Raw genomic sequence first — 57,671 nt, forward strand, 5'->3', positions numbered from 1 at the left:
TATTGTTTATTTCATCTTTAACCAGTTTTGGCCAAAACAACACCAGACCTACTATTAAGATAATTGATGCGGCCACCCCCATCAAACGGTATTTCCAACGAGCTTTCAGCTTCGTACCCAAGCGTAAATCATCAATTCCTTGTTTAATCCGGATCCCCATTAGCTTCCGTTCTTCGTCGCTATTCCATTCCCAATCGCCCACCATGGGCTTACGCAATATCATATCTTCTAGCTTCTTTCGTTCTGCGCGCGACGCCGTACCTTCCGAGTACTTTCGTAATAAATCCCTAAATGCGGCTTTATCCATTTGGAAATTAATTTATAATCGGTGTTAATATAAGTAAGAGCGTATCTAGGTACTTATGGTGGTACAGGTGAATAAAAAAAAGGCAAATAAAAATTTATCACACTGATAATCAGCTGAAAAAAATTTAGGAAGGGGATAGTTTAACAGGATTGATAGGCGTTATCCAAGCACATCGATGATCATTAAGATCGTTAGATAGGGTATATAGGATTTGTCCATACGGACACGTAGATATTTCAAAGCTCTACTGATTTGTTTCTTTACCGTTTCGTCAGATATTTCTAAACGTTCGGCAATTTCCTGATAAGACAGGTGTTCTTTTCGACTAAGAACAAACACTTCTCTCATTTTTTCAGGTAATCTTCCAATTTCTGCATCAATAAGATCTGCTAAATCCTTCAATTCAATCGTCAACTCCATACTTACCTCGGTATTAGCATAAAATTCAACCAGGTGTTCTCCGGCTGTTTCCTGTCTCAAGTTTTCCCGGAAGCGTCTAAAAGCTAAGTTGCGCGCCATGATAAAGAGATAGGCTTTGATAGATCTCACCTTAGCCAAGCGGTTACGCAGCTCCCAAAAAGTCACGAAAGTTTCCTGCACAACGTCCGCAACTTCATCTTCTTCTGGTAAAATACGGATAACATATTTAAATAAAGAGGCCCAATACTGCTCATAGATAGCTGTAAACGCTGACTCATTACCTTCCTGTAATTGACGGATGCATTCACTATCTTGGATCTTGCCCATGGTGACAGCTTATAATGGTTAATTGGTTCCCCTGCAAGTATACAAATTTTTGATATGAATCAAAAAATTAGTACTCTGAATGATTAATTCACTTATTCAAGCTAAGTGTTTCTTGTTCAAATTGTTCAGTTTATCTATTTCAAGCGCTCGGTTTTAGAAATTTACATATATTTAACCTATTAAAAGATTTGTTCTTTCTTAGTTCAATTTTTAAATCTTGTTGGAGTTTCCAATCACACTTTTTCAGACTGGGCCAGAAAATATCAAATTGATTAACATATTTTAATTTATGATTTTATGAACGCGCTCGTTATTATCGATATACAATATGATTTTTTACCTGGTGGCGCATTAGCGGTCAATCACGGTGATGAAATCGTCCCTACAATTAATGAACTGCAAGCAACGTATGATTTAGTCGTAGCCACGCAAGATTGGCACCCAAAAGGTCATAAAAGCTTCTATACTTCACATCCAAATAAAAAAGCATTTGAGGTGATCTCCCTAAATGGATTAGACCAGGTATTATGGCCAGAACATTGCATTCAAGGAACGAAAGGAGCTGAATTAGTTCCGGAATTGCTAACAAATTCAATAGAGGCCATCTTTAGAAAAGGAATGGATAAAGAGATTGATAGTTATAGCGGATTTTTCGATAATGGCAGAAAAAAATCCACTGGAATGGCCGATTATCTCAAAGGAAGAGGAGTTACTGAAGTTGCCGTTTGTGGTGTGGCCGCCGATTATTGTGTGTATTACACAGCAAATGATGCCTTAGATCTAGGGTTTAAAGCCAGCATTATAGAAAAGGCCTCCAAGCCGATCGACCTGGAAAGATATGAACGAATTAAATTGGACTTTCAGTTAAAGGGCGGTATCATTATTTAATGGCAAATCGTTAATTTAATATATAAATTTTCAATTTGTCCTTCCGGGATAAGCGTCCAAGCCTTTCTCAATACAGCACAGAGCTTCTTTTAAGTCGGCTTGGCTAAGTACGTAGGCCAGCGGGACCTCATTATCACCCTTTCCCGGTGTGCTATAAAATCCGGCAGCCGGGGTCATCATGACCGTTTTACGATCGTAAGAAAACTTTCTAACATAAGAGTAATGAAAAATCGCTAACCCTTTAACATAATTTCAAACATGTTTAATCAATGAGCATTATAGGTTACACCCTTGTTATAGCTGGCATTATCTTTTGTTGGCTAATATCTATTCTTTTATGGCGGTTTAGTTATAAAGAAGGAATACAACAAAAATTACTTTCGCTGATTTTTCTAATTATTGGTTGGTATGCTTTTACCTATTTGTTGGTGGCAAAAGGTTGGTTTATTTATTGTCCTTTTGTCTTTAGATTGGGCATGCCATTTTATTACTTAGTTCCGCCATTTGCCTTGTTTTATACTCAATTATTATTAAAAGAACGAAATACCATTTCCTCAAAAATAAATTTCGTTCATTGCCTCCCTTTCCTAGTATCACTTGTAGACTTAGCAGTCTACTATAGTAAAAATTATGGGAACCTACGTTATATTACTGAGCAGGTGTTGCTTGATCCTGTCAACTCATATATTCTTGGAAGTGGTTTTATTCCTGCCTGGAGGCATTATTTCTTTAGACCTGTACATGGATGCTTTTATGTAATTTTAATTGCTGTCACTTTCTATAAGGCTTTAAAATCAAAACGAATACAAAACATAGACAAACGATCACGAAGGTGGCTTTTTACGCTAGACGGCTTTTTGACACTTAATTATACCTCCATTTTCTATACGTCTTTTATAAAACCAACAAACAGCTATCCCGTGCTTGAGACCAGTATCATTTTTGCATTTACGCTAGTTGTCTGTTTTTTCCTTATGTCGATCAAGCCTTTCTTCTCTCCTTTTTTAATTTACCAAAGTAAAGATAAGAACAATAATAAGTCGGTAGCACCTATTTACGAACAAGCCAACAACGAAGCCCCTGACATAGTGAATGTAGTGCTCTCGGAACCAAAAAAAAAACTGCTTTCTCATGAGCGGGCTATGGAGATTGCTTCTGTCATGGACAAGGCCATGAGCGAACAACAATTATTTAAGAAGGTTAGTAAAATTGGAAATTTGGCTGATTATTTAAATCTCTCTCCTCGGTATTTATCGTATGTATTAAATAAACATTATGAACTCAATTTCAACGATTATCTTAATTCTTTTCGTATAAACTATGTGATCCAGTTAATAGAAAATGAGCAGCATAAACAGTTTACTTTTGAAGCCCTGGCAAGAGAAGCCGGCTTTTCTTCCCGCACAACTTTTTTCACCGCATTTAAAAAACAAATGGGTGTAAATCCTACGCAATATTTAAACGAAAAATAGGTAAGTGTTATAATTTAGACAAGAATTTCGGTAATTATAAAGCGAAGCAAAAAGAGCTTTGCTTCGCTTTTTTATCCTTTCACTGCAAAAAACAGGATCTAAGATGATGTTTTATTGGATTAAAAAGGCCACCCAGGCGATTTTTTCTACATTATGTTCCCCTCCTGATAATGGTTTGGCATACGCAACCAGCTCGTTCATCCTGATTTTAAAGCCGGTATTGGTTACCTGAGAAATACGGAGACCCGGCGTATCCGGTCCGTTAAAAGTTTGCACTTCAGGAACCACAACCACTTGCGATCCAACTGGATACGGTTTAGGGAACGTAACCGTTATAAATGTACTGTCGTCCCCTACTTTTGTTGCAGACGGTTTATCACTAACTAGGTCTATTACTCCTACTTGAATTTGAAATTTTCCGCAATCATGTGTTGAATTATTTCCTGACATATCTGTTGTTTGATTATTATTTGTTCCCACTTTAAGTTTAATATCGAATCCGCCTTCGTTGTTTTCATGACCGATGTCACCATATAAGAAAACAATCTCGCCATCGCTGGGAGCAATCCAGTCGAAAACACCTGTTCCGATAGGCGTTTGCGTATCGCCTATTTGAACAAACAGCCGACCAACTTGGGAATTTTCCTTGTGACCTTGAGGACCATGCCATGGATAATCAGCTCCATATTTAGCAAATCCGGAAGCAAGAATATCAATTTTGTCACCTTTTTTAACCTGAATGCCGGTTCTGACTCCTTCAGCCTGCACAGCAGGAAGATAACCTTCCCAGCGTTGAGAAACGCAGGGATCTTTATCCTTACAACCGCAAGGATTTTCTTTCTCCTCAATACTTTCCTCTTGGGGCACTTTACTAGCGCAGATGGTCTTCTTGAGCACATCTTTAAAATTGGCCATTCCGGAAGTATGAATAAAATGCTCACCGCCCGTTTTTGAAGCCAGGCGTGTAAACTCTTCGATCATGTCCTCCTCATCCTTTTTGGTAGGATAAGGTGTATGTGGAGCGCCCAAATATGTATTTACTTTAACATTATGTTTAAGTGCCGTGGCGATAGCATTGTCATTTGCCTTAACAGCTGCAGGCGTAACCACCATCTCACCGGCGTCAAGCGATTCATCCTGTAATAGGAATATAGCGCGTTCAGCCCCCTCGCGCCAGTCATAATGTTCACTCACATCTTCTACTGCGCGGGCGCCATCTTCGTTAGCACCGGCGCCGGGTAATGATTTCCTTACTCTGCTTTTTAACGATGCCGCATTAACACCTTTTTTGGTTAGGTAATTTCTAATGGTCTCGTCAAATTTGGTATTTTCAAATGTTCCTTCGATTCCAAGGTAATCCACCCTTAAATCAGACGGACAGGAACTTTTAGCTTCATCAACAGCACTAGCGATTGCCTTGCTGATTGCTTCTGCTGTACTTTTCATTGATCCGCTCGTATCAATTACGATGACAAGATCTACCTTTTTTGTATTTTCGCTCATTTTAATTTTCCTCGGTTGTTATAGTTATTTGTCTATAGAGTCGGCTACCATGTTAATTCTTAAGCACCGACATAAGCAGCATCTATTGGGCGATATCTGTAAAAACCTCTCCAATAGATTTATACCGCAATTTAAGTGATATGACTAAGCGATTTTTGGATATGCCCGAGAGGAAAGATTTCCATAAGAAGCACTTCCCCAACCACCATCGTATATTTTTTCTACCTTCTCTGGTGATGAAAAATTTGACTTCGCAATGAACCGCTTTGCGCCGCCACTTCCCTTTATGCCTCCTGCCAGATAAACACCGCCGTGGCTATCGAAGGCGAGGCCAAAGTACGAACACTTTTCGCCTGCTTCACCCGCACTAGCAAATTGACAAAGGTACTTGGCTTCCCAGTCGGTGCCCTGCGTATTATCCACCCGCCATGCACGCCCGCTAGAATCCAATAGGTAGGCGCGATCATCGCCATCGAAGGCTATATCAATGATACCTGTTCCGTTACCGAAAGGTTGATGTGGATTGCCCGCCGCACCTTTTACCTGTACAGTACTATAGTTGGTTTGCGGGTGCTTAAAGGTATAGATTTTTCCACCCTCAATAGCTGAGAAGAAAAAACCTGTATCATCTTTCCTAAAAGCAAAAGCATCTTTCCCTTTTCCTCCAGATAAACCTCTCAAGTATTCAAAGTTTTGCCCTTCCTTTCGCCGATAAATCTGGTTAGCTTGCCAGCCAAAATAATGGGTACCATCAGAAGTAGTAGCATTACTCCAGCCCGCTCCGTGTTGATTATCGATTGCTTTCCGAATCCGTTCTCCATTGCCACCGTTATGGACATAAATATCCCCATTATCTGCTTGGTTCCCTGGAAAGGCCCCGTCGTAATAAGTAATGGCGTAGATTTGATCGATTTCGCTGTAGGTCGGTGTGGCCGGAGGAGCAGGTTTTTCTCCTACTGGTTTCTCGGCTACCGGTTTTTCTGGAGTAGGCTTATTTTCAACAGGCTTGTCTGGAGCAGGCTTATTCTCCGTAGGTTTTTCAGTTGGTTTTGGATCTACAGGTTTAGGTGTTGCCGGTGTTGTTGTCTCGTTAGCAGGTTTTTTGTCCTTACACTTGCAATCCTCGTCATGCTCTTTTGCGTTCTTACATACCTCCTCAAAGTTTTTAAGAAAAGTTGTTAGTGTATTGATAGCTTTCGCGATTTCCGGTAACTGGTCGCAGAGATCAGTACAAGTTAATTTCCCTCCCGTTGGCTTATCTGTAGATGTCTCTTCCTTAGGTTTATCCGTCGGCTTGTCTTCCAAATCATCCGCTTCATCTTTTTTATCATCGATACTCACCTCCTGTGGGATTTTGCTGGCACAGATGGTATCTTTTAATACCTTTTTAAAATCCGGTAGTCCGTTAATATATATATTGTGGTCACCCCCCGTCCGCAATGCAAGACGCTTAAACTCCTTGATCATATTCTCCTCATCTTGCTTCGTGGGGTATTTCAGGCTTGCGTCCGGCGTTCCCAGATAAGTATGTACCTTCACCTCATTTTTAATAGCGGTAGCGATAGCATTATTATTTGCCTTAATACCCGCAGGCGTAACCACCATATCACCGGCATCAAGTGATTCATCCTGCAATAAAAATATCGAACGTTCAGCGCCTTCCCTCCAATCGTAATGTTCACTCACATCTTCCACTGCACGGGCACCATCTTCATTGGCACCGGCATTCGCTAACGATTTCCTTACTCTACTTTTTAACGATGCAGCATCAACACCTACTTTTTGAGTTAAGTAACTTCTAACGGTTTCGTCAAATTTGGTATTCTCAAAGGTTCCTTCAATTCCTAGGTAATCCACACGCAGATCAGACGGACAGTCACTTTTGGCTTGTTCCACTGCAGCACTGATGGCTGCACTTAAGGCCTGTGCTTCATCTTTCATAGATCCACTTGTATCTATCACGATGACAAGGTCTACTTTTTTCGTGTTGTCGCTCATTTTTTTGTTCTTTTTACGTTAAAAATTATTGATTGTTTTATTATTAGATGATCATTCCCCTCTATAAGTCTCCTAGGCAAGCGTTCATTTACCAAAATAAAGATGGGAATTCATAATATTAAGAACTTTGGATTCAGATTCCGCCAGCCAGGTAGTATTAACTTGACTAGCGGAATCATCTCCTTATTTAACTTACAGCGCAAATTTTGGATAAGCGCGGGAAGCCAGGTTACCATAAGAAGCGCTACCCCAAGGTCCCTGATAAATCCGTTCTAATTTATCCGGCGAAGCAAAACTTGATTTTACGATAAAACGCATTGCCCAACCATTGTGCAGATTCCCACCCGAAAGATACACGCCGCCATGACTGTCAAAAGCCAAGCCGTAGTAATCACATCTTTCACCTGCCTGGCCGGAAAATGAAGGTGAAAATTTACAGAGATGCTTAGCTACAAGGTCCGTGCCTTTCGTATTATCCACACGCCAGATATGTCCAGATACTGACATTAAATAGAGACGATCATCTCCATCAAAGTTGATATCAGAGATCATGTTCTCAAATTGGGTAGTAAAAGGCTGCAGAGGGTCGCCTGCCGTACCCCTCACCTGTACGGTATTATAAGTGGTTTGAGGATGTTGAAAGGTATAGATTTTTCCCCCTTCATATGCACTATAGAAAAAGCCTACATCATCTTTCCTAAAAGCAAAGCCATCTTTTCCTCTTCCTCCTGATAAGCCTCTTAGGTATTCAAGACGTTGGCCCTCCTTACCTCTATAAATCTGATTTGGGTTCCAGGCTAAGTAGTGGGTTTGATCCGAAGTAAGCCCATTACTTTGACCACTTCCAACAGAACTTTCGATCGCTTTTCTTAGAAGTTCTCCAGATCCACCACGGTGCGCATAAATATCACCATTGTCATTAGGTTGATTATTTATCTTCATTACACCGTTATCCAAAACAATTGCGAAAATCTCATCAACTTCTGTGTAAACCGGAGCTGTCGGTGTCGCGGGTTTTTCTGGTGTTACCGCCGGCTTTTCTGCCACAGGCTTTTGTGGTGTAGTTTCCGTCGTTGCTGGCTTCTCTGCGACCGGTTTCTCCTCCACGGGTTTTTCTACTGGTTTCGAATCTTCAGGTTTAGGCGTTACGGGTGTTGTCGTCTCGTTAGCCGGTTTTTTATCCTTACACTTGCAATCTTCATCATGCTCTTTTGCGTTCTTACATACCTCTTCAAAGTTTTTAAGAAAGGTTGTTAGTGTATCGACAGCCTTTGCAATTTCCGGTAACTGATCACAGAGATCCGTGCAGGTTAATTTTCCTACTGTTGGCTTATCTGTGGGCGTCTCTTCCTTAGGCTTATCCGTTGGTTTTTCTTCTGTTGGTTTATCAGTCGGTTTGTCTGCCGGCACCTCTTTGTCCAAGTTATCGGCTTCATCCTTTTTATCTTCGATACTTTCTTCCTGTGGAATTTTACTGGCGCATATGGTATCTTTTAGCACCTTCTTAAAATCTGGCAATCCGTTAACGTATATATTATGGTCACCCCCAGTCCGCAATGCGAGGCGCTTAAATTCCTTGATCATATCCTCCTCAGCTTCCTTTGAAGGATATTGCAAACTTGCATCCGGAGTGCCTAGATACGTATGTACCTTCACTTCATTTTTTAAAGCAGCTTCAATCGCCTTATCATTCGCTTCGATAGCTGACGGTGTCACGATCATGTCGCCCCCATCGAGCGACTCGTCCTGAAGCAAAAAAATGGCTCGTTCAGCACCTTCCCGCCATTTATTATGTTCACTGAGATCTTCCACCACGCGTGCACCATCCTCTTGAGCACCAGAACCTGGCAACGATTTTCTTAACCGACTTTTAAAGGCCTTCGGATCAGCTCCTGCTTTCGTTAAATGGCCTCTCACCGTTTCAACGAATTTGGTACCCGGGAAAGTACCTTCAATCCCTAGGTAAGTCACCCGTAAATCAGATGGGCAAGCTTTTTTAGCTTCACTTACGGCAGCCTCAATAGCAGCACTGATTGCCTGCGCTTCATCCTTCATGGAATTGCTCGTATCTATTGCGATGACGAGATCTACTTTTTTTGTTTCGCTCATTTTTTTGTTCCTCCGATGTTATAAGTCATGAATTGTTGTTATGATATATTAATTGAATTACATTCATATTCTTAGAAGCAGCTGTTAATAGAGGCAAGTTTATCCGCCCCCATCATGGGGCAACCTTTCTCAATCTGTTTCAAAATCGCCTTATTGGATTTATTTCAAGAAAACCTACACTTTTCTATGTACGAATTAAAAATTTCACATTATACATATGAAATTAACATTAAATTAACTTTGGTGTTTTTTTATTGGTAATGCAAACGTAGGCAATTTCTTAAAAAGCAAAAACATATTTACACATACACTTCTCACATTTACACATAATTACACACTCATTACACAAAACAGAAGTTGGAGCTAAAAAGGCTAGAAAACGTAGATTTTTGTATTTTCTTTCAGCTGATCTCTTGTCGTAATTTGCCATTAATTAGGATTGAATAGCTTTCAGAACATAAAAAAGATCGAAAATCAATGATTAGAGATATTCGGTTTTCAGAAAACCGAACATCATATAGTGGGGAACTATCTTGTTCAGGTTCGGGGATTTTCTATTATCAATCGGTTGGTCTTCTTCTGCTATAGTCGATATGGCTTGAAGCAACAATGCCTGCCATTGCTAGATAAACGGCTGTTGTAAACAACATCAACAAGATAAAGAACAGATAGTTAATAAGAAAGCTTTTCACCTTGCCAACCAGTAGTCTGTAGAAACTGTTCCCAAGTAAGGCTATTAGGATTTATTTGGCGGCTCCACTCCAGATCGCGATCTTTCCTAAAATAGCCATATTCAGCAGCGTACTCCGCCATTCCCAAAATTTCACGAACCAACATCTCATTTGAATGAAATTCCGGAAAATGATGAAGCAAATTCTCTTGCGTAAATGCCGAACTGTATACAGCCTTCTTCCCCGTAACTCGGATGAACGTATCGACCATCTCCTGAGGTGATATCATATCGCCGATTACAGGCAAGGATCTCCCAGCATATTTACCTGGATTCGAAAAAATCTCCAAAACAGCCGGGCCTGTGGCAGTAAGTGGGTCAACAAAAGGAGCGCGAAAGTCTTTAGGCAAATAAATCGGAAATACAAGTGTATCGCCATTCATGGCAGGTGGATAAAATTCCATCAGATTAGTATAAAAGAAAGCCATGTAGATAAACGAACTGGTGACTGGTAGTGTACGGATATGGTGTTCAATTTTGGCCTTGTCTGTAAAATGTGGAGCAAACTTTTTCCCTTTCGTAATTTTATCTACATTTTCCAAGCTACTGAAGACAATATGCCCTACCCCCGCTTCCACCGCAGCGTCCGCCAACTCTTTACCCAAGGCCACCTCATGCATTTCTGGTGGAACAATGCTTGGCGTCATCAGGAAAACACCTTCTGCCCCACGAAATGCTTCCACAAAGTCTTTTTTATGTCCCAAATCAAGTGCTAATCTTACAAGTTCAACCCCTTGTTCTGCCAAATCAAGTGCCTCAGGGGAGTCAACGCGACGGGTGATGCCGCGTACGCGATAACGTCCGCTACGTAATAATGTGTGAGCAGCACTGCGGCCTTGCTTACCCAAAATGCCGACGATCGTAATGAGTGGTTTATCTTTTTGTATCATTGCTTTTAAAATAATTTATAACTATAATAATTATAGTTGCAAAACTAATTTTAGTACTATACATTTGCAATAACTATCAAAAAGGATAGGTTAAAAGAATCAGGATGAAAACAGAATGTATTGGCGATTTTGTAAAACTGGGAGATAAGACCTACCCCTGTACAGTAAGCCTTACGATGGATTTAGTGGGTGGAAAATGGAAAGCTGTCATTCTTTACCATTTACAGGATGAGGCAAAAAGATACAACGAACTTCGTAAAGAAATGCCTTCTGTTACGGAAATGACCTTGAGCCTGCAATTGAAACAATTAGAAAAAGACGGTCTGGTATCAAGAAAAGTCCATGGCAAAAAACCACCTGTCAAAGTCGTTTATAGCTTAACTGATTTTGGCAAAACGTTCATCCCTGTATTGAAAGCCATTACAGCATGGGGCAATCAGGTTGTCAGTGAAAAAGGGGAGTTTGTAAAAAGCAACCTTCCCGTACCCAGTTATCCTGCTACATAGGGAGGTGATACTTACATTTATGCCAATACTCCGGGGGACTTTCCCGAATAACCTGCAAAGATGGCTTCATACAGACAAGCATTTAAAAATTAATATCTTCTTTGCTTAAAAGTATCAATCCTCTTTTTAAGTTCCTGAAATGCCTCCTCCATCTTTTCTTTTCCAATTCCTGCTTCAATAAGTTCATCCAAGTTTTTATTACGTCCTTTCGAAAGGATCTGACCATGTTTGATCTCTGTAGCACTTAATAAATTTATAATCAATTGCTTTTCCACTGTTGGTATTTCATAAAAAAGGAGAAAAGTTGGCTTATAAAGTAATTCATATAACTGAAGTAATAACTTTTCGCCATCTGCCGTCAGCTTTAGCAATTTCGCTCTTTTGTCAGTAGGATCTTCGCGTTCCGAAATATAACCTGCTTTTTTTATCCGGTTTAAGATGTCCACTCCGGTAGAGTGCTCCATCAAATGAAAACTAATAATATCGGTTTTATTGGCTTCCTGTAGATGATAAATAGCGTTAAGGAAATAGAACCACTCCAACTCGATCCCATCCGTTTCTTTCAGCGCCATCCTGGAATAAATAATCTGCATCACACTGATCCTTCCTATCAGCTTTGCAAGAGTGGTATCTAAATCTGGGGGTGCCATTCCTTTGAATACCACCTGCTTCTCTTCTTTTTTCTTTTTTGCTAAATAATACGTACAGAAGTCTTCCACATTCGCATCTTCGCGTCTGCTTGAAAAAATATCCCATTCCGTAATCAACTCTATGATCGGCTTCATCTAATTCCATTTAAATACAAAAAACATACAACGAATTCGTTTTAAATTGTAACGAATTCGACTTATATGCATCCTATAAATATCGAAATCATTTTTATTATGAAAAAATATATGTCAACAAAAGTTCTACTACTGATCGTGCTCTTCATTAACGCACTCGTAATTATTTCAAATTTCATCTACGTAACACCATCCATCGTATTGAAAAGCGAGCCTTTTTCAAAAGAAAGAACGGATGATGTAGAAGAGATTAAAGCATTGGAAGCCATTGTTGCAAAAGGTTGGGCTACTGGTGATGCCCGTATGATGGCATCTGCTTATACCGACGATGCAGACTACGTCACCTTCAACGGTGAGTGGCTAAAAGGGAAACAAGCAATTATTGACACCCATCAATCTCTATTTGATGGTGTATTAAAAGGCTCTTCCCTTGCAGACAGAGAGATAAAAGCCATCCGCTTCCTGACAGAAAATGTCGCGCTTGTTCACGTAACAGGTTCGGTAAAACAAAAATGGCGTGAAAAACCCGCCAAAAGCAGAAAATCAATCCAGACTCTGGTGGCCATAAAAAAAGACGGTATATGGAAGTTTGCAACATTTCACAATACGCGGGTTAGCAGAATTTCTTTATGGGATGCAATCATCATGTCATTTAAATAGTCATTCCCTTAAAAACCGCGACCCACATACTAACACTATATATTTACAGTTAATTTTCGAAGATTTAGAATCGGTGAGAACCTTCAACGGTCGGCTCCCACCGCCTACAACTTCAACACTATGGTTCTTCCTTTATTGTATCACCTTTTGCGGTTGTTGCTATCGCTTCCTCATATTATTTCTCCTTCCCACTCAAAACTTTTTTACGCTCACCTTATGAGGCCGGCCCTGCAAGCTCACTCTCACAACTCGTAACGGGCAACTCACAATTTATTAAACGAGGCCGGTCCTGTAAGCAAGTAAACGGACGCCAACAGTTCTTGCTACCCGCGGAGGTCTATTCAAAGAAAAAGTTCGACATGTACCGTTGTGCCCTGATTTTCTGCTGAATCTATTTTTATATTACCGTTCATATACTCTACCCGGTTACGTATATTGCTTAGGCCAATTCCCTCGCCATCGGTATTGTAAGGATCAAATCCTTTCCCATTATCTTCTACCGTGATAAGGAAAAGATTACCGTTCTGTAAACATTGTACAATGATATGAGATGCCATGCCATGACGGATCGCATTGTTAAGCAGTTCCTGGACAATGCGATAAATGTTGACCTGTACCATTTCGTCCATATTCCGCTGAATACCATCTACCTCTAACACAACATAGGTCATTTTCGTGGTAAGCGCGTTACAAAGATCTGCAAGAGCGGTTTTCAATCCAGATCGAAGCAGGCTTTCCGGCATCATATTTCTCGCAATTCGTCTCAATTCACCGATAGAGGCATCAAGTTGCACAATAGTCTCCTCCATAACGGGAAAGCCATCTTCCATTAGCTGACCAGAAAGCTTAAATCGGATTCCCGCAAGCGCCCCACCAAGCCCATCATGTAGATCCCGGGCAATACGTTTCCGTTCACGTTCTTCTCCCTCCAGCATTGCCTTGCTTAATTGTAATTGCTGCTGCTGTTCCATCTCACGGAGCTGTTGGCGATGGTTGATTTCCTTTTGTTCGGAAAGCTTCTTATTATGACGCAGGTAATAAAATAAAAACCCAACAAGCAGTAACAGGAAAAGACAAGCAGCGCTCCATAGAAGACTATGGAGTTTTGCTGTATGCACACTAAAATCGCTTTCGCGCTTTTTAGCAGTAAGCGTCATGATTTCTTTTTCTTTCTCGGCTGTTTGATATTTTTTCTCCAACTCGTGTATATCTGTTTTGTACTTCGCCTCATTCAAGGTATCTGCCAAGTCGATATATTTTTGCGACCATTCGTACGCTTCTCTTGGCTTTCCCGCTCCGGCGTAAGTCATGGCAAGCTGCCGATAATAAAGTTGCCTGTCTAGCGGCATTAGAATTTTGCTCTCCAAGAGATGCTGCATTACATTAATTGCGGCATGATAATCTTGTTTTTTACGTAGACTTTCAAACTTGAAAAATTTCAGGCGATTAACAAAGTAATTCTCCGTGTTATCCGAAGCAAAAGCCACCCCTTTATCAAAGCTGGCCACGGCTTCTCCGTATTTTTTCAGGTAATCATAGTAAAGGCCCTCACAGTAGTAATATTGTATATGCGCGTTAGACTGCGGGTAATTTTTTAAAATATCCCTCACTTTTTTTAGCTGTAGGGTAACTACGGCTGGTTTATTAAGATAAATATTGTTTTCAGCAACAACCAGCGCCACTTCAATAATGGATTCCGGTTTTCGGTAAAGGCCCTCCGGTTCTGACTTCTCAAAAAGCTGCAGCGCTTCATGAAGATATTTATCAGCTTTTTCGCGTTGCTTTGCGTTTAATAAACTGATGCCAACAAACTTATTGGCATTAGCCATTAAGAACAGATCATTGGTCTTTTTGGCCAAGGGAAGAGCCTGGTTAATATAAGCATCCAATCCACCTTTTTCATTACCCTTCATTTGCTCAAGAACCCCCAATAAGATCCAGACATTACTTCTCACCTTAAATGCTTCCCGATTATTTTTGATTTGAGCTAATAGCGAATCACTTTTACGCAAATTACGTTCGACAAGTCCGATATCCGAGGTACCAAGCATGGAGAAAGCTTGGTAATAATAAGAGGCTGCTTTTAAAAATCCGTTACCTTTAGAAAGCGCAATCCCTTCATCCAAATAATGCTTAGCATTTTCTACATTCTTCGCCCTTTTATTAATTTGCGAGAGTAAAAAAGCAGCTTGCGCCTTTGCACTATCCGTGGTGGCAGCCGAAAACTTCTTATTAAGGCTGTTGATATAAGCAGTATCATCAGCCAGTTTGATCATCATTTGGGCTTTTGCGCAGCATAAGCCAACAAAATAAAGCAGGATGAAGGTGTAAGTTTTCATTGAAACAGCTTTTAGATTTAGTTTATCCCCATTAATTTTACAATTATACAAAATTCGGAGAGTAGACAACCCCGATCTATTTGGATTACAAGAATTCACTGATAACTACATTGAAAATCCTCCTGCACAACATGAGTATGCAGGAGGATTCGATAGCACTAAGTTAGTTCTCCTTCGCTACTGTTGAAATAGCGGAGGCCACTACACCTGCGGTGGCTAGGTAGCCTGCAATGCGAATCACCGTTGCCGGTAATTCGCTTCCTCATATTATTTCCCCATCCCTCTCAAAACTTTTTTTTGCGCTCACCTTATGAGATCGGTGCTGCAAGCGTGCCGTTTCACCTAACGGTATAGTCTTTCCGTTATGCTATAAGCTCTTAGGACAGTCGGTTCATATCCGAGAAAATCGGCCTTAAATATTCCGGCTATCACAGGCCAAGTAGTGGCACTAACGTTCGAAGGAAGATTGCAGCCGCGGCTTTTTTTGTTACTTTTTTTAGCTGAAGAAAAAAAGTAAAAACTACTTATAAGCCCCAAAGTACTCGCTATCCGAAAAGAACTTACCATCACGGCTACCCATGCAAACGTAAAGGTGCAAGGTGCTTTCGGGTGATTCCGTCTGTAAATCGATTTTTACGCCCCCACTCTCGCGTGTTGCTTCACTTACCGCAACTGTTTTTGCTGCTACGTTACCCTTGGTCGGTTTTGTCCCTATTTTTTATGTCTTTAAAAACGTATAAGTACAAAATTAGCATAATGAAAGCAGTAAAAGTAATTGGATTGATCCTACTCGGATTGTTGGTAATCGTGGCTGCTGCCGGCACTTATGTAAAGGTAGCATTACCAGACACAGGCGCTGCGCCTCAAATTAAAATAGAACGCACAGCAGAACGAATAAAACGTGGCGAATATTTAGCCAACAACGTTTCTGCTTGTATGGATTGCCACAGCACCAAGGACAAGAGTTTGTACGCAGGCCCAGTGGTGGGAGGCTTTGGGGCCGGAGGTGAAGTGTTTGATCAGCAGATGGATCTTCCCGGCAAGTTTTACGCATCTAACATAACCCCCTATAAATTAATTAGTTGGACAGATGGCGAAATATTCAGGGCGTTAACTGCTGGGGAGAACAAATTCGGCAAAGCCATCTTTCCAATAATGCCTTGGGGTCATATAGGGCAGATGGATAAAGAAGACGTGTATAGCATTATTGCTTATTTGCGTTCAATTCCCTCAATTAAAAAGGACATACCAGCGTCAGAAATTGACTTTCCGGTCAATTTTATCGTTAATACTATGCCACATAAGGCAAATTTGGGTAAGCGGCCATCGGAAAAAGATACCATCAAGTACGGCGCTTATTTGGTTAACGCGGCGGCTTGTGTTGATTGTCATAGTAAAAGATATCATGGGGATATCATACCTGGAACAGAATTTGGCGGTGGAATGGAATTTAAACAGCAGGGAGGTGTTGTATATTCTGCAAATATCACATCTGATACGTTAACCGGTATTGGAGCATGGAGTGAAGAGGTATTTATCCGACGATTTAAAGGCTTTGAAGGTAAAGAAAAGCTAGCCGCTAAACTCAAGCCCGGCGATCCACAAATACCAATGCCCTGGTATATGTATGCAGGAATGAAGGCCAACGATCTTGCAGCTATTTATGCTTATTTAAGAACTGTTAAACCGATCAATAATCAGGTTATTGCGTTTCAGAAGTTTTGAGAGCTAATTACTCAGGTAAAAGAGAAAAATAAATTTTCTTTAAACAATTTAATGATACCTTTAACTTTGATAGACCTATGATGGGTGTTACCAGTGTTTGGGTTATTTATCAAGCCATTTTTTAAATTCCGACACTTTGTTTTTACTGATGATAATCGGCTCAGGGCATTTCGGTTTGGTATCTATCCGTAATTGGTTACGACCATATATCCATATATTTTCAATAGCATTAATGTTGACTATGAATTGGCGGTTGGCTCTATAAAAAATCTCACTGTCCAATTCTTTCATTAAATCATCTAAACTGGTATTCAGACTGTATGTCTTGTGCTGAAAAGTAAATACCGAAACAGTATTTTCAATCAGAATAATATAGGTGATATCTTCTGTATCAATGGTTATGATTTCATCTTTCAAATAAGTAATTAGCCGTTTTCTTGCATTTTCTTCTTTCTGAATATTGCTATTTTCTGTTGCCTGTTGCTGCTTGTTCTCCAATTGTCTGTTAAGCATACTCAGGTTGTTCACTTCCTCATTTAATCCTGAAATTTTCAATTCCATTTGCTGCTCATGCTTGCGATATATAAGCCTTATGAGCCAAAAGCAAATTCCCGTAATGATAATGACCAATATTAACGTGCCTATCCAAAATTTTTGATACAAATTATCTAACTGCGTTTGAATGACTTTTACATTAGCGTGGCTTGCCAGCATCCACTCTGTTCCTCTTACAGGATAAACGCTTACAATTTCAGAACTTCGGTTAGTATTCTTGGGGAAAGTTCTGATACCAGATGTTAACTTGCCACTGTTGAGGAGTTTCTGAAAGCTTTGTTTTTTGTCTGAACCTGAGAAATTAGAATTTCCAGCATCTATTTTTGTTCCTATCAATGATGGGTTGGGGTGGCACAATTCTATTCCTTTGGTATTGTACATACATACAAATTCACTTTGAACATCCGTATTCTGTATGCTCTGTTGGAGATTTTCAATGACCTTGACTGACGGAATTCCTGCTTGAAGTTGTTGTTCTAATAATATACCTAATTCACGGATTTCCCTTTGTCCTGATTCCGTTTTCTGTTTCAAGAGTGCTTCGCAGGAATTTGTATAATAGAACCTCAAAGCTCCTATTGCTACCACTAAACTAACAATAGCGATTACAGCAAATGTATATATGTAAAGTTTTACTCTTCCCATTGTCGAAATTGAAAAAACTAAATTAAATCTTTTATCATTGGTATGAAAGTTTTTGGTGTTTGGCATTCATTCTAATTCACCGGATACTTTTTCCTGTCCCGCTTTAAAGTCTAGTATTCCCTTTTACCTGCCATTTTATCCCTTTGGACAACCGGTTTGTTCCATAACACATTCATTAACAATAATTTTGCTCCTGTAAAATAAATAGTTTCAATAATGAAAAAACGAGTTTTAGTGCTGATCTTATTAGCGATTTGTGTGGGTCCTTTACAGTTTGTAAAACCCGAAGAACCGGAATACATGCCTGTTAATAACCTAACGGGAATACCTGAAGAAGTAAATTCCATCATCCGAAATTCCTGCTTTAATTGTCATTCTACGGAAACAAATTTGGAATGGTATGATAAATTTACCCCTGCCAATTTCTTCGTTTACGACCATATCCGCAAAGGGCGTAACGCAATGGATTTTTCAAAATGGGATTCGTTAGCACCAGCACAACAAAATGCAAAACTTTACTATTCGCTCAATAAAATTCTGGAGGGAGAAATGCCACTGCCATCCTATACGGCTATCCATAGAAATGCAAAATTATCAGATAGGGATATTCAAGTTCTAAAAGAGTTTTTGCTAACAAGAACGCCACGGAAACCAATAGACAGTATTCAAATTGATGAGATCAATAAGCAGTTCTCTGATTTTGTCAGTCAAAAATCCATATCATCGAAAAAAAATGTGCAACCAACAGCTAATGGCATTGAATACATTTCCGATTATCGAAACTGGAAGGTAATCAATATTTCGGATCGTTTTGATAATGGAACAATGCGAATAATTTATGGAAATGATGTTGCAGTAAAAGCCATACAAAATCAAACGATAAACCCTTGGCCAGATGGAGCTATTTTCGCTAAAACAGCATGGAAACAACTGACCAATCCTGACGGAAGCATTTCAACAGGAGAATTTGTGCAAGTAGAATTTATGATAAAGGGTGCAAAAAAATATGCTTCTACTAAAGGTTGGGGATGGGCAAGATGGCGAGGAATGGATTTAAAACCTTACGGAGAAAAGGCAATTTTTACAACCGAATGTACTGCCTGTCATAAACCAATGAAAAGCAATGATTATGTATTTACAAAACCATTTTACCTAAAAGATTATTCACAGAAAAGCAAAACAAAATGAAACATAATTTATATATAACCCTAACCATAGCAGTTCTTTCCTTATTTGGATGTAATCCCAAAAATGGATTAGGCTTAAATGAAAATGCTTCTCTAAACAGCTTTGGAGACTTACCTGAAAATCCATTATTACTGAATGCTATAACCACATCTATTCTTCAAAAAGATGGCTCGATGACAATTCTATATGGCAACGATCTCGCATATAACCATGCCAAAATGAGCAGTAAGGGTAACTATCCTACAGGCTCGGTATTATATGGTGTCATTTGGAAGTTACAGGAGGATGAGCAATGGTTTGGAGCCAATATTCCTGAAAACATCAGAAAGATTGAGCGGATTGAATTTTTGGACGATAATAAAACCGATTACGCCAGCTTTAATTTAAAAGGAATTGAAGACATCAATCCAGATGGTGCAAAAGAAAGAATAGATCAGATAAAAGGAATGAAAATGGCAATCACTCCTTAATGAGCTAGGTTGTTTAGCTTGCAATAATAGTGCAAAGGATACGAGGCAATCAGAGGCGTATACCGCGGTTGATACCAATTAGGTTGGTTATTGCATAACTGAAAGCTCCCGTGCCCTATGCTGTTATCAATAGCTTAGATTTAACTCCATTGCTATAATATATTAACATCGATATGGCTACCTCAACGTTCCTTTGTAAATATCAAGGGATTTTGATTCTCATTATTTAATATGCTATGCCGGCACGCTGGAATTTGAAGGGAAGATTCGTGCCCAAGATTGTCAAATCAATCAACCTGATACTACGGAAACGCTAAAAAGGTGAGCATAAAAGAAAAGAAAAGAATTGACGCATTTTTAACTTTTTAGACTTTTTCATAGATTGCACCACATATATACATCAAATGAAAACGCTAACAAAAGAAGATCAAGAAGCTATAACACCGTCAATGGCCCTCAACTTATTGGAAGAAGGGAACAAACGGTTTGTTAATAATTTAAAAGTTAACCGAAATCTTTTACAACAAGCAAATGAGACTTCGGATGGTCAGCATCCCTTTGCGATAATTTTAAGCTGCATAGACAGCCGTACATCCGCAGAACTAATTTTTGACCAGGGCTTAGGTGATGTTTTCAGTATCCGGATTGCTGGTAATATTATCAATGAGGATGTTTTAGGAAGCATGGAATTTGGGTGCAAAGTGGCAGGCGCAAAAATAATTGTCGTGTTGGGTCACACGAAATGCGGAGCAATTAAGGGCGCTTGCGATCATGTGGAGATGGGCAACCTGACCGCTCTACTGTCGAAAATCCGACCTGCTGTTGATGAAGAGCAGACAATAAAAGAGAACCGCAACGCTAAGAATAGCGAATTTGTTGAAAAAGTAGCCGCGATAAATGTTCACCGATCAGTTAAATCGATCGTAGAGCGCAGTCCTATTCTCAAAGAAATGATAGAAGGCGGCCAAATCGGAATAGTTGGAGGCATTCACGATATTACAACAGGTATAGTTACCTTTTACCCAAGAACATCCATGCAATAGAAATCACCTGAAAATATCTTTTCATATAAGATAATAGTCAGACATCTCGTGAGCGTCTGACTGTTGTGTTTATAGACTATACTTCACTATCGTGTAAGCCTTTAATTTTATCGTGCGAGCGCTTTAAACTTGTTTGCCGTTTTTTAAGCAGCGCAATTGTTTCAAACACTAAGTCATTTTATTAAATGACTAATCTGCAAGCCTTTTCCGCATTGATTTTTGCACGATCATAGCTAAAAATCCTGTTACTTATTGTTCAATTTCTTTAAACGTTCTTTTGCTGAAGGGATGACGTCATCTTCTTCTTCATAGTTTTTAATCACACTTTCCAACGTCTTCTTCGCTTGGAGTTTATCGCCTTTGCCTGCATATGCATCCGCAAGCAGGATGAAGCTCTTGGCCACCCAATAGTCATATGATCCCATGTTGTTGATCACATCAAAGGCTGTTTCCTGGGCTTTGTCGTATTCCTTGTCTTTATACTGCAATTGCCCCATGCGATACCGTGCCTCTGCGCCGACTGCCGTTTGGCTCTTCAGCGCCGCCAGACGCAGTTCCTCCATGGCGGGCTCCGCTTTCCCTTCCGCCAGCATAGCCCGCGCAGCGTATAAGTGTGCCTTGGCAATGTCCTCGTCAGATGACCGATCGTAATTCTTAATCAACTTCGCATACTTGGCCACCTGCTCCAAGTCACCGATTTCGAAATAACAAATCATCAGGTTAGTGACCGCGTAGCCATAATTTTCTCTATATTCTGAAACGAGCTCCAGTTTCTTGAGGTGCACGATGGCCTCGTTATATTCCTTCAAGCTCAGGTATAAGGCAGCCACGGTCAGCAAGGTCTTCTCCGTATACTTGCTCGTCCAGTCGTTCAGGATAATGTTGAGGTCGTGCAGTGCTTCCTTCGGGTGCCCGGTATGGTATAAACTTACCCCGCGGATATAACGGGCATGTTTTTCCTGTATGGGTTTCGGGAATTTATCAAAATACGCATTGATCGCTTCCACAGCCGGTCCGTACTCCTCCCTGTTAAACAAGGAATTGGCCGCTTGGAAAGCCAGGTTATCCTGCTCCGCAGGACTCAGATCGCCGATATTAGTGCTAGTTGCGTAATGAATATAACTCGAAGCATCCCCCTGATCCAAGTAGATGTTTTCAATGGAGCGCAGCGCCTGCCTTGCCTCTTCGGTTGTGGGATATTTCTCAACCACCCGCTGGAAAGTGGCCTTCGCCGCCTCAGTGTTATCATCATTGTACTGGACAAGCCCGATGGTCATCAACGCCCTGGGGACATAACTGCTGCGGGGGTATTGTTCGATCATCTGCTGCAGCCCTTCGATGGCAGCATCGTAATCTCCGTCAGTGAAATACGTGTATGGGATCTCGAAAGCGACATCATCCGCATAGTTCGAACCGGGGAATTGTTCAACAACGGACCTTAGGGTGCTGAGCTTGGTTTCATTGTCGCCCTGCAATCCTTGGATAATACCGTGCTGAAACAACGCATAATCCTGATTGGGAGCTTTGCTGTTGATCAGCTGGTCATAGTATTCGTTGGCTCGGTCGTAATTGCGCATGGACAAATATGAATCGCCTAAACGTGCAATCACGTCATAACGCACATTTTCCTCCAGCGAACTGCCCTCGGTAGCCAAAAAGCGTTCAAAATAATCGGCAGCTATGCTAAAACTGCTGTTGCGGAACGCCGCATAAGCCAGGCCATAGTTTGCATAATTGTATACATTGGTGTTTCGTGCTGCGGGCAACCGGAGGAACCGAGAAAAATTTTCCACCGCCTCCCCGTACTTGCGCACTTCATACATCGCCTCTGCTTTCCAATACGTGGCCAACGCCGCCATTTTCGCATCGATCGGGAATTTTTCTGATCGCATAAACAGGGATATGCTGTTTTCGAAAGCGCGCTCATTGTAAAACTCCAATCCGCGGAAATACGTTGCCTTTTGGTAGGTCATATCGGCTTCCCGCCCCCGGTTTTTGAACTTTTCTAACATAGATACCGCTGCATGGAAATTGCTCGTGCCCGACAAGACCTCGGCCAATAGTGTTTCTGTATTCTCTGTTTCTTCAGCATCAGGTTTACGATCCGCGTATTTCTGAGCTATATATGCCTGGAGAATCTCCTGGGCAACCTGGACGGAATCCAATTCAAATAAGATTTTAGCATAGTTAAACAGTCCATCCGATTTCAATGCCTGATCGAAATCCAGTTTGGACGCTTTGACAAACGCATTCCGTGCACGTTGCTTATCGCCGGTTTCTACGGCAATTTGACCCAAAGCAATTAACGCGCCCTGATAAAAGGCATCCGGATCTGCCACCTTCTCCAGAATAGAGGTCGCTCTTTCGTATTCGCCTGCCAGGTAGGCGATGGAGCCGATCCGAAAATTATCGATATTGTTGCGTGAAGCGCCTGGATGTCGTTCTATCAATTTACTGAAGTAAGCTTGTTTGAATTTGTTGTTTGCAAAATACGTGGCGGCGGCGATCTGGCGCAGCTCGATCTCAAGTGCTTCTCGGTTGATATTCATGTCCGGGCTCCGCCGGATCTTTACGGCATCGGCCAGCATCGGCCGATAATCACGTACGACATCGATGGACCCCATATTCGTAGATTGCCCTTCGTCCCGTTTCTCGCTGGTTTGTGGCTTCTCTTCCTGCTGTTCTTTCTCTTCCTGCTGTTCTTTCTCTTCCTGTGCATACCCCATAACCAGCAAGACTGAAAAGGCCACGGTAAGCAGGTATTTCATGTAGTTATAGCCGATCCTCTCTTTTAATATCATTGTCGTCTGTTTTTCTGAGCTCTTCCAAATGTTCCTTCGCCGAGGCGATAAAAACCCAAATTACATTTCCCATAATCAATCAAATTTACGTATTTAAAATCTTTCCAACGAATGCACAATTTTTCGGAGCTATAGAATCTAACACGACATCTAATAATTCGGTTATGCCCATCTGGAGTACCCGCTATAACAAGCTGACAAATGAAGCAAATAAGTGATGTGATATTATACACCGCCTACGCCTTCCAGCCATCTCAGGAAATCGGAGGAATTTGCCTTGCTGATAACAATCGTCTCAGGAGTTTCAACAACAAGTTTGGAAATAAGCTTTCGGGAAAAAAATCTTTCGATACTTGCAATGGCAAGCCGGTTGATAATAAATTGCCGGTTGGCGCGGTAAAATGATTCAGGATCAAGCATTCGCTCCAATTCATCCAGGGTCGAGGTTATGAAATATTGTTGCCCTTTAAGGGTCGCAATTTTAATCACCGCATGTTCTAAATATAGATAAGCTATATCACTTACCGGGAGGGGAATGATCTTTTCACGTTGCTCCACCAGTAATGTCTTTTTATAAGTATATTTTAATTGCTGGCCCAATTTCTCAATAGATCGTGTCGTAGCAGCTGGTTCAAAAGCAGATTTTAGTCGTTTGAATTTTTCTATCGCTTTTGCCACCGCTTCTTCAGTGATGGGTTTTAGTATATAACTGACCGCATTCGTTTCAAGCGCATCGAGCATATATTCGTCGTAAGCTGTACAAAATATGATGGGGCTCTTTACAGGGACTTCCCTGTAAATTTCGAAGCACATTCCGTCCGCCAATTGAATATCAGAAAAGATCAGGTCAGGTGGATTTTTTCGTTCTAAAAAATCAATGCTTGCTTCTACGGAGTCGAGAATAGCAAGAACCTCATGTGTTGTGTCCTGGTTAAGCAAGATCCTTTCCAATTCTTTTGCGGCATTTATTTCATCTTCTATGATCAAAATTTTCATCTATTTATTATTTTTAATGGTTGATGAGAGCTCGATGTAAATAACCGAAGCGCATTGACAATTGAAAATGTAAATACTTGCAATAATCATTGCCCTGTGTGTCAATATTATTTACATCTCGGTTTCATCTGTAAATAATTCTAATCCATCGGTCAGATGGAGCTTACCATGTGTAAAATTCACATTCCCTTGTGTGATGAATCCGCCAGCTGGCGGATAAACATGGACGGTTCATAACTTTATAATTGGTAATTTTACTATAAACATGGTGGAACTTTTTTCTATTACTATGTTCCGGCCAAATAAAAGTTGATAACGGTTCATTAGATTATTTAACCCAACGCCTGTTGAATAATACTGCGTTTTTTTGGGTGAAAAGGTATTGTTTACAATAAGGAAATTTAAATCGTTAAAGACTTCTATCTTCAACGGCTTGTTAACTGACGCTACGTTATGTTTAATGGCATTTTCTAGCAACAGTTGCAAGGTAAGGGGCGGTATTTTTGTTTGCATTAAATCTTCTTCGACGTGGATATTTATGATAATAGAGGCCCCCATCCTAGTCTTGATAATGTATAGATAAGATTTGATAAAACTCAATTCCTTCTCTAAGGAAACGAGGTTTAACTTGTTGTGAACAAGCATATACCTGTATACGCTGGCGATTTCTGAAACATATTCCTTGACTTGCTTATCCTGTGTTATTGCGCTTAAGGTATTTAACGTGTTAAATAGAAAGTGGGGACTCATCTGCTCTTTCAAATTGGACAGGTTGGCTTCTAACTGAGCTTGTTTAAGCTTCTCTATTTCTAGATTACGCCGTTGGCTTTCCCTGAGTAATTGCAAATAAAACACGATAAAGAATTGTACAGCGCTAATTAGTATACACCTGGATATCATCAGGTACCAATTCAGATCCTCTTTGGCAATGGTGAATGAAGAGTTTTTTACAAATTGACCGAAAACAAAATCGAGCGAGACCGAAACGAGAAAAATAGTTATAGCTACAAGTATGATCTTGAATAAATAAACTATGTATCGCCAGCTATTAACGGTTAAAGCCAATTTCCGATTCAACCAAAGATGAAGAAAAAAGGCAAGTATTCCGGCCGTGAAAGTATATCTAATCGTACGGGCAGCTAAAAATAAATCACCTGATTGAACGTCATCTGCAGTCAATTTTATAGGTACTACAGCAAGACCTATTCCAAGTGAAATAATGATGCCCAGTATTCGATATTGTTTCGACATTCGGCAAAGGTAGCGATTTCCACTGCTGCTGTTTACGCCAAATGAGCGAAGCGGGCAGTTTCGCCGTTAAGACGGGCGTAAATTTCTGTTAAACTTTCAGAGGCACGACGCGCCCCATGATGACCGTTTATACGCTGCCCGCTTCAACGGATAATTTGCCTGTTTCCCTTCAGTTTTCTCGACAGATCAAAATTGTTACAGCTTCATTTGCATCAGAAATAGGATTTATCTAAACATTTACGGAATGAGAACAGCGTTAGTTACAGGAGCTAATAACGACATTGGCCTAGAAATAGCAAGAAAATTAGTTGACGAAGGTTTTTTTGTATATATGGGTAGCCGTGACCTTCAGAACGGGATAGAAGCAGTTAAAGAACTGGCTGCCGAAGGTTTAGGCACCTTAGACGTAGTTCAATTGGATGTGAACAGTCAGCTATCGGTAGACGCCGCCCGAACAGAAATTGGCGTTAAGATCGACGCGTTGGACGTTCTCATCAATAATGCAGCTATCATCGGCGATATGCCTAAATCTGCTCTAGGCTATTGTATTGATTCCACCAAGGAAGTGTTTGAGACAAATTATTACGGAACTATAAGGGTTGTGCATGCATTTCTTGACCTAATGAGAAAGTCGCCCAAACCGCGCATTGTCAACGTTACCTACGGTTTAGGTTCGGTCGCAAGCGATCCCGCCAATCTATATTACCCCTATAAAACAACGGGTTATCAATGTGCCAAAACCGCATTGAATATGTACACAATCAATCTTGCGTATGACTTACGAGAAACAAATTTTAAGGTTAATGCCGTTGACCCCGGTTTTATAAAAATCGACTTCGACAATAGTCAGGGGACTGAAGCAATTGAAGATGCAGCTAATCGTATTGTTAAATATGCCTTGATTGGAAATGATGGACCTACAGGAAAATTTTATAGTGAGTGTGGCCAGAAGCATAAAGTATTGCGGAATTAACACGTTAGCAAGATGGGGATGCGTTGAATGCAGACCCGTAAGTCTAGAAAGTAAAACCACCTCTTCACAGGAAAAATAAAATTATTATCTTGCCTATTTAAACAAAATTATGGCGAAAAATATTTCCTTTCTAACACTAAGTTTCCTATCACTTATTTTCACATTTGACACATTTGGTCAAGAAGCTAAAGCAACCTTTATAGATGCACGTGAGCTTACATTGGTGGGCAAGATCTACCATAAAGGTCCATTCTACCATCGTTTGGACACGGCTGCAATTCCTGATCTTCCTAAAGCGGTAAAAGTCTTAGCGACACATGCTGCGGGCCTGGCAATTACCTTCCAGACCAGTAGCTCAAAGATATCTGCTAAATGGTGTACCAGTTCTGGAGTTCCGACAGATAACATGACAGGTCTAGCCTTTGAGGGAATGGATCTTTATATTAAACGAAATGACCGATGGCAATATGCAGGTGTCGCGCGCCCAAAGTCCCATAATTGCAATGAGGCTGAAATTGTAGCAAATATGGCCCCGGGGAATAAAACATGCTTGCTTTTCCTCCCCACCTATGATGAGACTATATCACTTCAAATTGGTGTAGATGCCGGGGCAACAATTAGCCCAGCCACTCATCCATTCAAAAAAAATATTGTGGTTTATGGTTCAAGCATTGTACAGGGAGCGTCTGCAAGCCGACCTGGTTTATCTTATCCTGCAAGACTTTCCCGCGAAACAGGATTGAATTTTATTAATCTTGGTTTCAGCGGTAATGCAAAAATGGAAACTGAAGTCGCGAATTTAGTTTCTGATCTGTCAATGGACGCTTTAATCCTTGACTGCGTACCCAATCCATCTCCAGAGGAAGTTTTAGCAAGAACGACCAATTTCGTTACTACCATTCGCAAAAAACATCCTAAAATCCCCATCATCGCCATACAAAGCATAGCGAGAGAAAAGGGAAATTTTGATACACAGGTTGCTTCCAGGGTATCACTAAAAAACAACTATTTTGAGACAGAAATCAAAAAGCTGCAAAAACACGACCAGAACTTATATCTTATTTATGCGGATGGCCTACTGGGCGATGATCAGGAAGGGACTACCGACGGTATTCATCCCAACGACCTTGGATTCGACCGGATGCTTCATAAGGTTCGACCAATGATTCTAAAAATTTTTCGGAGCTACGAAATCTAACACGACACATAATAGGCAAGGAAACCGAGCAAAGCAAGTTCATGAGCGCCATAGAAATCAACGATAGCGAATAATAATAGATTCCCTGTCATCAAGGAGAGTCAACCTTAGATAAAATTGAAGATATTGTTACCAACCTTATCTACAAAATAAAAAATATCATTACTTTTAGTAGCAGTCAATTATAAATTTATATAGCTGAATTTAAGGACACATAAACACAAGGGTATTTCTTGTGATTGACTTTTTTTGTCAAAATATATTAATGAAATTAGCTTGTGAAATATTTTCTATTCATTTTTCTTTTAACTAACATTTCTGTGCTTTATGGTCAAGATGACCGAATACCAATCGTTTCCTTTGACGATGCGTACAAAAGAAACTATCAAACAACCAAGATTATACAGGGTCAACCCAAAATAGATGGTAAATTGGACGAATCACTTTGGAAAGACCAGGGAGAATGGTCTGAAAAATTCTCTGAAGTCATTCCCTTTGAGCGTGCCTATACCGGTTCTTGGACTCGAATGAAAATATTCTACGATGAGAAGAATATCTATGTTGGTGTGTATTGCAAAGATATTCATCCCGAAACCATGAACGCTTTTATTGGGAATCGCGACGATAATAGCAATGGAGATTTAATCAGCATAGCTTTTGACCCCTACCATGATTATAGAGCCGCGGTTGAATTTAACATCAATCTGGGTGGAAATAAAACGGATCTCACTGTTACCGACAGGCTATCGGTAAACCTTAGCTGGAATGCGGTATGGGAAGGAAGAACCCATCAAGACCTAGCCGATTCTAGTTGGACTGCCGAGCTGAGAATCCCATTCAACCAAATCCGCTATAATCAAAAGAATGAAGAGGGGATCTGGGGACTTCATGTTAGGCGAATAATCCGCAGGAACAACGAGGTCCAGAACTGGAGCATGATCCCCATCAAGAACAACGGGCATGTTTTTTCATTTGGGGAAATGCACGGCATGGAAGATCTTCCCAGGCCAAAAGGAATCGAGTTTCTTCCCTATGTGATGAATAAGCTAATAAGAGAACCGAAGATTGCCAACAACCCCTATCGGGATGGAAGTAGATGGAAATCAAATGCCGGTTTGGATGCAAAGTTTGCCATTCGTGATTATACGATGGATCTATCTATCAACCCGGATTATGGGCAGGTGGAATTGGATCCTTCTGTCATGAACCTGACTGCTTATGAGGTTTTCTATGAGGAAAAAAGACCCTTTTTCCTGGAAGGTAAGCATATTTTGGAGTTTGACAATAATGAAGGAGGATTGATGTTCTATTCCAGACGAATTGGGGCCAACCCAAGGTATCGGATTGCCGATATCGGCCAGCAAACCAGTTTTGCAAGTACGCCCGACTTTATACCCATCCTCGGAGCAATGAAATTAACGGGCACCAATAAAAAGGGGTTAACCATTGGAGTTTTGGAGAGCGTAACCGCAAAAACTTCCGCTTCGGTCACAAGAATGGGTAATGAAGAAAGAATTGAAGTGGAACCACTAACCAATTATACCGTGGCCAGGGTACAGAAAAATTGGGAGGGTAACACGCTATTGGGCGGAATGATCACCTCTGTAAATAGGCGGCTCGATGCCGAACATTTGGAAAGCTTCTTAGTGAAAGATGCATTTGCAGCTGGGCTAGATTTTACAAAATATTTTTCCAACAGACTCTATTATGTAGAAACGAAAGCGATGTATAGCACTTTATCTGGCTCTTCCGATGCTATTCTAGCAACAAAAAGAAATGCCACGCACTTCTTTCAACGGAAATCGGGAGAAGATTATTTGAGGTTGAATCCTGAAGCAACCTCGTTGAGCGGAACTGGCGGATACATTAAAGCCGGAAAAAAAGGAAATGCACAATGGAACTACTCGCAAACCTTTAGTTGGTCGTCTCCAGGCTTTGACCTGAATGAGGTGGGGTATTTGAAACAGACCGATTATAAGCTGAATGAATCTGAGCTTGCTTTCCGAAAAACAGATCCATGGGGGCCTTTCAGATTTGCGGGCATCAATTTAACGCAAAGAAATGTATGGAACTACGGTGGAAAAGCAATGGACAACAATGTGGCCATACGGTGGAGAAGCCTGAGTATTAAAAACAGAATAGAGATGGATTTCAAGGAAACCTTCAGTTGGAATACTGTAGATAGTAGAATGCTGCGTGGTGGTACCGATCTACGCTATAACCAGAATTTCACTAGTAAGCTTTCCATGAATACTGACCGGGCACGACGTATCATCCTGAAGGTAGAATATGATGGAAAACATTTTATGGACGGTGAGACCAGGTATAATGAAGTAAGACCTTCTATGACGTTTAGAATAGGTAACCACACCCATTTGGTTGGCCAATTCAATTATGCCTGGAACAAAGATAACCTACAGTATGTGAACACATTGAACACCCCTAGTCCTAACGGACAAGAGGATACTTATGTAATGGGTAGAATGCGTCAAGAAACTTATGGATTAACCATAAGACTACAGGAAAATATTACGCCAGATCTTTCTATTCAATATTATGCATCACCATTTACTTCAACGGCGCAATACGATCGATTTAAATATGCGGATAATACGTTATCAAAAACTTACAATGAAAGGTTTAGGCAATTTTCAGCAGATCAGATCAGCTATGCCGATGGAAGCTATACTATAGAAACCGGGGAGCAGCCAGCTAGTTTCAAAGACCCTAACTTTAGTTTCAACGAATTTAGATCTAATCTCGTAGCCCGATGGGAGTACAGACCAGGTTCTACCTTATATCTTGTTTGGGAACATAATCGATCTGGAACGATGCCAATTTATCAACCAGGTTGGACAAACAACCTAGATCAAATTTGGGGCATTGCGCCAACCAATACTTTTATGGTCAAATTAAATTATTGGATAGGTTGGTAGAGAATTCTAGTAAAAACAATTTATCGCCTTCCTGCTTTATAATATAGCTCTGCAACCGCTTTTTGATAATTCGCAATTAGATTTTCTCTCTTTATGCGCATATCAATGAGTTTCGTCTCTCTTGAATTAATGATAAATAGTGTACTCTCACCCAAATCAAACTTCTGTAGCTCACCAGCAAGTAATATTTCCTGATTATTAATACTCAATACCTGCAGTTTCATTTGATTGCTATACGCCCAGAGATCATTGTATTTGATGGTAATATCGTTGATAATATGGCGATCTGTCACTAACTGATCGTAACGTAAGTTTTCTTGTTTCAACCTGATCTCCTTCAGTTTTGCTCGTTCTGTGCGTAAAAAGAGCGGAAAGGCAAATTCAAGCCCCATTTTATAATTGCTCCAGTTAAAATCGTAGTGGCTTGGTATAAATTCATTGAAATTTCTCCGCGTAGTAAGCAGGGTACCAGAAACATTGAGCTTTGGCTTTAGCAGCTCTTTACGGTAACGCTCTTCGATGCGAAGCTGTTGGCCTTTGCTTTCCAATTTTAACAATTCGGGATGTCCTTCCTGCGCTTGCGTTAGTAAACCACCTATATCTATCAAGTCTGGGCTAAAACGGGCGCTGTCTGCCAGATAAGGAACAGCATGATCTGGCAATTCCAGTGGTTGCTCGTTATCACTCCAGAGATGGTTCGAGAGCAACACACGGCTATTTTTTAACGCAACGGTATATTTAGCTAATTCCATTTTACGTTCCTGCACCGTAATAGCTGCTTCTACAGAATCTATAGACGGTGCATCACCAAGAACCGTTTGGGTACTGATCGCTTTGAAGCGTGTTTCCGCTAGCATAACTCCCTCTTTCAGCATTTCGTACTGACGGAAGGACAGGTACCAATCCCAATAGTTTCTCACGGCTTCAAACCAAATGCCGTTTATCTGTTTCACCTGTTCTGCCTCTGCATAAGCCAGCATGGCCTTGGCCTGTTGCAAGGTACTCCGACGTTGGTCAATAATCAATCCCTGACCTAAGGGTATGCTGAGTCCGACACCCGACAGTCCGGCCGTAGAAGTAGTTGTTTCTGGATTGGTATACATTCCCGTATTCCTGTCGTAGGCCACTTTTAGGTCCGCTCCCGCCAACCAAAGTGGTACTTTTAATTCACTGTTCCAATGATTATAATAATTGGAGTTGCCGAAGTACTTATTATTAAAAGCAGCTTTAAGCACCGGGTCGAACTTACCGCGCGCCTGCGCAATGGCAGCTTTTGCACTAGCACTTACGATCTGCGCTTGTTTTACAACCGGATGGTTGGCCATTAACAATTCTTCCAAATCATTTAATGTAAACTCCCTTTGCTGGATGCTATTATCCTTTTCTTGTGCCCAGCTAAAGGGCATGACCCAAAGTAGCAATAAAAGGCTGAACAATCTTTGTGTTGTCATATGTTATTATTTCCCAATCTCTTCTTTTGGTTCTTTTTCCAAACTTGGTGGAAAACCATTTAATTGACGCCATATCTCATACCAAAGAGGAACCGCCTCTAGTACCACGCGTCCAAAAACACCCGACCCCAAACGCAACTGCTCCGGCCAAGGTTCATCGTTCTCCGGAACCGGCGCTGTTGGACGTATTAGAATACGATACTTACCGTTAGGACTATTTACCTTATCAATGATGGTTACCCTACCTGCGAAAGTACCAACTGCCACCGTAGGCCATCCCGAAAACTGGACGGAAGGCCATCCTTCAAATTGCAGTCGTGTATCGCTTTCATGAAGAATTAAGGGTACATCAATGGCATCAACATACAACTCTGCCGCCATGAGTGGCGTTTTAGGTTGCAAAGTAGCAATGGATTCACCCTCTTTGATGTTTTCGCCAATCCCGGCCTTCAGCGTCCTGACCACATAGCCACTTTGCGGAGCCCGGACCACATAGAGCCCCCGTCGAGCGTCTACATTGGCAATTTCATTTCGGAGCTTCGCGATATCGCCTTGTACAGAAGCTTTGCTACTCCGTGCCGAGCTTAAATCTGACTCCGCCTTGGCAAGTGATTCATGGTATTTAGCTTTGATGTTGTCAAGGTCAATCGTGGCATTTATGAGATTCTGGCGCGAATTGGTTAGCTTATTCTGGGCACTAACGACTTTGGCCTGACTATTTTGCAGGTTCAAGCGACGGGTCTCGATATCTGTAAGGGAAAATAAGCCCTGTTGATAACCCTGTTCATATCGCTTTAGGCGCACTTTCGTTGTTTCGAAAAAACTTTCAACAGCTATCAAGTCTGCGCTATCAATAGCTACTACATTGTGTGCCTGCGTCACTTTATTCTGCGCACTCTCTAGCTGATAACGTAAGCCAGAAGTAAGCGCCTGGATCTGCGCTTTGGTGGCGCTCATTTTTTGATCAGCAGCCACTTCACTATTTCTTTTTGCATCTAACTGTTCATCTAGGCGAAGTGGTAATTCCGGATCAAAATAGGAGGGCGTAGTTTCTGAAATAACCAAAATAGTATCTCCTTTTTTAACCTCTTCTCCCTCTTGCACCGCCCAATGCTCAATCCGCCCTCCTATTTGATTCTGTACCATTTGAGGGCGGTCTTGCGGTCGCAATGCCGTCACCGTTCCTCGACCTGGGATGGTTTGCCGCCAGGGTAAAAAAAGGATTATGGTGAATATAATAGCAGCAATCATCAATACGCGTCCCATATTGATGGCCCGTTTAATCGGGAGTAAATGTATATGCCCTTCCCTAGAAATGCTCTCCCATTTGCCATGATCGGGCAAAAAAGTTCGTTTACTAGCCATGATTGGCTGCCTCCTCTTCCAGCTCCAAATCTGTCACAACCGCCAGCTTTACTGTTCCGGTCAACATGTCAAAAATGGTGTCTAAATTGGTAAGTAATTTTTCAACGGCAGCACCTATCTGCACGATTACGACTTCGGCAGCGACAAATTGCCCAAAGGTCATCTGTCGTTCAACAACAAAATAGGATCCCAAAAGTAACATGGCACCAAACAGGAGAGTACGGATCAGTACAGACCCTGCAAAAAATCGTTTTAAGACAGTAAAGTGTTCGTTTCGAGCCCGCAAATATTTGCCGGTAATGAGATCTGTATTCCGCACAACCTCTTCCATAAGTTTCGGATTGCCACGATATCGATCAATATCTGCCGCTACCTCTTCTAAATAAGCAACCGTCTCATACTTGTGTTCAGACTCCTGGATACTCGTATTCAAGCCACGCTTATAATATACCAGCAGAATAATGACCATAACACCAATGATGACAAACCCAAATGCCAGGAAAACGGGATGATAGAATGACAACAATATCACGCTGACGAAAATGGTTACAATGGCTGCAATGACATCTATCAGTAACTTAATGATTCCTTTTTGAATCACAATAACATCAAAGAAACGATTGACAAGCTCCCTGAGATTTTCGCCTACCAACTCGGTTGCCTTGATACGCGGTAAACGATAGGCAAATTCAAGAGAAGATTTAAGAAAAGTTTTCTGTTCTAGGTATTCCACCAGACTCAACTGACCTATCAATAAGGTCCCTCCTATTATCACAGCGGCAATCACAGCTATGATGAGAATATAAGTAGAACTGTACATGGCGCCGTTTACTAACAGGTTGAATACTGCTGTTATACCAATAGGGATGCTTAAGCTAAAAATCCCGATGACGATGGCGTACAAAAAAATATAATTGATCGTCTTTCGCTCTGGATGTAGCAACCCTAAGAGCCGTTGTAGAGGCGTAGGCGCCCCATGTTTCATCTTCATAAAATTTACATGTAAATTGAAAAAATAAGTAGCAACCCTTTAACGGGAAGAGAGTAAGACCTAGATGGTACCGTCTGGAGGAGGGACGGGAATGGAGTGGAGGTAGTCTGTTGGATAGGCGCTGCGACCGGGATACTCTCCCTTCTTACACCCTTTAGGGAAAATCCAAGCTATTTTTTTTTCATCGATTGCGTGATAATCAAAACCTTTGTGTTTTTCGGCATCTTTTTTTTCTTCTTGTTTTTCCTGTTCTGCTTCTTCCACGTCTTCCATAAGCTTCACCGTAACATTGATTTTACTGCTCAGTAAAGTAGCAATAGACCTGTTTACCTTAACTGTAAAAACGCTTAGTAATATCACACAAAAAAACCCACATACACGTGAGCTTCTAAAGTTTTGCATCATTCGACAAAAATAAAGCTGCAGTTTCATAAAAATGTCATCGAATAATTAATAATCTGCAAAAATTTTGTTGCATTTTTAATCTCATTTTAATATTACGGCAATATTGTTAATAAAATCATTATTAAAGACGCTTTAATCTAAGCCAATATTACATTGCACATACACATGCCGGTATCAGCAACACCTGAAGGTCGTTGTATGAAGTGGTGATGCTGTTTATATACATTAGTCTTGAACCTCAAATTTCGGAACGGCCAACTGTGGAGAATTTTGCTTGTTCCAGGTAACCTAGGTATTGGAAAGATTGGCTCATAAGGAAACACCTCCAAGGGTAGAAATATAAGTTGTCTGAAAAAGGCTTAGCTTTTTTGCCGATTTTAGAAAACATAAAAGAATGGAATTTAAAATATGAAATAATTCCAATACCTAAAGGGGCTGATTAAATTGGAGAGCTTTTTCAAAGAGTATTTGAAATAAACAAATCAACTCATATAGCTTTTCAACTTCCTCAACAGCAAGATTCAAACTACAGTAAAATTGACAATGTTGAGGATAGCCCGCCTGTCGGAAATCCGTTGTTGTCTATTGAAAATCGATCATTTTCAATATGATGTTTCTCTTTTTGATAATCGTGCTATCTGCCTTCTTGGCCAAGCGCTCCTTATCAGTGAAATAGTACTTATAACGTGCCTTCGCTAAACTGATGTTATAATCGGGAATTTTTCCCTTAATATCAACACCTGTTTTAAAAGGAATAGGAGATTTTAGCACAGAGACATGATAATTGTAAGAAAGATCAATATGCTGGATACCGCCTACCGCCAAGCGATAGCGATCAATTTCAACTAAGGCGGGCAGAATTTCCAACTGTTGGTCGCGTATAAGCATTTCGACGTTGAGCGAATCGACAAATGTGCTATCACGCTCTTTGAATTTAAAAGTCTTAGCAAGTTCGCTAAAAGCTTTATTATTCCGTACGGTTAAATGACTAGCCTTTAATGCCGCAATACTTTTTATCGATCCGACGTCTATTTCCATGTCATTCTTCAATTTCGCTGAACCTTTAATACTGAAATCTGCCCGACCTTCAAGTGATTGTATAATGGGGAAAAGGGTATCTAACCCAGGCGCAAAATCTTTGGCTTGATCCATATTCATATTGCGAACGTCGATAACATACCTTACACGGGCCTGCCCATCATGTTGCGGTTCATATCGTAATTTGGTTTGGAGATAAGCATCTCCAGAGGTTAAGCTAAAATCGTGCAGATTTAGCTGACCGTTATCAATCCGGGCTTGCCCTTTAAGTCCTGTTAACACCAAATCGCCCATCTTTAAGCGATCAACAAATGAGTTAAAAGTGAAACGGATATTCTTCGGTATTGCGAAGTTTTGAGATGCTTCAACAGCTTTCACCGGCGGGGCAGCAGCCAACGTAGGTGCGGCCATTGCCTCAATCACTGACGCTTTTGGTGTTTCGGTTGAGATAAGTTTCATCATTTCATCCACGTCCAAGTAGCGTGCATGAAGATTGAGATTTGCATATAAGAATGTGTCAGCCTTATCGACTGGAAAAATATTTTTCACCTCTCCGTCCAGTTTTGTCTTGAAATTTCCAAAGCTCACGAAGGCATTATTCAAGCGGATATCATGCCCATCTACTGCAATATGCGAACGGTTTACGGAAAGAGGTTTGTCCAAATGAGGGATCGTAGCGATAAGTTTTGAAAAACTAAACGAACCTTTTGGCCACCATCTTTTTTGCTCATCTTTCTTTATATCGAAATCATAAGACCCTTCATCTATAATAAGCTTTGTTTTACCATAATGAATAGCAAAATTCTGCGCATTAAAATGTGTGGTAAAATGAGGCGAACGCGGTTTCGATCCGGGACGTGCTTCAGCCACGATGGTGGCACGCTCCAAAGTAGCGTCAAGGCTATCTGCAGATTGATAGCGAAGTTTCGCAAGTTGTATTTCTCCTTTCAGGGGCTGCTGTTTATCACCGTATCTGGCTCTCGAAAGCGCCGTTTGAAGGGCCTTTACGGAAAGATTGTGTTTTCGCCCATATTGTAAGGTAAGTTCATCTACTTCCACATGACCCAATAGGCTGTCCATCCCTGATCGACGTACGTTCAGTTCAGTATGTGCTGTGTGGAAAACGAGGCTATCTTTACTTATGTTAACCTTAAGGTTGTCCATTTTACAATTGCCATAAAGTAATAAATCTCTATAGTCAAAACCGGCATTCGCATCATAGGTTATTTTGCCGTTTAGGTCTAATGCTGCCGTCCCCCCCATTTGTATCCCTTCAGCTATCGGAAAAGTGTTTCCGACCTTAGTAAGATCTACCTTTGCTTGAATATGGGGGGCTATTTCAGGCTTAGTAAGCAAGTTACGCACTAAACCACTACCCAATACGCTTATACCGGTTCCGTTTAATATTATTTTATTTATGCGTAACTCCGAGCGATTGCTTTGATTAAAGTCCAACAAAGTTTCCACATCGGCTTCTAACTGGTTAATTCTGCCCGGAAATCTTTTATAACGTAAGGAACCTCCGTGAATTTTTAATTGGGCTCGTGATATCGGCGTCTTTCCGCCTCCGTATATCCCTTTACTGCTTAAAACCAAATAGACTTTACCTCCCACATCCACATCTTCTGTTTTCAGGTATCGTTTAGGAAGCATTTTCCATAAGTTGGCCAATGAAGGTACACGCATAGTTGCTTCGAGCACAACATCTACCGCTTTCTGAGGTTTCAACTCGGCAAACTGCCCATCTAATCGAAAATCAATATCATTTAACTTAAGCTTTCCATCTTCAAAGTTTAAAATCCGTTTCTTTTTATCTAGTTTCATTTCGGTCTCTAACACCGAATGCAATTGCTTAATTAACCCATGGCCTCCCTTTGTTATCGCAAGTTGCTTACTTTCCACATATAATTTTAGCAATAGATTATCATCATCATCTCTAAAACCAAGTTTAAGATTTAGACTAGGTATCCGAAAATCTAGTTTAGTACCCAAATCAAGATAATGAAAAGTGGCGTCTTTAATAAGAAGTGATTTGACATGGATTGACTTAATTTCAGGGTTTCCAGTCAATGTATCTTCGTTTATGGATGTTTCTTTTTTTAAGATGTCGTAATTCACTTTTCCCTGCGGATCTACCACTACATATAGCCGAGGTTTAAGCACACTGATTTTCTCAATATCCACCTCTTTTGACAAAAGAAATTTTGTAAGGTTGACTGATCCTCGAAAATCGTTGAAGGCTGCTAGGGTATCTTTATTATTTTTTGACAGGACATATCCATTATTCAACCGTGCTCCAAAGTGAGGAAATGAAGAAAAAAATGTTAACTCGACCTTGTCACAAAAAACTCGTGCATCTAATTGCTGATTAATCATCCGCAGCGCCACCGGTGTTATTTTCTCGGGTGTAAAAACAAAATTAATCACGACAGCGATGCTTGCTAAAATCAAGACCAAGATAATAACCAATACGATAAGAACTCTTCTAAACACCGTCGACATAAACCCTATTTTCTATTTCTTTTCTTATAATTCTCATACCATTTTGTCCGGTAAATAAAGCGGTAAAGTTAATTCTTAGAAAAGAAACTTCCTACAACATTTATCCAACGATGAAACATCCCTCATAAAAGTTTATGAGCATCACTATAATATAATGGTTCAACAAAAAAGTCATACACTTCAATTGTGTATGACTTTTGCCTGTTCGATATAATTTTTATTAAAGAGCCTCAACTACTGCTAAGGAAAGACTTAAACTTTCTGCTATTATTTGATTGAAAACACCAGTTTTGTAAGAAAAACTATGTTCAATACAAACAAATAATCGAACTTTTGGGATAAAATCAAGTGGAGGACGATTTTTTTCTCCTTCTTTCATTTAGGTTTGAAGATTATAGCTTTATCTTACTCATTGTCAATTACTATTTCCTGTGCATCATTTTCAGCGCTTCAAAAAGAATAGCAGGATCGTGTTGGCCTTTGTAAAATGGTGACACTTCCTTATCAAGGTTTAGCAAACCAAAAACAGCCGTCTGCGCAGTCCGTACAGAATATTCAACAGTAAACACTACATCATCGGGAACTTCGGCATACTGACCAATAAATGCCAGATTCTTGGATCCAGCGGGAATTACCTGTGGCCTATCTTTACCTGTACGGGGCATAAATTGACTTGTAATATAAGGCATCATGGCCGGAATCGTAATTGATGTTTCCAACAAATGTTGAAGGTGCTCTGTAAATCGGAAATGAGACAATACTTCAGTGAGTATTTCATCTCCGGTACAGGCCGACATTTTCTTTTTTACGAAATTACCTTCTTTATCAGGAAACAAACCATAACCCCACCATACCCAAACATCTTTAGGTTGTTCGAAATAATGGGGTTGGTGATTAAGAACAACCGTCAGTAACCAGTTTGAATCTTTTATTGTAATTAAGCCTCCTTTTCCCGCTTCACTCCCAGAAAAAGCTTCCAACAGATCAAAAAAAGTAGCATCACGGGCAGTAACCGTGAATGATTCCCATTTTGTTTTAGGGATATCGTTACAAAAAGGAATTGGGTTCCCAAAGTCTGGCGATTTGGCGGCTAGCTTCTGCCAAAGCTTCCAAGCGCTGCCGGTTTTTTCGGTATGCAGTTCTGGCGCCTGTTGTTTCGACCCTACACTCGAATTGGCAGTCATGGTACCATTTGTTACAAATACGAGATCTTCTGCTGATAGCTCAATGGTTTTCTCCATCCCGTTTTGTATCAGGTGCAAACGCTCGGCTATTTTTTCCTTTTCTGTGATTTTTAACGAAATATCAATCACTTCTGTTGCCATTTCTAATATTACGCCATGTTCTTTAAGCCATTTTACTATCGGTCTTACCATGGCATCAAATTGGTTGAACTGGGTGCGGTAAATGCCCGACATAGTATCGATCGTGCTAAAAAGGTGGGTAAAGCGAAGGCAATACCTTTTAAATTCAATAGCACTGTGCCATGGCTCGAAGGCAAAGGTTGTACACCAGATAAACCAAAAATTACTTTCGAAAAAATGGGGATGGAAGACATCGGTAATAGTTTTTTTCTCCAACAGCTTCTCCGGGGTAGCGCACAATTTAACCAGGTCTATACGATCTCTTTCTGAAAAGCCAAGATTGGCCACATCAACGATCTCTCCGTTAGCCACCAGCCTGGCTTTATCATTCCAAAAAAATTCCTGGTGAAATTCCATCAGTTCATCTTTGGCCGATTTTTGAGAATTGCTAATAGACGGGATAAAAGATAAGAGGTCATAAGTACAATTGAACTTCTCTTCAAACATCCGTCCACCGCGCATGGTATAGCCTTCTTTGGGATTGCCTCCAGCATCGAGACTACCACCAAACTTTTCAGACTCTTCAAATATGGTAATATTTTTACCATCTAACCCGCCATCCTTAATTAGGTAACAGGCAGCAGACAGAGAAGCGATACCACTTCCCACAAAATAGGCCTTGGAGTTGTTCATGTTGTTGTTTTTTATTAGAAATAAATAACCGATATATAAACATTGGATGAATGCTCATTAAATTTATTGAGGCACCTGAGGGTATAACAATTTATTGTGCTAAATGGTTTTAATTTCTCTGCAATAATAAATTTACTTTCGTATTCTTCTCCGACATATCGAAGTATACAAGCTGCATGAAAACACCAGCACTGTAACAACACGGTTGTTAACAACCTCATCGATACTAATTTCTCCCTCATATATTATGAGCCTGTTTATATCTTGTATCCGTAAATGGAGATTGATATTGAAGTTGTGCTCAATATGGTGGATCTACTTATTAAAATAAGTTGTATCACCCTCCATGGTGATAAAGTATTTCGGAATTTGACGATCAGAAACGCTATAAGATCCATCTGCAGATACGTTGCCTCCGAAACCGCAATCATAGGCATTGTCTACCGTCTTAATGGTTATCGAATCTCCAAGAAAATTAACCTCCCATTTACAGCCGCCATCACTTCCGTCTTTATTGTTAACGTAAATTGCTTGATTGTTTTTTACGATTAACGTATCAAACAACTGCCCAGAATTGTAAGAAGGAGGGCCAATATTTAAGTCAATATTGAATAATACAGTCGTATCATCTTTCGGATAGATCATAATATTGCCCATAGGTCCTTTTTCAGGATCTCCACCATAATAATAAGTACCTGCCAAAGCTGCTGTTTTGCTCTGTTCCGTATATAGGACACTGTCCTGGCTGCTGTTGTTTTTTTGCGAGCTTGTACAACTAGCGAACTGAATAGCAATGAGAAGAGATAAAAGATTTTTCATATTACGTATGATGTTAATGGTTCATTTCGGACTGATCACAAGCAAGCTGCGCCATCCAAACGTTAGCATTACCGCATTCGGGATCGTCTTCTCTATATTGCAAAAGACGGAAGCCATGTGCTTCTAAAAGTGACTGGTATTGATCGGTATCCAACGAACCATGAAACAGGTTCGTTCCGTCATTCATTCCCCAAGCCTCACCATATTCTGTCCCTGATGTGAACAATAATACTCCATTGCTATTCAAATGACTTTTGAATATTTGAAACATCGAAGGTTGATCTTCAGGGGGAAGGTGAAAGAAACTATGCCAAGCAATAATGGCATCAAATTTCTGGCTTAGCGAAAGTTGACGCATATCAGCTTGTACGAAATCTTTGGATGGAAGATTTCTCTTTGCGATGTCAAGCATCCGGTAGCTGGCATCAACCCCCGTAACTTGCATTCCTTGACTTAACAGATAATCCATTATAGGCACCCCAGTTCCGCATCCCAAATCCAGCACTTTCGCTCCTTTACCTATGATTTTAATTAGGCTATCAAGGTAGGTTTTTTCCATTATTCCTTGAGGACGATTTTCAAAAAACCAGTCTGCAATAACATTGTATGCTTCAAAAACATTCTTTTTTTCGTTTTTCATATTGTTCGAATGGACAAACAAATGTAAGAGAAAACCTAAATCTCAATTTTAATATTACCATGCTCATCGTGCATTTAACCTGAATTAATCGGAGAATGAACCGCAGAAATATATGACTGGACTTAAGGGCAATAAAAAAGGTCTTGGTATAGTTTTCTGTTTCTGTGTAAGCTACCGATCATTCTATGTAAATAAACGCTTTTTTATCGAAATTATGTTTAACATGGCGAGCTAATCAGAAAAGAAAAATCTTTATTATAACAATTTGCTTAAACTAGCCGAACATGTAATTTTAAAACCCCATCACAGGATTAAAACTTTGTCATGAAACGACGTATGAAAAGAAAAAATCAAGGCGTAAATGACCTATCTAGGAAAGATATGAAAGCGAAGATTCCTCCAGCTATATCACAATTGAAACAGGAAATAATCTATTCGATCTTTTTGAAGAGCGCTAATTTAAAAACATTAAAATGTAGTTTTTCTTGCGAGCTACCTGTTGAGTCATTGATCTACATCCTTGAAGCAGAATTGTCTATAAAGCTGGTAAACGGAAAATATGTTGCTACTTTAAAGGGGATAGAGAATTTAAAGGGAAGAACAATCAGAGGAGCCGATAGAGATTAGGAATTTTACTAAAGTTAAGGCCGTATTTAGCCCATTTCCATATCTTTGCAAGAGAACCCTTTACAACCCAAATTTCTTGATGAAAAAATCCAGAAAAACCATTCAAGTAGAAATTGATAACAGCGCAAAAATTTATCTTATCGAATTTTACGTTAAAGATTGGTTGTTATTTGCAGTAGAACCAAAAAGTCTTTATATATGATATCGTTAAAAAATCTTTCAGCAAATATTCTCATTATTGGATTAATAATGGGATTCTACGCGTGTCAATCTAAGCGTCAATCATCTGTTTCGGACAAAAATTATACAGATTCATCCGAAAGACGGGATCTGATAGTTACCTAGATAGCAATAGGCCCGTCAATTATTATTCACCTACATGGAAAAACAATGATCAACTTGTCGCTCACAATGTGGAAAAATTATACACCCTAAATTTGAAAGGGCAGGTAATAGACTCTATCGGCTTCGATAAATTGATCGGTAAAGATTACACCTTATCCAGCTCTAATTCTTTTTACTTTAGCAGAGACAGCGAAAACTTATTTTTCAATGCCGGAAACCAAGACACTTTGCCTCAACTTATGGGCTCCAATGAGGCACTTTATGTGTTACATATAGCTGACAAGCAGGTTAAACGTTTATCGCTTTCCGGCATGAATGTAAATCGAATTTTTGTCACCGACGACGACCGTATATTTTATTCTCTTAAACATGCAACACTAATTGAATTGGTGCGTCTTCTGTATCAAAGCACCTTTTTATGTTTAAAAGCTATTTCAAAATCGCTTGGCGCAATTTGTGGAAAAACAGGATCTACAGCTTTCTCAATGTTTTTGGCTTAGCGCTTGGGATTACCTGTGCGGGATTAATTTTTTTATGGGATGAAAGTGAATTGACATTTGATCATTTCAATTTAAAAAAGGATAAACTTTATCGGCTAGAAGTTAATATGCCTTTTAATGAAGGTGTATTTACCATGAGTTCCACGCCACGTCCGATGGCGGCAGCGATAAAAGCTGAAATCCCAGGTATCGTCAATGCTGCAAGATATTCAGATCAAGAAGAACGATTACTTTTCAGTCTCGATAATACATCTCTATACGCAGCCGGGCGTTATACGGACGCATCGCTTTTTAGTATGTTTACATTTACCTTTTTGCAAGGCAATGTTTCTAATCCATTCCCACAATTATATTCTCTTGTCATCACACAGCATACAGCAAAGAAATTCTTTGGCACCAATAAAAACGTTCTTGGCAAAACTATACGCATAGATAACGAACAAAACTATGTCATTACAGGTGTGGTAGAAGATATGCCCGAAAACTCGTCCATTCAGTTTGAATGGTTGGCACCATACGACATCCTTACGACCAAAAGACCAGAGGATCTTGATGAATGGGGCAGTTATGGTCCGCTTACTTACATTGAACTGGATAAAAAAGCAAGCTTTGCGGTGGTTAACAACCAGCTTAAACAGTTCATTCAGCGAAAAGCGCCAACTGAAAAAAGCGAGACTTTTCTCTTCCCGATGAAACAATGGAGACTATATGATGGATTTGCCAATGGCAAACCGACCGGTGAAGGACGCATTGTACAGGTTCGTATGCTGTCTATGATAGCTTGGATCATATTGCTAATCGCCTGTATCAATTTTATGAATCTTGCTACCGCACAAAGCGAGAAGAGAGCAAAAGAAGTGGGTGTACGTAAGGTTTTAGGCTCGGGAAAGAAAAGACTGATGGCACAATTCATTTGCGAAGCTTTTATGGTGACTACTGTTGCCGCAATTCTTGCAGTATCCTTCATGTATATTTCACTGCCTGCATTTAATGCTATTATGCAAAAGAATCTTATGCTGAACCTCATGAGTTCTGATCATTTTATTTTCCTGTTAACCGTTACAGGCATTTGCGGACTAGTAGCCGGAAGTTATCCATCCCTTTATTTATCGTCGTTCAATCCTCTTGCAGTTTTAAAGGGATTTAAAATTAAAACTAAAGGTGCCGCATTCATAAGAAAAGGGCTGGTTATTATTCAATTTGCCGTTTCTATCATTTTTACTATCAGCACAATTGTGGTGTACACACAGATACAGCATATCAAGAAACGAGCGCTAGGCTTCAATAAAAGTAACCTAATTGAAATTGACCCGCAGCATAATATTTCGACAATATTTCCCTTGATAAAAGAAGATTTATTGCTTACAGGCCTTGTAGAAAATGCAGCCCTTACCGGACATGTAACGCTGTACGGGGGTGATACTGACGACCGCTTTAGATGGGCAGGAAAGCCGGAGGATCAGAAAATTTCGGTGGCTCAAAGGCACATAAGCCCTGAATTTATTTCCACTTCCGGCATGAAAATTTTAGAAGGGAGAGATTTTGGGGAAACTGCTTCGACAGAAAGTAACAATGTCATTATTAATAAATCTATGGCAAATCTGATGGATAAACAGGGTGCTGTCGGAAAAATCATACAATCGCCACGCGGTAATCCAGACGGGGTTTTCACTAACATGACAGTGATAGGCGTTGTAGACAACTTCGTCTATGGCAATATCTATGACCAAGCCGGTCCTATGATTCTTTTCTGCAAAGCTCCAGAATACCATAGTTTCATTTACGCACGGATAAAAAAAGAGGTCGATATTAGACAAGCATTGTCAAAGATAGAATACGTTATGAAGAAGAATAACCCTGCGTATCCAATAGCATTCAGATTTGTGGACGACCAATTCAATCAACTATTTAAAAACGAAACACTTACAGGTAAAGTTTCTACGGTATTCGCGGTATTGGCTATTTTGATTTCCTGTCTAGGTTTATTTGGACTTTCAGCTTACATGGCCGAAAGAAAAGCCAAAGAAATTGGTATTAGAAAGGTATTGGGCGCGAGTGTTGCAAGGATTGTATTGCTACTTTCTATAAATTTTTTACAACTTGTTGGCATTGCCTGCTTGATTGGCTTTCCTTTTTCCTGGTGGATTATGCATGATTGGTTACAAAACTATTCCTACCGTATTGACATAGGCTGGTGGGTATTTTTAGTGGCAGGTATTGCAGCACTTTTAATTGCTTTAATAACCATCAGTTTTCAGTCTATCAAGGCCGCCATTGTTACTCCGGCAAAAAGCTTGAGGAGTGAATAATTTTCTTCCCTTGAAAGAAAACGGTTTGCATAGGACGGTCAATCGTGGATTTAAGTTCGAGCATGTAGAAATAGATTGATATTTTCCTCTTCCCTTCCTATAGAAGTAAGATCCGCATTAAACCCTGCTTGTTGAGCAAGATTTAGTAAATCTTTTTCATTTCGATGGTTTAAGTACCAACCACCAAATAATTCCATAAAACCTCGGCAAGGATTAAAATCATCATTAAAGTTTCCAATAACAATCATTCCTCCGGGATTGAGCCAATTTTTAAATCTTTTTAACAACATGACAAAAGCTTTATCGTCAAAATAGTCGAACAAACCGGCCGACCAAATAAGGTCATATTTTTTAGTAGTTTGAAACCTGAATATGTTTTTATTTATATAGGTAATAAATTCATTGTATGATGCTGTTAAAGCTTGAGCATGGCTGATAGCATTTTTATCCATTTCAATGCACGTGGTATTTAGTTGCTTTTCAGAAGATAATTGTCTATAAGCTTCAAATAGATCCCTTCCCGGTCCGCTTGCTATATTACAAAGTTCAAGCTGTTTTCTTTCTGAAAGTATGTTATTTATGAGGCTGATAAAGTAGCTTTTCCTATTGCGAACAGCAACAGCTGCGGGTTGATTTAAAATAAATAAATCCCAATTCGGTTGGCTTGTATCTCTTAGCTCTTTTTGATACATCTGATCGATAACCTGATAATCACCCGCATATCCGTAAGGTTTTAGGTTAACATGACCGATTAAGGAATTTGCATCGAATAATAATTCATTTGTGTTTAAAGCCGCGAGAACTTCTTGCTTCAATAACACTCCTTCCCTCACCATATCAGTAAGGAGTGTTGCATTCTTAAGCACCTCTTGATATTCGCTGCTTTGTGGACCGCCCCGCTCAATGACAGCATTTAGTTCATCAAGCACCTCATTTGTTGTTTTCCTTGTCATACAGTTTTTTTATACATGCATAAAAGGCCTTTATTATCCGTACGTGAAATAGCTGATTGCTAAATTATAATTGTAAAGAGCTATTTCGATGATTCATCATATTCATTTTCAAGGATTATAATCATTCCGTTCAGTTTATAAATTTTCACTATCGTCCGGCATATAAAAAACATGTGTTAACCAACAAGAATATTGTAAACGAAGGAAAATTTGGAAAAGGAAAAGAAAATTATGTAGCTTTATTTTTGACACCAATTTATGAAAACATGGCAACAGACTATGCCGTTGTGGTAAAGGACCTAAAAAAGTCGTTTAAAAATCTTCAAGTACTGCGAGGAATAAGTTTTTCGGTTGCAAGGGGAACGGTTCTAGCTATTTTAGGCCCCAATGGTGCCGGTAAAACCACTACCGTGCGCATTCTTAGTACTTTAATAACGCCAGATGAAGGCATAGCCATAGTGAACGGTTTCGATGTACAAAAACATCCGAAGCAAGTACGCAGCAATATCGGGCTTACGGGCCAATTTGCCGCTGTGGACGAATACCTTACTGCGACAGAGAATCTCTACATGTTAGGTCGCTTATACAGGATGAGCCATGCAGTAATAAAGGAGCGTTCAAAAGAACTGTTAGAAAAATTTGATTTAGTGGATGCAGCCCACCGTTCAGTGAAAAATTATTCAGGAGGAATGAAGCGCCGTATCGATCTGGCGATGAGCCTTATTGCTTCGCCACCTGTGATTTTTTTGGATGAACCGACCACTGGTCTCGATCCGAGAAGCCGACTAGCCATGTGGGAGATGATACGGCAATTGAAGGCTGAAGGCACCAGCATTTTGTTGACCACGCAATATATGGATGAGGCAGATCAGCTAGCAGACAGGATCGTGGTTATTGATAATGGCTTGGTGATAGCTGAAGGTACTGCCGACGAATTAAAGGCGCGTGTAGGGAGCGACCGTGTAGAACTTAAGCTGGCCAAAGAGGACGATATAGAAAAAGCCCATGCCCTCATGAATGGTGAATCTGTGCATACCAACACTGACCGCCGTATTATTAGCGTCACCACAAAGGGCGGGATAACTCGTTTGAAAGAGATACTGCAACGTTTCGAATCAGCAGGCTTGGAGGTTGAAAATGTTTCATTGAACCGGCCAACGCTGGACGATGTTTTTTTGGCGTTGACAGGGCATGCAGCAACAGAAGAAACAGAAGCGGATCAACATAAAAAATAAACAAATGATAGACAAAACACGTATACAAGACACACTATCACATCAAAAGCGAGCATCATTATTCTGGCTACTGAGCGACTCATGGGTAATGACCAAGCGTAGTACCCTACATATCATCAGAAGCCTGGACCAACTGCTTTCGGTGGCCATCTTTCCCATTATGTTTCTGATTCTGAACCGATATGTTTTCGGCGGTGCTATCAATACGGGTGAAATAAGTTACGTGAATTTTTTGGTTGCTGGTATTCTGGTTCAAATGTTGGCATTTGGTGCCAATTATACTACTATAAATTTGGCTGTCGATCTTCAACAGGGCATCGTTGACCGCTTCCGTTCTTTACCTATGGCTAGCAGTGCGTTGCTTATCGGTCACGTTACATCCGATCTATTGCGTAATATCATATCGGCTGTTATCGTGTTTGCTGTAAGTTTTATTATCGGCTTCCGTCCGAGTGCAACAGCGGTTGAATGGTTATTAGTGATCGCGCTGGCTTTGCTCTTTACGCTGGCCATATCTTGGTTATCTGCCATTTTGGGCTTATTCGTTAAAAGTTTGGAAGCAGCGCAGTGGGTGGGGTTTGTAGTTATTTTTCCATTAACGTTCGCTTCAAGTGCTTTTGTACCTACCGATACCATGCCGAAAGCCTTGCGTCTTTTCGCCGAAAACCAACCGCTAACTCACGTTATCAATGCCATGCGGGCTTGGCTCGTGGGCACACCACCTGGAAATTCAACCTGGCTAGCCTTTGTATGGTGCATTGCCATTATTGTTGTTGCTATGCCCCTAGCAACATGGATATTTAAACGCAAGACCAGTTGAACCTAGTGAGATAATCTCCAACTGCAATGACCACGCCAGAGCAGCAGGGTTGCCTACACCCCGCTGCCGGCGTGAGCCAAACAAACACAGAACAAGAAGTTAAACAAATGTGTTACTCTCAACTTTGACTTGCCAGTAAGAACCAAGTCTCTTGAAGTTAACAAATAATATTACAACGCCTTTATTATTTTTCCAATAGCTGAACCCTTCTTTAAGAACAGGTTTGAGGAATTTAGGCCTTTTATTAATCGGTACATCGCAAGATAATAAAATTATTTCCTTAAAGGAAATAATTTGTGCAATTATTTTCTCTATCAGCTGCCTTAATATTAACCAAGACTGTAAGGTTACGGATATTTCATATCTATTTATAAATTGAAACAAAACAAAGAAAAATTGACACGCACTTGTTAGGTTTATTTGTATAATATGGGCTTTCTTTGAAAATATCTCTTTATAAAGTTTGTACTGAGCATCTTTTAAAGAATATCTATAAACGAGTATTCATTTCATCATGTTGACAAACAAATGTGCTTAAGAAAATCAGATCCAGTTCTTTTAAAAACCAAACAGCATTTCGAAATTTTAGATGGGCTTAGGGGAATAGCCGCTGTTGCCGTAGTAATCTTTCATTTTATGGAAATAGCCACTCCTGATTATCATGATAATTTTATTGCCCACAGTTATTTGGCTGTGGATTTCTTTTTCTGCTTATCGGGTTTTGTAATCGCTTATGCATATGATAACAAAGCGAAAAATATAGGTACTATCCAGTTTATCAAATTAAGATTGATCCGCCTTCATCCACTGGTAATTATTTGTTCCGTACTGGGTTTAGCAGCGTTTCTATTTGACCCCTTTAGTGATCTTCATGCAAAATTTAGCTCCATTCAGGTCTTTCTTATGTTTTTGAGTTCTTGCTTGTTAATCCCTTATCCAATTGTACCTGAACGATATTTCAATCTTTTCCATCTCAATCCACCAACTTGGTCATTGTTTTGGGAATACATTGCCAACATCTTTTACATACTGATTCTATTTAAGCTACGCAATAAAATACTATGGTTACTCACCATCATTGCCGCAATTGCACTTTGCTTTGAATCTTACCGATCCGGTTATTTGGGTGTCGGCTGGGGCGTAGACAATTATCTTGGTGGAGGTTTTAGGGTTTTTTATTCATTCTTAGCGGGAATGTTGGTTTATCGATCCAGCTGGATTATCAAAAATAGACTTGGGTTTATCTTAATGAGTGTATTACTTGCCATTACCTTTCTAATTCCCTTTTCCGATAAAACTAACTGGATATTAGACCTCTTCTTAGTAATCTTTTACTTTCCTTTTCTGGTTGCTTTAGGGGCGGGTTCGAGTTTAAGTGCTTCTCAAAGTAACATCTGTAAATTTTTGGGAGATATATCATACCCGCTTTACATGGTCCACTATCCTTTCATATGGATATTTTTAAGTTACGTGGAAGAAGCTAAGCCAGCCCTAAACCAATTGGAAATTATTATTCCAATCGGAGTGCTGCTTTTGATTGTTCTCGCCTATTTTATTGTGGTCTTTTTGGACATCCCTCTTCGTAAATATCTTAAAGAAAGGTTTTCTGTAATTAAGGTATGAGAAGTTTGAAGGTTATAAGAACGGCATAGTTACACAAAAAAATAGTAGTGCACTAACCCAAAAACGAGACTTAAACCTATTATTTTTAGGACATTTACGCTAAACTTTTTCATTAAAACAAGTGTAATGATAATCCAGCCAAGAGCAAACCAATCCAGTTTGTCTAATGAAAGGGTTTCAGGAAAAATTACTTCCTTGCCTAAAAACAGCGTTAAATTTAAAATGACACCAACAACTGAGGCCGTTACAAATCCGAGTACATCACTTATTTTACTATTGCCATGTGTTTTTTCAATAATGGGCCCACCAACGAAGATAAAAAGAAACGAAGGGAGAAAGGTGTTAAAAGCGGTGAGCAGTAAACCGACTGACCCCATTAAGATCGAGCCCGCGAAGTAGTTGTAAGCAGCGATGAAACCTACATAACAGACCACAATAATAAGTGGGCCAGGAGTTGTTTCAGCTAGCGCAAATCCGTCAATCATTTGGAGTTTCGAGAGCCAAGCTAACTTTGTTACGCTGAACTGGGCTACATAAGGCAATACGGTATAAGAGCCACCAATGGTCAACAAAGCTGTTTGGGTGAAAAATAAGGAAAGCTGTTTCCAAAAGGTAAAATCACGTAGCAGAAAATAGATAAGCAGGATCGGGATTAACCAAATTAAAATAAAAAAGAGACATTGCTTCAGCGCGCTAGCCATCGATGTTGCTCTTCCCTCAGCTATCGAGCTGCTATTAAAGTAGTATTCCTTTTCATTCGTAAAAGCGTGTTCTTCAGCCACACTGGTCTTTTGTTCTCTTTTACGTAGCTTATTTACCATTAACCCTGTTAAAATGGCTCCCAGGAGAATAACCAACATAGATACATTAAATAGAAATATAGCGAGAAATGCAAGAAAAGCTATACTCACATGATACCTGCTTTTCAGTGCTTTGTTTCCAATCCCCAGCAAAGCAACTATGATAATCGAAATTACAGCTGGCTTAAAGCCTTTAAACATGGCAAACATCCATGGCTGGTTTCCCAACTCAACATATAGGACGCTCAGCACAAGCAGGATAAACAATGATGGAAGAAAAAATAAAGTTCCTGCGACCAGACCACCTTTTTTACCATGCAACTGCCATCCAATATAAATCGCTAATTGCTGAGCTTCGGGACCAGGCAGCAGCATACAGAGGTTCAAGGCATGAAAAAATCGGGTGCTGCTAATCCATTTCTTACGATTAACTAGCTCTTCATGCATGATGTTTATGTGACCTACTGTACCACCAAAGCTGATCCATCCTAATTTGAACCAGAATTTTAGGGCCTCTATAAAGGTAGGTTTAGAAACCAGGGTACTTTTACTCATTTTTTTACTCGTCATATGAAGCATAGCACTCCCATCTCCTATAGCGTAGGAGTCTAAGGTTAAATGCTAAAATTATGGAAACCAGAAAGGGGGATGTTCGCCTCTTGTTACATTGATCAGAAGGACCATTTTCTTCCGCCTATTGAACAAAAATACCTAAATCAACACATAAAAACAAAAGATTATGTATTAATATTTTCATTTGATTTAAGCCTATTTTAAGTTATTTTAAGACATTTACTCATACCTCTTCAACCCCCTACATGTCTAGATTTTATTTATTCAAAATTAAGCTTAAAACACCCCGTACTACAAATTCAGAAAAGTTAATACAAGAGATGATTGAAGATCAGCAGCGTATTCGATTTTTGTTAGGTAAGCATCTGGGTAGATGCTCTCGTTTCAAGAAAAATAAAGCAACTTACTTATAAAGTTGAAACTTATCAAGCAAAAGCCTTAAGTTGTTTACCTGAAGTTTTTCGAAAATATTATTCTTATAGGTTCCTACCGTAGAAGTATGTAATTGCAATTGTTTTGCGATGTCCCCCAATTTATATCCTTTTAAAAGAAACCTACATACTTCAAGTTCTCGATTCGACAATAATTCAAAAGGATTGATGCTTGTTTGTTTGCCTTTTGTAAGCCTATTTTCCAAAATCATTTCTTTGACCGCGGAACTGATATACTGCTTTCCGTCATACACTCGTTGAATAGCCTTTTTCAATTCGTCTTCACCTGCAGATTTCTGTATAAAACCGTTGGCTCCTTGATCTAAGTAACGCAATGCATATACCGCTTCATCAGAGGCTGTTAGCATTAATACTTTTAAACCTGTTTTTCTGGTTTTAAGTAATGGGATCATATTGACTCCCAAACCTCCCGGAATCTCAATGTCTAAGATTACTAAATCGACAGGATGTTCATTGATTGTATTAACAGTATCTTGCCATGTTCCTGCCTCCCTGATAACTGGATTTCCAAACACTTCTTTAACAAGAAAAAGACTCCCTAAACGAATGACCTTATGGTCATCTGCAAGTAAGACATTCACTTTCATATATAGTTTGCTTTAGTTACGCGCTATTTATATCAATTGCTGTCTTTGTTAGGGTTGGTTAATTAAATTTAGGTAATTTATATAATAATTTAGGAACCTATTATCCCTTTTTATAGCCCATCATATTCAAGGAATAATAGGTTTTAATGAGTTTTATAATTCTAATACAGTAAATTCTGTTCTTCTATTTAACTGATGTTCTGCTTCAGAGCATTTAACTCCATTTGCGCACCGGTTTAGCAATTTAGATTCGCCATAACCTTTGGCCACCATTCGATCGCGGGCGATCCCTTTACTGACCAAATAATTAACAGCCGCTTGTGCACGTTTCTGTGAAAGAGACATATTGTATTTATCTCTCCCACGACTGTCAGTATGAGACGACAGTTCAATTCTCAATGTAGGATTATCCTTCAATACTTTCACTAAACCGTCTAATATAATAGCTGCATCCTGTCTGATATTAAATTTATCAAAATCATAATAGATATTATCCAAGCGGAAGGTTTTTCCTTGTTTTAGCTGGTCAAGATATAAAGCCACTTTAACCGTATCTCCAGGGTTTAAGCCATTGGTATTTGTATGAGCAGAATCTGGATAATACCCTACCCTTTCACCCAAAACGCTATAAGCCTTTTCAACATCTACTTCAAATTCAAACTGGCCTTTTTCCTTGCTTGTTTTCAATGCCAGTACCTCACCCCTTTCATCCAAAAGTGTTACATTCGTTTCTGGCAATGGTTCTTCACTTTCTTTGTCATAAGTTACACCACTGAGAACTACATTAAATGTCGGTTTCAGATAAGTAAAGGAATAAATATCATCACTTCCTACCCCTCCTTTTCTATTCGATGACATATAACCTGCTTCTGTTAAATTGGTAATATCATTAACTGTATAAGCAAAGTCATCTCCAGCGGAATTTACAGGAAAATGCATATTTACAGCTTTACTCCACTGCCCTCTTGAACCTTTCGAAGTAAAGACATCAAGATTCCCCATACCTAACCAACCATTGCTGGAAAAATAGAGTGTTCCTTCTGTTGTTATACTGGGAAACATTTCATCTCCTTTGCTATTAATCATCGTACCTGCGTTTTGCGGCTGCCCCCATTCTCCATTTAAGAGTCTTTCAGAATACCAGATATCGGTTCCCCCTTGGCCGCCAGGCATATCAGACACAAAATACAGCGTCTCTCCATCCAAGCTTAACGCGGCGTGCCCAACAGAATATTCTTTAACATTATTGTAGGCAAAAGGAGTTGCATTCCAGGTGCCATTATCATTTGTATAGATATATAATTCGAGATTTTTTGTTCTATAACGTTTTCTTTCTTCTTTTTCTTTCTGATTTACACTCCCAGCATGTGTTCTTGTAACATAAAGTGTTGTACCTTCTTTATTAGAAGCTATTGGCCCTACATGATAAGGTTCATTGTTAAATGTTGCTTCTGCGATATTAGATTGTTGAAGTCCATTATTCTCATACCGCTTTGTGTTATAAACTCTTAAAAAGGGATTTCCCGTCCAACCATAAACATTTTTAAACATAATGGCATCGGGTTCTCCAACATAGTAAACTTTATCTTCTACAGTATAGGCGCCGAACTCAGCCAAGGCCGTATTAACCGCCGCTTCATTCCTGAGTGTATGTGTCGTAGGATTCTCCATCCAAACGATTGCTGAATCACAGCCTTGAACTAATGAACTTATCTCTTCACTGTCTCCCCCTTTCGTTGCATATTGCTCAAATGCACCTTTTGCCTCTTTATATTTTCCGTTAGCTTTCAGTACTTCTGCATACCGAAGAAAATTAATAGGATTACTTGTTGAATCTTCGAGTACCCTTACATACCAGTTCTCTGCAACTGAATAGTTGTTCATCTTACGATAGCAATCTGCCAAACGCTCCAAATCGGTTGCCCGAGGCCGTTTGCTATCAACCAATGATTCAAATAAAGGTGCAGCCTTTGCATATTGATATTCGTTATAGAACTGATTTGCCCGATCACGAAGAGAAGGTTGCTCCTGTGCCTGTACTCCTATTCCCAAAAGGAGAAGCACGATAAGATATGGATATATGTATAAATTCTTCATAAGATGCTGCATTACATGATTAGATTTTTATCTGTCATTCTCTGTTCCTTTTAAAAGAATCTTGGACTTATGAGCCTGTAACCGCTTTGCGGGAATGTTAGTCCTATCGTTATCTCATGTGTACCATTTTGCACAGAGCTCAGACGGCTTAATATGTGGTCGTAAGAATACCCAATCCTCAAACGATCGTTTACGTAAAATTGTGCTACACCCGATATGGCATTAGAACTTCTTAAATCTTGCCCTTGCGCGTAACCCTTATCTCCTATATTAACGCCCATTCGATAACCTGCTCCGAACCACACTCTCTCGCCAAAAACCAACATTGCATTTAAATCAATATTTGTAGGGCCCTTAAAATCTTCCATTATCATAACGCTTGGACGAAGCTTCATATCTTCTGATAGCGTCAAAATTGTTCCCCCGATCAAATACATATGTCGCTTACGTTTGAGGTTAGAGGTAGTATTGGCATCCCAGCGGAAGATGTCGTTCGATTGGTCTCCCGAAAGGAGATCCATAACAGACACACCAACATACCATTTCGGATTATAGTAATAGACACCAAAGCGAAGATCCGGAATGAAACTACTAATCTTTCCCGCGGGAATACTTGGATCTCCCGGGTTCACAGCTTGTAATTTATTTCCATCAAGACCATAAGAAGTTACCCCAGCTCCGATACCGAAACTTAAACGTTGTGTATCCTCCGCATCCAAACGAAGTCTATATGCATAATTTGCATATACAGAGGTTGCACTTTGGGCACCCAACCTATCAGCGGTAATCTGAAGGCCAACCCCCGTGTTTTTGCTAGCTCCAAGCACTCCATCTATTGAGGCCTGTCCTGTTTTTGGCGCCCCGTCTATCCCTGTCCATTGACTTCTAAGTGCCATTTGGGCAAACCACTCTTCTTTGTATCCCGCATATGCAGGATTTACACTCAATGAGTTGAAGATGTACTGAGTAAACTGGATGTTTTGCTGTGCGCTTACCTCTCCTAAGGTAAATACCAGCACCAATATCATGACTAATCTCTTTATGTTATGCTTATCCATAGCGTTTGTATTTCAGCTTTAATTTTTAAAGGTTGGCCACACTTGAGGGCCAACCTTATTATCTCCCTATGCTTGGCTCTTATTGCCGTTTTAATAATACCCAACCTTTTTGTGTTTCAACTTTATCGTCTTTTATCAACTTGATAAGGTAATAGTACGTACCTTCATTCAGGTTCTGACCATCCCAATTATTATTATAATTTGGATTGTTGAAAATTTCACTTCCCCAACGGTTGAATACGTACAATTCTACACGATCGTATGCTTCTATGCCTACTATCTCGAATAGATCATTCCTACCATCACCATTTGGCGTAAACACATTCGGCACGAACAATGGATTTGGTATTACGCTCACTGTTACACCGGCTACATTGCTTACATTTCCTTTTTCGTCCTTCGCGGTGTAAGTAAACCTGTCGGTACCAACATATCCCTTATTTGAGGTGTAGGTTACTGTACCGTCTGGATTTACAGCTACCGTACCGTTCTGCGGTGCATTTACAATCGCAACGGAAGCTATGTCAATTGGCCATGCAGTGGCTTTATCATTCGTCAACACTTCGATCGTGACTGGTTTGCCTGACATTGTTTCTGCTTCGTCATCTAATGCTTCTGGCAACTGGTACTCAACTGGTATCTCAGGTGTCGTATCCTCATCATCTGGATTTTCTGTAGTTGGTTTATCAGGACCCCATACTCGAATACCATTGGAAATCGTTGCTGGTGCTTCCGCACTTACCATACCGGTAATCTTCATCACAATTGTTCCTCCTTTAGGCACCCTTGTATTGGCAGTAATTGTTGCGGCGTTTCCACTTCCAACTGCTGCCCCGTTACCCGATGTTACTTCGTAATTCGTAATGGTCAGTCCCTCACTTGGCAATTCTGCGACATTGATTACTTTTCCATTGAGGATATCAGACGGACCATTATTGGTTATCGTCACTGTAAAGCTTGTTGCTTGACCAGCTTGAACCCTTTCTTGGTCAGCTACCTTCGTGATACTTAAATTCGCTACATGATCTACTGGTATTTCAGGGGTATCGTCTTCATCATCTGGATCTTCTGTCGTTGGCTTATCAGGGCCCCAAACACTTATTCCATTGGTGATCGTCGCTGGAGCATCACTTGCCACGGTTGCAGTAACCTTCACTACAATTGTTCCGTTTGCTGGTATGACTGCACTAGTAGTTACCGTTGCAGCATTGGCTGTTCCACTAGCTGTACCATTACCTGATGTTACTTCGTATCCTGTGATCGTTACTCCTGCACCTGGACGCTCAGTTAAACTGATTACTTTACCGCTCACAATCTCTGCCGGACCGTTATTCGTAATGGTAAGTGTGAAGCTAGTACTTGTACCTGCTACTACACGAGCCTGATCAGCAACCTTGGTAATACTCAGCACAGCATCCCTGTCAACCGGTATTTCAGGCGTATCATCTTCGTCATCAGGATCTTCTGTCGTCGGTTTATCAGGACCCCAAACACTTATTCCATTGGTGATCGTCGCTGGAGCAGTGATCGCTACATCAGCTGTAACCTTCACGATGATCGTACCATTTACCGGTATTTCAGCGCTTGTAGTTACCGTAGCTGTATTGCTACTTCCGTTTGCCGTGCCGTTACCTGATGTTACTTCATATCCTGTAATGGTTACTCCCTCACCTGGACGCTCTGTTAAATTAATCACCTTACCACTTGGTATGGCTGTTGGGCCATCATTGGTGATCGTTAGCGTAAAGCTTGTACTTTCTCCAGCTTTA

General features: G+C 40.1%; 45 protein-coding genes (2 of these 45 only partly in view). 17 read left to right on the forward strand and 28 right to left on the reverse strand.

Going from position 1 to position 57,671, the window contains the following annotated elements:
• A protein-coding gene (locus BMY50_RS18815) for a FecR family protein (RefSeq protein WP_093327457.1) crosses the window boundary here: on the reverse strand, positions 1-307 show its start. Its footprint begins 836 nt before the window's first position; only the first 307 of its 1,143 coding nucleotides appear in the window; the start codon lies at positions 305-307; the stop codon falls past the left edge of the window.
• A 159-nt stretch (positions 308-466) separates the two neighbouring features.
• A complete protein-coding gene (locus tag BMY50_RS18820) occupies positions 467-1,054 on the reverse strand; it encodes an RNA polymerase sigma factor (RefSeq protein ID WP_093327460.1) in 588 nt (195 codons plus the stop codon).
• A gap of 297 nt (positions 1,055-1,351) precedes the next feature.
• Between BMY50_RS18820 and pncA the strand changes: the two genes are divergently transcribed.
• A complete protein-coding gene (gene pncA, locus BMY50_RS18825; protein ID WP_093327463.1) occupies positions 1,352-1,942 on the forward strand; it encodes a bifunctional nicotinamidase/pyrazinamidase in 591 nt (196 codons plus the stop codon).
• A gap of 30 nt (positions 1,943-1,972) precedes the next feature.
• On the opposite strand, the gene BMY50_RS28170 is transcribed toward pncA, so the two are convergent.
• On the reverse strand, positions 1,973-2,122 hold the full coding sequence (locus tag BMY50_RS28170; protein WP_162276631.1) for a hypothetical protein: 150 nt from the start codon (positions 2,120-2,122) through the stop codon (positions 1,973-1,975).
• An 89-nt stretch (positions 2,123-2,211) separates the two neighbouring features.
• Here BMY50_RS28170 and BMY50_RS18830 point away from each other — a divergent pair, with 89 nt between their 5' ends.
• Entirely contained in the window at positions 2,212-3,414 is a 1,203-nt protein-coding gene (locus BMY50_RS18830) for a helix-turn-helix domain-containing protein (RefSeq protein ID WP_093327468.1), read from the forward strand.
• Positions 3,415-3,525: 111 nt separating this feature from the next.
• On the opposite strand, the gene BMY50_RS18835 is transcribed toward BMY50_RS18830, so the two are convergent.
• The 4 genes from BMY50_RS18835 to BMY50_RS18850 form a co-directional block, all read right to left on the reverse strand.
• Positions 3,526-4,917 carry a LecA/PA-IL family lectin gene (locus BMY50_RS18835; RefSeq protein ID WP_093327471.1) on the reverse strand — a complete coding sequence of 464 codons (1,392 nt, stop codon included), beginning with the start codon at positions 4,915-4,917 and terminating at the stop codon, positions 3,526-3,528.
• 144 nt (positions 4,918-5,061) lie between these two features.
• A complete protein-coding gene (locus BMY50_RS28335) occupies positions 5,062-6,915 on the reverse strand; it encodes a vWA domain-containing protein (RefSeq protein ID WP_093327474.1) in 1,854 nt (617 codons plus the stop codon).
• A gap of 192 nt (positions 6,916-7,107) precedes the next feature.
• Entirely contained in the window at positions 7,108-9,024 is a 1,917-nt protein-coding gene (locus BMY50_RS18845) for a hypothetical protein (protein ID WP_093327477.1), read from the reverse strand.
• Positions 9,025-9,696: 672 nt separating this feature from the next.
• Positions 9,697-10,644 (reverse strand): NmrA/HSCARG family protein, encoded by a 948-nt coding sequence (locus BMY50_RS18850; RefSeq protein ID WP_093327480.1) that lies wholly within the window; start codon positions 10,642-10,644, stop codon positions 9,697-9,699.
• A 104-nt stretch (positions 10,645-10,748) separates the two neighbouring features.
• On the opposite strand from BMY50_RS18850, the gene BMY50_RS18855 reads away from it, so the two are divergent.
• Positions 10,749-11,150, forward strand: a complete 402-nt coding sequence (locus tag BMY50_RS18855) for a winged helix-turn-helix transcriptional regulator (RefSeq protein WP_093327482.1) — start codon at positions 10,749-10,751, stop codon at positions 11,148-11,150.
• An 89-nt stretch (positions 11,151-11,239) separates the two neighbouring features.
• Here BMY50_RS18855 and BMY50_RS18860 read toward each other — a convergent pair whose 3' ends face one another.
• The gene (locus BMY50_RS18860) at positions 11,240-11,935 is read right to left on the reverse strand and encodes a MarR family transcriptional regulator (RefSeq protein WP_093327485.1); all 696 of its coding nucleotides are present in this window, start codon (positions 11,933-11,935) and stop codon (positions 11,240-11,242) included.
• A gap of 99 nt (positions 11,936-12,034) precedes the next feature.
• On the opposite strand from BMY50_RS18860, the gene BMY50_RS18865 reads away from it, so the two are divergent.
• Positions 12,035-12,595, forward strand: a complete 561-nt coding sequence (locus BMY50_RS18865; protein WP_162276632.1) for an SgcJ/EcaC family oxidoreductase — start codon at positions 12,035-12,037, stop codon at positions 12,593-12,595.
• A 341-nt stretch (positions 12,596-12,936) separates the two neighbouring features.
• Here BMY50_RS18865 and BMY50_RS18870 read toward each other — a convergent pair whose 3' ends face one another.
• On the reverse strand, positions 12,937-14,934 hold the full coding sequence (locus BMY50_RS18870; protein ID WP_093327491.1) for an ATP-binding protein: 1,998 nt from the start codon (positions 14,932-14,934) through the stop codon (positions 12,937-12,939).
• Between the two features lie 756 nt (positions 14,935-15,690).
• Here BMY50_RS18870 and BMY50_RS18880 point away from each other — a divergent pair.
• Entirely contained in the window at positions 15,691-16,659 is a 969-nt protein-coding gene (locus BMY50_RS18880; RefSeq protein WP_202907886.1) for a c-type cytochrome, read from the forward strand.
• Between the two features lie 102 nt (positions 16,660-16,761).
• Here BMY50_RS18880 and BMY50_RS18885 read toward each other — a convergent pair whose 3' ends face one another.
• Complete coding sequence (locus BMY50_RS18885; RefSeq protein WP_093327597.1) at positions 16,762-17,859, reverse strand: LytR/AlgR family response regulator transcription factor; 1,098 nt, start codon at positions 17,857-17,859, stop codon at positions 16,762-16,764.
• Between the two features lie 216 nt (positions 17,860-18,075).
• Between BMY50_RS18885 and BMY50_RS18890 the strand changes: the two genes are divergently transcribed.
• The 3 genes from BMY50_RS18890 to BMY50_RS18900 all read left to right on the forward strand — a co-directional run bounded on the left by BMY50_RS18890 (position 18,076) and on the right by BMY50_RS18900 (position 20,560).
• The gene (locus BMY50_RS18890; protein ID WP_093327496.1) at positions 18,076-19,047 is read left to right on the forward strand and encodes a cytochrome P460 family protein; all 972 of its coding nucleotides are present in this window, start codon (positions 18,076-18,078) and stop codon (positions 19,045-19,047) included.
• Complete coding sequence (locus BMY50_RS18895; RefSeq protein WP_093327498.1) at positions 19,044-19,517, forward strand: hypothetical protein; 474 nt, start codon at positions 19,044-19,046, stop codon at positions 19,515-19,517. The genes BMY50_RS18890 and BMY50_RS18895 overlap by 4 nt, the downstream gene beginning before the upstream one ends.
• 404 nt (positions 19,518-19,921) lie before the next feature.
• Positions 19,922-20,560, forward strand: a complete 639-nt coding sequence (locus BMY50_RS18900; RefSeq protein ID WP_093327500.1) for a carbonic anhydrase family protein — start codon at positions 19,922-19,924, stop codon at positions 20,558-20,560.
• 245 nt (positions 20,561-20,805) lie between these two features.
• Here the strand turns inward: BMY50_RS18900 and BMY50_RS18905 are convergent, their stop codons facing one another.
• From BMY50_RS18905 to BMY50_RS18915, 3 genes are all read right to left on the reverse strand, one after another.
• Positions 20,806-23,361: a tetratricopeptide repeat protein gene (locus BMY50_RS18905; RefSeq protein ID WP_093327502.1), complete on the reverse strand. Its 2,556-nt coding sequence runs from the start codon at positions 23,359-23,361 to the stop codon at positions 20,806-20,808.
• Between the two features lie 225 nt (positions 23,362-23,586).
• Complete coding sequence (locus BMY50_RS18910; RefSeq protein WP_093327504.1) at positions 23,587-24,357, reverse strand: LytR/AlgR family response regulator transcription factor; 771 nt, start codon at positions 24,355-24,357, stop codon at positions 23,587-23,589.
• 231 nt (positions 24,358-24,588) lie between these two features.
• On the reverse strand, positions 24,589-25,608 hold the full coding sequence (locus BMY50_RS18915) for a sensor histidine kinase (protein ID WP_093327506.1): 1,020 nt from the start codon (positions 25,606-25,608) through the stop codon (positions 24,589-24,591).
• 244 nt (positions 25,609-25,852) lie between these two features.
• Here BMY50_RS18915 and BMY50_RS18920 point away from each other — a divergent pair, with 244 nt between their 5' ends.
• From BMY50_RS18920 to BMY50_RS18930, 3 genes are all read left to right on the forward strand, one after another.
• Complete coding sequence (locus BMY50_RS18920) at positions 25,853-26,581, forward strand: SDR family NAD(P)-dependent oxidoreductase (RefSeq protein ID WP_093327508.1); 729 nt, start codon at positions 25,853-25,855, stop codon at positions 26,579-26,581.
• A gap of 109 nt (positions 26,582-26,690) precedes the next feature.
• Positions 26,691-27,779, forward strand: a complete 1,089-nt coding sequence (locus BMY50_RS18925; protein ID WP_093327510.1) for an SGNH/GDSL hydrolase family protein — start codon at positions 26,691-26,693, stop codon at positions 27,777-27,779.
• Between the two features lie 278 nt (positions 27,780-28,057).
• Positions 28,058-30,715, forward strand: coding sequence for a DUF5916 domain-containing protein (locus BMY50_RS18930; RefSeq protein WP_093327512.1), 2,658 nt, complete (start codon positions 28,058-28,060; stop codon positions 30,713-30,715).
• 20 nt (positions 30,716-30,735) lie between these two features.
• Here BMY50_RS18930 and BMY50_RS18935 read toward each other — a convergent pair whose 3' ends face one another.
• The 9 genes from BMY50_RS18935 to BMY50_RS18970 form a co-directional block, all read right to left on the reverse strand.
• Positions 30,736-32,166 (reverse strand): TolC family protein, encoded by a 1,431-nt coding sequence (locus BMY50_RS18935; RefSeq protein ID WP_093327514.1) that lies wholly within the window; start codon positions 32,164-32,166, stop codon positions 30,736-30,738.
• Positions 32,167-32,172: 6 nt separating this feature from the next.
• A complete protein-coding gene (locus BMY50_RS18940; RefSeq protein WP_093327516.1) occupies positions 32,173-33,531 on the reverse strand; it encodes an HlyD family secretion protein in 1,359 nt (452 codons plus the stop codon).
• Positions 33,524-34,522 (reverse strand): ABC transporter transmembrane domain-containing protein, encoded by a 999-nt coding sequence (locus BMY50_RS18945; RefSeq protein WP_093327518.1) that lies wholly within the window; start codon positions 34,520-34,522, stop codon positions 33,524-33,526. The genes BMY50_RS18940 and BMY50_RS18945 overlap by 8 nt, the downstream gene beginning before the upstream one ends.
• 60 nt (positions 34,523-34,582) lie before the next feature.
• Positions 34,583-34,927, reverse strand: coding sequence for a hypothetical protein (locus BMY50_RS18950; protein ID WP_139202294.1), 345 nt, complete (start codon positions 34,925-34,927; stop codon positions 34,583-34,585).
• Between the two features lie 582 nt (positions 34,928-35,509).
• A complete protein-coding gene (locus BMY50_RS18955) occupies positions 35,510-38,467 on the reverse strand; it encodes an AsmA family protein (RefSeq protein WP_093327522.1) in 2,958 nt (985 codons plus the stop codon).
• Positions 38,468-38,687: 220 nt separating this feature from the next.
• Positions 38,688-38,846, reverse strand: coding sequence for a hypothetical protein (locus BMY50_RS28175; protein WP_162276633.1), 159 nt, complete (start codon positions 38,844-38,846; stop codon positions 38,688-38,690).
• A gap of 43 nt (positions 38,847-38,889) precedes the next feature.
• Positions 38,890-40,464, reverse strand: a complete 1,575-nt coding sequence (locus BMY50_RS18960) for an oleate hydratase (protein ID WP_093327524.1) — start codon at positions 40,462-40,464, stop codon at positions 38,890-38,892.
• Positions 40,465-40,779: 315 nt separating this feature from the next.
• On the reverse strand, positions 40,780-41,283 hold the full coding sequence (locus BMY50_RS18965; RefSeq protein ID WP_093327526.1) for a hypothetical protein: 504 nt from the start codon (positions 41,281-41,283) through the stop codon (positions 40,780-40,782).
• A gap of 13 nt (positions 41,284-41,296) precedes the next feature.
• Positions 41,297-41,923, reverse strand: coding sequence for a class I SAM-dependent DNA methyltransferase (locus BMY50_RS18970; RefSeq protein ID WP_093327529.1), 627 nt, complete (start codon positions 41,921-41,923; stop codon positions 41,297-41,299).
• 324 nt (positions 41,924-42,247) lie between these two features.
• Between BMY50_RS18970 and BMY50_RS18975 the strand changes: the two genes are divergently transcribed.
• The 3 genes from BMY50_RS18975 (at position 42,248) to BMY50_RS18985 (ending at position 45,704) form a co-directional block, all read left to right on the forward strand.
• Entirely contained in the window at positions 42,248-42,550 is a 303-nt protein-coding gene (locus BMY50_RS18975; RefSeq protein ID WP_139202295.1) for a hypothetical protein, read from the forward strand.
• A 413-nt stretch (positions 42,551-42,963) separates the two neighbouring features.
• Complete coding sequence (locus tag BMY50_RS18980) at positions 42,964-43,395, forward strand: hypothetical protein (RefSeq protein WP_093327535.1); 432 nt, start codon at positions 42,964-42,966, stop codon at positions 43,393-43,395.
• Positions 43,314-45,704, forward strand: a complete 2,391-nt coding sequence (locus BMY50_RS18985; RefSeq protein ID WP_093327537.1) for an ABC transporter permease — start codon at positions 43,314-43,316, stop codon at positions 45,702-45,704. Before BMY50_RS18980 ends, BMY50_RS18985 begins: the two co-directional genes overlap by 82 nt.
• 50 nt (positions 45,705-45,754) lie before the next feature.
• Here the strand turns inward: BMY50_RS18985 and BMY50_RS18990 are convergent, their stop codons facing one another.
• The gene (locus tag BMY50_RS18990) at positions 45,755-46,657 is read right to left on the reverse strand and encodes a class I SAM-dependent methyltransferase (protein ID WP_093327539.1); all 903 of its coding nucleotides are present in this window, start codon (positions 46,655-46,657) and stop codon (positions 45,755-45,757) included.
• 173 nt (positions 46,658-46,830) lie between these two features.
• Here BMY50_RS18990 and BMY50_RS18995 point away from each other — a divergent pair, with 173 nt between their 5' ends.
• The 3 genes from BMY50_RS18995 (at position 46,831) to BMY50_RS19010 (ending at position 50,335) form a co-directional block, all read left to right on the forward strand.
• The gene (locus BMY50_RS18995) at positions 46,831-47,892 is read left to right on the forward strand and encodes an ATP-binding cassette domain-containing protein (protein WP_238383820.1); all 1,062 of its coding nucleotides are present in this window, start codon (positions 46,831-46,833) and stop codon (positions 47,890-47,892) included.
• Positions 47,893-47,896: 4 nt separating this feature from the next.
• The gene (locus BMY50_RS19000; RefSeq protein ID WP_162276634.1) at positions 47,897-48,712 is read left to right on the forward strand and encodes an ABC transporter permease; all 816 of its coding nucleotides are present in this window, start codon (positions 47,897-47,899) and stop codon (positions 48,710-48,712) included.
• 528 nt (positions 48,713-49,240) lie between these two features.
• The gene (locus BMY50_RS19010; protein ID WP_093327547.1) at positions 49,241-50,335 is read left to right on the forward strand and encodes an acyltransferase family protein; all 1,095 of its coding nucleotides are present in this window, start codon (positions 49,241-49,243) and stop codon (positions 50,333-50,335) included.
• Between the two features lie 29 nt (positions 50,336-50,364).
• Here the strand turns inward: BMY50_RS19010 and chrA are convergent, their stop codons facing one another.
• The 5 genes from chrA to BMY50_RS19035 all read right to left on the reverse strand — a co-directional run.
• On the reverse strand, positions 50,365-51,690 hold the full coding sequence (chrA, locus tag BMY50_RS19015; protein WP_093327603.1) for a chromate efflux transporter: 1,326 nt from the start codon (positions 51,688-51,690) through the stop codon (positions 50,365-50,367).
• A gap of 421 nt (positions 51,691-52,111) precedes the next feature.
• Positions 52,112-52,747, reverse strand: coding sequence for a response regulator (locus BMY50_RS19020; RefSeq protein ID WP_093327549.1), 636 nt, complete (start codon positions 52,745-52,747; stop codon positions 52,112-52,114).
• Between the two features lie 153 nt (positions 52,748-52,900).
• On the reverse strand, positions 52,901-54,844 hold the full coding sequence (locus tag BMY50_RS19025) for an OmpA family protein (RefSeq protein ID WP_093327606.1): 1,944 nt from the start codon (positions 54,842-54,844) through the stop codon (positions 52,901-52,903).
• Between the two features lie 50 nt (positions 54,845-54,894).
• Complete coding sequence (locus BMY50_RS19030) at positions 54,895-55,902, reverse strand: PorP/SprF family type IX secretion system membrane protein (protein ID WP_093327552.1); 1,008 nt, start codon at positions 55,900-55,902, stop codon at positions 54,895-54,897.
• Between the two features lie 79 nt (positions 55,903-55,981).
• The coding region annotated (locus BMY50_RS19035) for an Ig-like domain-containing protein (RefSeq protein WP_139202296.1) crosses the window boundary (this coding region is incomplete at its 5' end): on the reverse strand, positions 55,982-57,671 show 1,690 of its 2,433 nt. Its footprint extends 743 nt past the window's final position.

Source organism: Olivibacter domesticus, assembly GCF_900109575.1.
Classification (GTDB): domain Bacteria; phylum Bacteroidota; class Bacteroidia; order Sphingobacteriales; family Sphingobacteriaceae; genus Olivibacter; species Olivibacter domesticus.

What these genes read in the sequence shown, in the direction of transcription:
- BMY50_RS19025 (WP_093327606.1), bottom strand. Translation starts at nt 54,844, where the DNA reads ATGAAGAATTTATACATATATCCATATCTTATCGTGCTTCTCCTTTTG.
- BMY50_RS18975 (WP_139202295.1), top strand. Translation starts at nt 42,248, where the DNA reads ATGAAACGACGTATGAAAAGAAAAAATCAAGGCGTAAATGACCTATCT.
- BMY50_RS18830 (WP_093327468.1), top strand. Translation starts at nt 2,212, where the DNA reads ATGAGCATTATAGGTTACACCCTTGTTATAGCTGGCATTATCTTTTGT.
- BMY50_RS18850 (WP_093327480.1), bottom strand. Translation starts at nt 10,644, where the DNA reads ATGATACAAAAAGATAAACCACTCATTACGATCGTCGGCATTTTGGGT.
- BMY50_RS19010 (WP_093327547.1), top strand. Translation starts at nt 49,241, where the DNA reads ATGTGCTTAAGAAAATCAGATCCAGTTCTTTTAAAAACCAAACAGCAT.
- BMY50_RS18955 (WP_093327522.1), bottom strand. Translation starts at nt 38,467, where the DNA reads ATGTCGACGGTGTTTAGAAGAGTTCTTATCGTATTGGTTATTATCTTG.
- BMY50_RS28175 (WP_162276633.1), bottom strand. Translation starts at nt 38,846, where the DNA reads ATGAAAGAAGGAGAAAAAAATCGTCCTCCACTTGATTTTATCCCAAAA.
- BMY50_RS18960 (WP_093327524.1), bottom strand. Translation starts at nt 40,464, where the DNA reads ATGAACAACTCCAAGGCCTATTTTGTGGGAAGTGGTATCGCTTCTCTG.
- BMY50_RS19020 (WP_093327549.1), bottom strand. Translation starts at nt 52,747, where the DNA reads ATGAAAGTGAATGTCTTACTTGCAGATGACCATAAGGTCATTCGTTTA.
- BMY50_RS18855 (WP_093327482.1), top strand. Translation starts at nt 10,749, where the DNA reads ATGAAAACAGAATGTATTGGCGATTTTGTAAAACTGGGAGATAAGACC.
- BMY50_RS18865 (WP_162276632.1), top strand. Translation starts at nt 12,035, where the DNA reads ATGAAAAAATATATGTCAACAAAAGTTCTACTACTGATCGTGCTCTTC.
- BMY50_RS18915 (WP_093327506.1), bottom strand. Translation starts at nt 25,608, where the DNA reads ATGTCGAAACAATATCGAATACTGGGCATCATTATTTCACTTGGAATA.
- BMY50_RS18885 (WP_093327597.1), bottom strand. Translation starts at nt 17,859, where the DNA reads ATGGGAAGAGTAAAACTTTACATATATACATTTGCTGTAATCGCTATT.
- BMY50_RS18905 (WP_093327502.1), bottom strand. Translation starts at nt 23,361, where the DNA reads ATGATATTAAAAGAGAGGATCGGCTATAACTACATGAAATACCTGCTT.
- BMY50_RS18945 (WP_093327518.1), bottom strand. Translation starts at nt 34,522, where the DNA reads ATGAAGATGAAACATGGGGCGCCTACGCCTCTACAACGGCTCTTAGGG.
- BMY50_RS18835 (WP_093327471.1), bottom strand. Translation starts at nt 4,917, where the DNA reads ATGAGCGAAAATACAAAAAAGGTAGATCTTGTCATCGTAATTGATACG.
- BMY50_RS18870 (WP_093327491.1), bottom strand. Translation starts at nt 14,934, where the DNA reads ATGAAAACTTACACCTTCATCCTGCTTTATTTTGTTGGCTTATGCTGC.
- BMY50_RS18895 (WP_093327498.1), top strand. Translation starts at nt 19,044, where the DNA reads ATGAAACATAATTTATATATAACCCTAACCATAGCAGTTCTTTCCTTA.
- BMY50_RS18940 (WP_093327516.1), bottom strand. Translation starts at nt 33,531, where the DNA reads ATGGCTAGTAAACGAACTTTTTTGCCCGATCATGGCAAATGGGAGAGC.
- BMY50_RS18880 (WP_202907886.1), top strand. Translation starts at nt 15,691, where the DNA reads ATGAAAGCAGTAAAAGTAATTGGATTGATCCTACTCGGATTGTTGGTA.
- BMY50_RS18890 (WP_093327496.1), top strand. Translation starts at nt 18,076, where the DNA reads ATGAAAAAACGAGTTTTAGTGCTGATCTTATTAGCGATTTGTGTGGGT.
- BMY50_RS18910 (WP_093327504.1), bottom strand. Translation starts at nt 24,357, where the DNA reads ATGAAAATTTTGATCATAGAAGATGAAATAAATGCCGCAAAAGAATTG.
- BMY50_RS18935 (WP_093327514.1), bottom strand. Translation starts at nt 32,166, where the DNA reads ATGACAACACAAAGATTGTTCAGCCTTTTATTGCTACTTTGGGTCATG.
- BMY50_RS18925 (WP_093327510.1), top strand. Translation starts at nt 26,691, where the DNA reads ATGGCGAAAAATATTTCCTTTCTAACACTAAGTTTCCTATCACTTATT.
- pncA (WP_093327463.1), top strand. Translation starts at nt 1,352, where the DNA reads ATGAACGCGCTCGTTATTATCGATATACAATATGATTTTTTACCTGGT.
- BMY50_RS28170 (WP_162276631.1), bottom strand. Translation starts at nt 2,122, where the DNA reads ATGATGACCCCGGCTGCCGGATTTTATAGCACACCGGGAAAGGGTGAT.
- BMY50_RS18990 (WP_093327539.1), bottom strand. Translation starts at nt 46,657, where the DNA reads ATGACAAGGAAAACAACAAATGAGGTGCTTGATGAACTAAATGCTGTC.
- BMY50_RS19000 (WP_162276634.1), top strand. Translation starts at nt 47,897, where the DNA reads ATGATAGACAAAACACGTATACAAGACACACTATCACATCAAAAGCGA.
- BMY50_RS18970 (WP_093327529.1), bottom strand. Translation starts at nt 41,923, where the DNA reads ATGAAAAACGAAAAAAAGAATGTTTTTGAAGCATACAATGTTATTGCA.
- BMY50_RS19030 (WP_093327552.1), bottom strand. Translation starts at nt 55,902, where the DNA reads ATGGATAAGCATAACATAAAGAGATTAGTCATGATATTGGTGCTGGTA.
- BMY50_RS18845 (WP_093327477.1), bottom strand. Translation starts at nt 9,024, where the DNA reads ATGAGCGAAACAAAAAAAGTAGATCTCGTCATCGCAATAGATACGAGC.
- BMY50_RS18860 (WP_093327485.1), bottom strand. Translation starts at nt 11,935, where the DNA reads ATGAAGCCGATCATAGAGTTGATTACGGAATGGGATATTTTTTCAAGC.
- BMY50_RS18900 (WP_093327500.1), top strand. Translation starts at nt 19,922, where the DNA reads ATGAAAACGCTAACAAAAGAAGATCAAGAAGCTATAACACCGTCAATG.
- BMY50_RS18920 (WP_093327508.1), top strand. Translation starts at nt 25,853, where the DNA reads ATGAGAACAGCGTTAGTTACAGGAGCTAATAACGACATTGGCCTAGAA.
- chrA (WP_093327603.1), bottom strand. Translation starts at nt 51,690, where the DNA reads ATGAGTAAAAGTACCCTGGTTTCTAAACCTACCTTTATAGAGGCCCTA.
- BMY50_RS28335 (WP_093327474.1), bottom strand. Translation starts at nt 6,915, where the DNA reads ATGAGCGACAACACGAAAAAAGTAGACCTTGTCATCGTGATAGATACA.
- BMY50_RS18965 (WP_093327526.1), bottom strand. Translation starts at nt 41,283, where the DNA reads ATGAAAAATCTTTTATCTCTTCTCATTGCTATTCAGTTCGCTAGTTGT.
- BMY50_RS18950 (WP_139202294.1), bottom strand. Translation starts at nt 34,927, where the DNA reads ATGATGCAAAACTTTAGAAGCTCACGTGTATGTGGGTTTTTTTGTGTG.
- BMY50_RS18985 (WP_093327537.1), top strand. Translation starts at nt 43,314, where the DNA reads ATGTTTAAAAGCTATTTCAAAATCGCTTGGCGCAATTTGTGGAAAAAC.
- BMY50_RS18820 (WP_093327460.1), bottom strand. Translation starts at nt 1,054, where the DNA reads ATGGGCAAGATCCAAGATAGTGAATGCATCCGTCAATTACAGGAAGGT.